A 55,773-nucleotide genomic window follows, 5' to 3' on the forward strand; every position below is an offset into this window, starting at 1 on the left:
GGACTCGTCCTCGACGGAGTGGCGCCGCCCGTCCTCTCCGGCGGAGACGCCGACCTCCTCGTGCTGGCCGCCGAGACCGCGACCGGGACCGCGTGGGTCGCCGTCGACGCCACGACCGACGGCATCGAAGTACGCGTCCACACCAGCGCCGACCCCACCCGCCCCACCGCGGAGATCACCGCCCGCGGAGCCGTGGTCCCGGCCGCCCGGATCCTCGCCGTCGACACGGCCGCCGTACGCGACCTGGCCTCCGTCGTCCTCGCCGCCGACGCCTGCGGAGTCGCGGCGTGGACGCTGCACACGGCGGCCGAGTACGCGAAGGTGCGCGAGCAGTTCGGGCGGCCCATCGGGCAGTTCCAGGGCGTCAAGCACCTGTGCGCGGACATGCTGGTACGGGTCGAACAGGCGCGGGCCCTCGTGTGGGACGCGGCACGGGCGGCCGGTGAGGCGGGTACGGACGAGGGGTCCGCCGACGCGCGCGGCCTGGTCGCCTCCCTCGCCGCCGCGACCGCGCTCGACGCCGCCTACTCCTGCGCCAAGGACTGCATCCAGATCCTCGGCGGCATCGGCTTCACCTGGGAGCACGACGCCCACCTCTACCTGCGGCGCGCCCTCCTCGCGCGCCAGCTGCTCGGCGCGGGCGACGGCCACCGGCTGCGGGCCGTACGGCTCGCGGAGGGCGGGGCGCGCCGCGAACTGCGCCTCGAACTGCCCGCGGAGGCCGAGGAGTTCAGGGCGGGGGCCCGCGAGGCCATCGCGGAGGTGCAGGGGCTCGACCCGGCCGCCGCGCGCCGCGCCCTCGTCCCCACCGGATACGCGGCGCCCCACCTCCCCGAGCCGTACGGCCTCGGCGCGGGCCCGGTCCAGCAGCTCGCCGTGCAGCAGGAACTCACGGCCGCGGGCGTCAAGGTCAAGGACCTCGGCATCGCGACCTGGGTCATCCCCTCGCTCCTCGCCTTCGGCACCGAGGAGCAGCGGGACCGCTATCTGCTGCCCACGCTGCGCGGCGACCTCCTGTGGTGCCAGCTGTTCTCCGAGCCGGGAGCCGGCTCCGACCTCGCGTCCCTGCGCACGAAGGCGGAGCGCACCGAGGACGGGCGCTGGCGCGTCAACGGGCAGAAGGTGTGGACGAGCGCGGCGCAGTGGGCCGACCACGGCATCCTGCTCGCCCGCACCAACCCGGACGCCCCCAAGCACAAGGGGCTCACCTACTTCATCGTCGACATGAAGCGGACCGAGGGCATCGACGTACGCCCCCTGAAGGAGATCACCGGGGACGCGCTCTTCAACGAGGTGTACTTCGACGACGTGATCCTCCCCGCCGACGCCGTGGTGGGCCAGGTGGACGACGGGTGGCGCGTCGCGCGGAACACGCTCGGCAACGAGCGGGTCCACATGGCCGACCAGATGACGTTCGACACCGGTCTGGAGGCGCTCATCGCCAAAGCGGGGTCCCTCGACGGGGCGTACCGGGCGCGCGTGGGCGCGCTTGCGGCGGAGGCGCACGCGCTGGGCTGCATCGGGCTGCGCACGACTATGCGGCAAGTGGCTGGCGCCGAGCCGGGTCCTGGTGCGTCGGTACGGAAGCTGGTGCAGACGCCGCACCAGCAGAAGGTTGCTGAGCTCACGCTGGAGCTGCTTGGCCCTGAGGGGGCGCTTCGGGAGGGTGTGTCGGAGCGGGCGTTGCATGGGTTCCTGATGTCGCGTTGCCTGACGATTGCCGGTGGCACGACGCAGGTACAGCTCAATGTGGTGGCGGAGCGGATTCTGGGGTTGCCTCGGGATTAGGTGGCCGGGTGCGGGTTCGTGGGGGCTGGTCGCGCAGTTCCCCGCGCCCCTTAATGGGGGCGTTCCCGCGTACGGTCACTGCGGGTGGGTGGGGGCTTGGCGCGCAGTTCCCCGCGCCCCTTACGGGCGCGTGGTCATCGGGGAAATGCGGCGCGCAGCGCCTGCATTTCAGGGGCGCGGGGAACTGCGCGACCAGCCCCCGCGGCCCGCAGACGACAACGCCCCCCGCAGAATCCCCGCACCCCTCACGGGGCGCCCCGTATCGTCACCGCGTGGAGCTACGACACCTCTCAGGATTCGTCGCCGTCGCAGAGGAACTGCACTTCGGGCGCGCAGCGGAACGCCTGCACATCGCTCAGTCACCCCTCAGCCAGCAGATCAAGCTGCTCGAGCGCGATCTGGGCGTGAAGCTGTTCGAGCGGACCACCCGGACCGTGCGGCTCACCGCCGCCGGGCACGCGCTGCTCGGGCCCGCGCGGCACCTGCTCGCCGAGGCGTCGGCCGTCCGCAGAACCGTGCGGGCCGCCCACCTCGGCGAGGTCGGCCGCGTCACCGTCGGCTTCGCCGGCGCCAGCAGCTACTCCGCCCTGCCCCTGCTCACCCGGGCCGTGAACTCCGAACTCCCCGGGATCGAGCTGGTGTTGGAGGGGCAGATGTACACCGGCGAGGCGCTCGGGAAGATCGCCGACGGGTCCCTCGACGTGGGCTTCGTCGCGCTGCCCGTGCGGCGCGGGATCACCGCACGCGTCGTACGGATGGAGCGCCTCGTGCTCGCGATGCCCGACAGTCATCCCCTCGCGCTTCAGGACGAGGTCCACTTCTCGGAGCTGGCGCACGAGCGGTTCGTGACGTTCCCGCTGGCCCGTGGCTCGGCCGTGCGGGAGGCCATGGTGCAGGCCTGTCACGACGCCGGGTTCGCTCCCCGGATCGCGCAGGAGGCGCCGGACTCGTACAACCTGCTGGCCCTCGTCGGCGCGGGCGTGGGGCTCGCCGTCGTCGTGGACTCCGCGCGGGCGATCCACCTGGAACACGTCGTCTTCCGCCCGCTCGCCGGGGCCGACATGCCGGTGCTTCCCATCGCGCTCGGCTGGCGCACCGGGGACCGGTCGGCGCCGCTCCAGGCGGTGCTGCGGGTGGCGGAGGACGTGCTGCCCACACCCCCGGACGCTCCCGACGCCGGCCATGACGTCACGTACTGACGGCCATGACGTCACCTACTGAGACGGATGACGTCTGACTGGAGCCGGTTATTGGTCTTGGACACCTCCTAATGGGCGGGTGCAGAGTGATCCACGGCTCGCGGCCCGCCCCGTGCGGCCCTGGACCACCTGACCGAACCGGCCGACGGTGGACGTAAGCCGTTCACCCCGGTGAAGGAGCCCGCCGCACATGCCCGACCAGCACACGCCCGAGCAGAACATGCCCGACCGGCACATGCCCGAGCAGCCCGGCCCCGCCGCACCGCTGGCCGGAATGAAGGTCGTGGACCTGTCCAAGATCCTCGCCGGGCCCTACGTCACCATGTCCCTCGCCGACCTGGGCGCCGACGTCATCAAGGTCGAGCACCCCGACGGCGGCGACCCGACGCGCAACTGGGGCCCGCCCTTCAACGGCCCCGACGCCACCTACTACCTGGCCGCCAACCGCAACAAGCGCTCCGTCACCCTCGACCTCAAGTCTCCCGAGGGGCAGGAGGCTGTGCACCGGATGCTCGCCGACGCGGACGTCATGGTGGAGAACTTCCGGCCCGGCAGCTCGCTCGCCCGCGTCTTCGACTACCGCGCCCTCAGCGAGCGTTACCCGCGCCTGGTCCTGCTGCACATCTCCGCGTTCGGCGACACGGGCCCCCTGCGCGACGAGCCCGGCTACGACATGGTCGCCCAGGCTTCCGCCGGCCTGATGTCCCTCACCGGCGAACCCGACGGACCGCCCGTCAAGGCCGGCTACCCGATGGGCGACCTGGGTGCCGCGCTCTTCGGCCTCGTCGGCGTCACCTCCGCCCTCGTCGAACGCGAACGCACCGGCCGCGGCCAGTACGTCACGACCTCCCTCTACGAGTCGCAGCTCGCCCTGCACATCAACTGGGCCACCGGCTACTTCGCCACCGGCGAGCGCCCCACCCGCCTCGGCTCGGGCCACCCGAGCCTCGTCCCGTACCAGGCCTACCCGGCGTCCGACGGGCACTTCGTCATCGCGGTCGGCAGCGACGGACTCTTCCGCCGCCTCGCCGGCGCCCTCGGCCACCCGGAGTGGGCCGACGACCCGCGCTTCGCCACCAACCGCGCCCGCGTGACGAACCGGACCGCCCTCAACGCCAAGCTGGAGTCCGTCCTCGTCGACGAACCGGTCACGCACTGGACCGCCCTGCTCAAGGAACGCGGCGTCCCCGTCGCCGCCATCCGCAGCCTTGACGAGGTGTACGACTGCCCGCAGACCGAGGCGCTCGGCATGGTCCAGAAGGTCGACCACCCGGACGTCGGCCCCCTCCAGCAGGTCGCGTTCCCCGTCACCTTCAGAGGTGAGCGCCCCGCCGTACGCACCGCACCACCCACCCTCGGCCTGCACAGCCGGGACATACTCGCCGGACTCGGCTACGACGAAGCCGGGATCGACCGGCTGCTCAACCACCCTCAAGGAGCCTGACCATGGCGTTCGCCGCCCTCGACCCCGTCGACCCGCTGAACCTCGAAGCCCTCTTCACCGACGAGGAGCGGGCCGTGCGCGACACGGTCCGCCAGTACCTCGACGACAAGGTCGAGCCGCACATCGCCGAGTGGTTCGAGAGCGGCGAGCTGCCCACGCTGCGTGAACTCGCCCGCGAATTCGGCAAGATGGGCCTGTTCGGGATGCACCTCCAGGGCTACGGGTGCGCCGGGATGTCGGCCCGCGCGTACGGCATCGCCTGCCGTGAGCTGGAGGCCACGGACTCGGGTCTGCGTTCCTTCGTGTCCGTCCAGGGCTCGCTCGCCATGTTCGCGATCCACCGCTTCGGCTCCGAGGAGCAGAAGCAGGAGTGGCTGCCGCGCATGGCGGCCGGCGAGGCCATCGGCTGCTTCGGCCTGACCGAGCCCGACCACGGCTCCGACCCGGCGTCCATGACGACCCGCGCGCGCCGTGATGGTGACGACTGGATCCTCGACGGCCGCAAGATGTGGATCACGAACGGCTCGGTCGCGGCCGTCGCCGTCGTCTGGGCGCAGACCGAGGACGGCGTCCGCGGCTTCGTCGTCCCGACCGACACCCCCGGCTTCTCGGCGCCCCTCATCAAGCACAAGATGTCACTCCGGGCGAGCGTGACCAGCGAGCTGGTCCTCGACGGCGTACGGCTCCCCGCCTCCGCCCAGCTCCCCGAGGCGCGTGGCGTGGGCGCCCCGCTGACCTGCCTGAACGAGGCGCGCTACGGCATCGTGTGGGGCGTCACCGGCGCCGCGCGCTCGGCCTGGCAGTCGGCGCGTGAATACGCCCTCCAGCGCGAGCAGTTCGGCAAGCCGATCGCCGCGTTCCAGCTCACGCAGCAGAAGCTCGTCGACATGGCGCTCGAACTCCACAAGGCCACGCTGACGGCCCTGCACCTGTCGGCGCTGAAGGACTCGCCCGCCGGTGTCCACCCGGCGCAGATCAGCTTCGGCAAGCTGAACAACGTACGCGAGGCCATCGAGATCTGCCGCACCGCGCGCACGATCCTCGGCGCCAACGGCATCTCGCTCGAATACCCGGTGATCCGGCACGCCAACAACCTGGAGTCCGTGCTGACGTACGAGGGCACGACCGAGATGCACACGCTCGCGCTCGGCCAGGCGCTCACGGGTCACGCGGCGTTCCGCTAGGAGCCAGGGCCGCTAGGAACCAGGGGGAACTCCGGGTAACCCCTCCCGGGGAGACCCTTCCATCGGCAGCCTGCTCCTGCCAGTATCTGACGACTCGTCAGATACTGGCAGGAGGCCGTTTCCATGGGCAAGGCGTACATCGTCGGCGTCGGGATGACCAAGTTCGAGAAGCCCGAGAGCCGCGACTGGCAGTACTGGGACATGGTCAAGGAGGCCGGGACCAAGGCCCTCGACGACGCGGGCATCGCGTACGAGGACGTCGAACAGGTCCCCGTCGGCTACTGCTTCCAGCCCTCGACCGCCGGCCAGCGCGCCGTATACGAGCTAGGCCTGACCGGCGTCCCCGTCTACAACGTCAACAACAACTGCGCGACCGGGTCGAGCGCCCTGATGATGGCCCGCCAGTTCGTCGAGGGCGGTCTCAACGACTGCGTCCTCGCGCTCGGCTTCGAGAAGATGCAGCGCGGCGCGCTCGGCGGCGGCGCCGACGGAGGCGACTTCAAGACCTCGCCCGTCGCCCGCCACTACGGGATCATGGCCGCCAAGCACGGCTTCGAGATGAGCCCGCCCACCGCCCAGATCTTCGGCGACGCGGCCCGTGAGCACATGGAGAAGTACGGCACCACCGAGGCGCAGCTCGCCGCCGTCGGCGCCAAGAACCACCGCCACTCCGTGAACAACCCGTACGCCCAGTTCCAGGACGCGTACACCGTTGAGGAGGTCCTCGCCGCCAAGACGATCCACTCGCCGCTCACCAAGCTCCAGTGCTCGCCCACCTCGGACGGCGCGGCGGCGGCCGTGGTCGTCTCCGAGCGGTTCGTCGAGCGCCACGACCTGGGCGACAAGGCCGTGGAGATCGCCGCGCAGGCGATGACCACCGACACGGGGGAGTCCTTCGCGTCCGGCTCCTGCATCGACGTCGTCGGACAGCCCATGTCGCGCGCCGCCGGCGAACTCGTCTTCCAGTCGTCCGGGCTCGGCATCGAGGACGTCGACGTGATCGAGCTGCACGACTGCTTCTCGATCAACGAACTCCTCACCTACGAGGCGCTCGGCATGTGCGGGCCCGGAGAGTCCGGCAAGCTCGTCGAGGACGGCGCGACGACCTACGGCGGCCGCTGGGTCGTGAACCCGTCCGGCGGCCTCATCTCCAAGGGCCACCCGCTCGGCGCCACGGGCATCGCCCAGGCCGCCGAACTCACCTGGCAGCTGCGCGGCGAGGCCGGGGCCCGCCAGGTCGCGGGTGCCCGCGTCGGCCTCGCCCACAACATCGGCCTCGGCGGCGCGGCCGTGGTCACCATGCTGCGGCGGTCGTAGCACCGGCGGCACGCGGCTGGCGCCGGCGGCCGGGGGCCCGTGGTCCTAGGACCACGGGCCCGGACACCGGTGCGTCCTAGGACCACAGACCCGGGTACTGGTGCGGCGAACGCCGCATGTACGGACCGCCCGGGGCCTGAGACCATGACACTCATGCTCGAAGCCCCCACCGAAACCGTCGTAGCCCCCAAGGCCGCACCGTCCACCTGGCTGGTCGTGGCCGCCGCCTGCGCCGGACAGTTCCTCGTCGTACTCGACGTCTCCGTGGTCAACGTGGCCCTGCCCTCCGTACGCGCAGACCTGGGGCTCTCCGCCTCCGGGCTGCAATGGGTGGTCAACGCCTACACCATCGCGTTCGCCGGGTTCATGCTGCTCGGCGGCCGGGCCGGCGACCTGTTCGGGCGCAAGAAGATGTTCCTCCTGGGCCTCGGCCTCTTCACGCTCGCCTCCCTCGTGGGCGGGCTGGCGCAGGAGGGCTGGCAGCTCCTCGCCGGACGCGCCGTCCAGGGGCTCGGCGCCGCCGTCCTCGCGCCGTCGACGCTCACCATCCTGACGTCCTCGGTCCCCGAGGGCCCGGCCCGCGCCCGCGCCATCGCCACCTGGACCGCGGTCGGCGCCGGCGGCGGCGCGGTCGGCGGCCTGGTCGGCGGCGTGCTCACCCAGGGCCTCGACTGGCGCTGGGTGCTCCTCATCAACGTTCCCCTCGGCGCCGTCGTGATCGCGGCCGCCGCCCGGCACATCAAGGAGTCCAGGGCGGGCGGCGACCGGCGCCTCGACCTGCCGGGCGCGCTGCTCGTCACCGCGGGCACCGCGACCCTCGCCTACGCCGTCGTGCAGACCGAGGCCCGGGGCTGGGGCGCCGCCGCGACCCTCGTGCCGCTCGGCGTCGCCCTCGCGCTCATCGCCGTGTTCCTCGTCGTCGAGGCGCGCACCCGGCAGCCGCTCATGCCGCTCGGCCTGTTCCGCGCCCGCCCGGTCGCCGCCGCCAACGCGGCGATGTTCGTGTGCGGCATGGGCAGCTTCAACATGTGGTTCTTCATGACCCTGTACGCGCAGAACGTCCTCGGCTACACCCCCGTCGAGGCCGGCTTCTCCCTCGTCCCCAGCTCGCTCGCCGTCGTCACCGGCTCCAAGGTCGCGCCGCGCCTGATGCGCCGCGTCGGCGCGCGCAACGTCGCCGTCCTCGGCGTCCTCGTCATGGCCGCCGGATTCGCCGCCCAGTCGACGATGATGTCCGCGCACGGCGACTACGTCACCTCGATCATGCTGCCGGGCCTCGCGATGATGGCGGGCGGCGGGCTCTCGATGACCTCGCTCGCCTCGCTCGCCACGACGGGGGCCGCCCCCGGGGACGCCGGACTCGTGTCCGGGCTCGTCAACACCTCACGCACGCTGGGCGGTTCGCTGGGGCTCGCGATCCTCTCCACGGTGGCGGCGACGCGGTCCGCCGGGGGTACGGGGGCCGAGGACCTCACCCGGGGTTACTCGGCGGCGTTCCTCACGGGAGCGGGGGCGCTGCTCGTGGGGGTACTGCTTCTGCTTACGTGGATGCCGCGCGCCGGAAAATCAAGCCGCTCCGGCATTTGAGGTGCGCGGGCCGAGGCGTAGGACGGACTCAGAGCCACCCCTGTTGCCGGGCCTCCCGCACCGCCTCCATACGGTTCCGCGTACCGGTCTTGCCGATGGCCGACGACAGATAGTTCCGCACCGTCGACTCCGACAGGTGCAGCCTGGCCGCGATGTCGGAGACGGTCGCACCGTCCACCGACGCGTTCAGGACGTCGCACTCGCGGGCCGTCAGCGGGTTCGGGCCCGCGCTCAGCGCCGCCGCGGCGAGCACCGGATCGATGACGGTCTCGCCGCGCAGCGCCCGCCGTACCGCGTCCGCGAGGTCCTCCACCGGGCCGTCCTTCACCAGGAAACCGGCCGCGCCCGCCTCCATCGCCCGGCGCAGATAGCCCGGCCTGCCGAACGTCGTCAGAATCAGCACCCGGCAGTCCGGGCACTCCTCGCGCAGGTCCTCCGCCGCGTCCAGACCGCTGCGGCCCGGCAACTCGATGTCGAGGAGCGCCACGTCCGGCCGCTTCTCCAGCGCCGCCGCCACGATCGCGTCACCGGTCGCGACCTGCGAGACGACCTCGATGTCCTCCTCCAGACCGAGCAGCAGCGCGAGCGCGCCCCGCATCATGCCCTGGTCCTCGGCGAGGAGCACACGGACGGACTTCGCGGGCCGGTGATCCTCAGGCATCTCGTTCACGCGCTCAGCGTAGAGCGGGACCCGCGCGGGGGCGCGCCGGACGAGTGGCTTGACGCCTGTACCTGATCGGGCGTCACCGGGCGCGTTCCGGGGGACGCGTCCCGTCCGGTTCCGTACCGCCCGGCAGTACGGGCAGTTCGGCCGCGACGGTGAACCCGCGGGCTGCGGCCCCCGCTTCCGGGCGGCGCGCCGGGCCGGGTGGTCCCACGCGCGCGCCTGACCCGGTGTCACCCGGCGCGTTCCCGTTCCCGCACCCCGTCCGGTTCCGTGCCGCCCGGCAGTACGGGCAGTTCCGCCGTGACGGTGAAGCCGCGGGTCGCGGGGCCCGTCACCAGGGAGCCGCCGGCCGAGCCCAGGCGTTCGGTCAGGCCCTTGAGGCCCGTGCCGCCGACGCCCGGCCGCGGTGGCTCGGCGGCGGCGCCGCGGCCGTTGTCGTGCACCCTCAGCCGTACGCGTTCCGGGCCGCCGTCCACCGAGATCTCGCAGCGCGCCGCCCCGCTGTGCCGCACCACGTTCGTGACCGCCTCCCGCACCACCCAGCCGAGCAGCGCCTCCGTCTGCGCGGCCAGCGGCGGTCCCGACTGACGTACGACCGGCTCGATCCCGGCCGCCGTGAGCGCCGAGCGGGCCCGGTCGAGTTCCGTGGCGAGGCTGCCCTCCCGGTAGCCGGTGACGGCCTCGCGGATCTCGGTGAGCGCCTGCCGGCCCACGGACTCGATGTCGGCGACCTGCGCGAGCGCCGCGTCGAGATCGCGGTGCGCGAGCCGCCGGGCCGCCTCCGACTTCACGACGATCACGGACATCGTGTGCCCGAGCAGGTCGTGCAGGTCGCGCGAGAAACGCAGCCGCTCCTGCTCCACCGCGCGGTGCGCCAACTCCTCGCGGGCGGCGCGCAGTTCACGTACCGCCTCGGACAGCGAGAGGATCGCCGCGGTCACCATCGTGGACAGGAACGTGCCGTACGCGATGTTGAGCGCGTCCCAGCCCTCCTTGAGACCGGCGACGGCCCCGGCGACCGCGGCCAGACCGATACCGACCTGGCCCAGACGGCGGCCCCGGACGACCGCGCCCGCCGCGAGGCCGAGCAGCGGGAAGAACATCAGCCAGCTGCCGCCGTACGCGAGGGCGAGCCCGCACGTGAGCAGGCCCATCGCGATCAGCGCGATGCGCGTGTACGGGGCCTCGCGCCGCCTCTTGTCGAAGGCCTGGAACACGACCGAGACGTAGAGGCTGTTGAAGACGAGCAGGCCGATGCCGCCGATCCAGGGGTTGGGCGTCCTGCCCTGGAGGAGGTTCGAGAAGGCGCCGAGCCCCATCAGGAGCCAGGGCAGCAGGGCGAATCCGCTCGGCGGCGGGCCCATTTCCTCCCGGGTCCCGCCCGCCTCGCGCCGGGCCCGGCACTCCGCCTTCCGCTCCTGGCGGGCATCCCGCAGCTCGGCCGTCCGGCGGGTGACTCGGCGCATCCACGACATGACTCTCCCGCTCCCCGTTCAGGCGGTCCGCGCGGACCTGCGGTACGACACCACAGCGTACGAACCGAAGGCCAGCAGCCAGGCGACGAGCACGGCGACCGCGCCGAGCCCCGGCGCGTGCCCGTCGGCGACGGCCGTCCCGAGCTGCGCGAACCGGTTCGTCGGCGTGTACGACGACACGGACCGCAGCCAGCCGGGGAAGAGCGTCACCGGGAACCACAGGCCGCCCAGGACCGCGAGCCCCAGGTTGCACACCATGTTCGCGACGCCCGTGGTCTGCGCTGTCAGCCGGTAGCCGTTGCCGAGCCCGAGCAGCGTGAACGGGATCGAGCCCAGCCACAGCAGTACGGCGATGGCCGCCCACTGCCACACGGCCAGGCGCACCCCGTTGACCAGCCCTCCGGCAAGCAGCACCGCCGCGATCGCCGGCAGCACCGTCACGGACCCCGTCAGCGCCCGGCCCGTCACCACCTGGCGCGGCGTCATCGGCGTGACCCGCAGCTGCCGCAGCCACCCGATCGTCTTGTCCTCGGCGACCCCGCCGCCGGTGTTCAGGGCCGAACCCACCGCGCCGTACGCGGCCATGCCGACCATGGAGGCCGTCTTCCACGCCGGGTCGTTCGCGCCCAGGTTGGTGAACAGCAGGTACATCATCACCGGCATCCCGACACCGAAGATCACGAACCCGGTGTCGCGCAGGGTCCTGCGCACTTCGAGCTTCAGGTAGTCGATCATCGAACCGTCTCCAGATCCGTGTCGGAAGCGCCGGTCGTACTGGGGATGCCAGGCGCGTCCGATGCTCCGGTCAGCGCCATGAACGCGTCGTCGAGCGAGGCCGGGGCGACCTCCAGGCCGCGGATCGCGCCCAGCTCCGCGAGCGCGATCACCGTCGCGTCCGAGTCGTCGCTGCGCAGCCGGGCCCGGTCCCCGCGCACCTCCACCGACGTCACCCCGGGCAGCAGCGAAAGCCCCTCCGTGCCGCGCCCCGCCAGGTCGAACGCGACGAGGCTGCCGCCCGCGGCCCGCTTCAGCTCGTCGCCGGTGCCGTTGGCGACGATCCGGCCGTGGTCGATGACCACGATCCGGTCGGCGTTCGCGTCGGCCTCCTCCAGGTAGTGCGTGGAGAACAGCACCGTGTGACCGCGCCCGGCATACGCCCGCATCGACGTCCAGAACGCGTGCCGCGCCTCCACGTCCAGGGCGGCCGTCGGCTCGTCGAGCACGAGCAGATCCGGGTTGCCGGCCAGCGCCACCGCGAACCGCACGCGCTGCGTCTGGCCCCCGGACAGCTTGTCCACGCGCCGCCCGGCGAGTTCCTCGATCCCGGCGAGCGCGAGCGCGTCGGCGACCGGCATCGGCGCGGGGTAGCGGCCGGCCACGAAGGCGACCAGCTCCCGCACGGTGACCCGGGGGACCGCGCGGCCCTCCTGGAGCATCGCGCCGACCCGCCCGGCGCGCACACTCTGCGCCACGGACGCACCGAACAGTGAGACCGAACCCTCGTCGGGCTCGTCCAGGCCGAGCAGCAGGGAGATCGTGGAGGACTTGCCCGCGCCGTTGCGCCCGAGCAGGGCGACGGTCTCACCGCGCCGGATCTCCAGATCGACCCCGTCCACGGCGCGCACCGCGCCGAACGTCTTGACCGCCCCCGTGAAGGACACCGCCACGGGCGTCCCGTCTGTCTTCGTCATGCCGCAGACACTACGGAGCGGGCCCGGTGCGGCGGCAGAGGAATGTGTACGGAGCCGGCCGGTACAAATGTCACTGCCGCCCGCTCCACAGGCATGAGAACTCGCACCCGAGAACTCGTACAAGTGAATCTGACATCCCGTCAGGAGTCTTCCCAACTGCCGTGGTCTTGGCTATACATGGGGTCGCCGGACTGGAACGCGTTCTAGAACGGGGGCGCCTCGCGCGTCCCTCGTGTTCCGCCCGGCCCTGCAACGACCTCGGTGCGACCGACGGTGCGGACGGCCGCACCGAGGTCTTCCCCGCACAAGGAGTCTGTGTCTGATGCCGATCGACGCCGCCAAGGCCGTAGCCGCCGAACCCCGGTCCGCCGAGATCACCTGGGACCACAAGGACATCCAGCTCTACCACCTGGGACTCGGAGCGGGCATCCCCGCCACGGACCCCGACGAGCTGCGCTACACGCTGGAGTCGAAGCTCCACGTCCTGCCCAGCTTCGCCACCGTCGCGGGCGCCGGAAAGGGCGTCGTCGGCGGACTCTCCTCACCCGGCATCGACATCAACCTCGCCCACGTACTGCACGGCGGCCAGACCGTCGAGCTGCACCGCCCGATCCCCGTCAAGGGCCAGGCCACCTCCACCTCGCGCATCGCCGCCGTCTACGACAAGGGCAAGGCCGCCATTCTGGTCCTGCGCACCGAAGTCGCCGACGCCGACGGCCCGTTGTGGACCGCCGACGCCCAGATCTTCGTACGGGGAGAGGGCGGCTTCGGCGGCGACCGCGGGCCCTCCACCCGCCTCGAAGCACCCACCGGCGAACCCGACAGGACCGTCGACCGCGTCATCCGCGAGGACCAGGCGCTCCTGTACCGGCTCTCCGGCGACTGGAACCCCCTGCACGCCGACCCGGAGTTCGCCAAGCTCGCCGGCTTCGACAAGCCCATCCTGCACGGCCTCTGCTCGTACGGCATGACGCTCAAGGCCGTCGTCGACACGCTCCTCGACGGCGACGTGTCCCGCGTGAAGTCGTACACGACCCGCTTCGCGGGCGTCGTGTACCCGGGCGAGACCCTGCGCATCCGCATGTGGCAGACGGAGGGCCGGATCCAGGTCACGGTCACCGCCGTCGAGCGAGACGAGGCCACCGTCCTCGCCGACACCATCGTCGAACACGCCTGATTCTTCCGGACCCTTCGCGAGAGGAGCCGCACGCCATGCGCGCAGCCGTACTGCACGAGATAGGCCAGGACAAGCTCGAAGTCCTCGACGACGTCGAGGCGGTGGGCTTCGGACCCGGCAAGGTCAGGATCCGGATCCGGGCCACCGGCCTGTGCCACTCCGACGTGTCCGCGATGAACGGCGTGCTGCCCCAGCCCGCCCCCTTCGTCCCGGGCCACGAGGGCGCCGGCGAGATCCTCGACGTCGGCGACGGCGTCACCCACGTCAAGCCGGGCGACCGCGTCCTCGTGTGCTGGCTGCCCGCGTGCGGCGCCTGTCCCTCCTGTAAGCGCGGCCAGACCCAGCTCTGTCTCTCCGGGTTCATGAACGCCGGCACCCCCAACTTCAAGCGCCCCGGCGGCGACGTCTTCGGCTTCGCCGGCACCGGCACCTTCGCCGAGGAGGTCGTCGTCGACGCGGGCTGCGCCGTGCCCATCCCCGACGACGTGCCCTTCGACATCGCCGCCCTCATCGGCTGCGGCGTCACCACCGGCCTCGGCGCCGCCATCAACACCGCCGACGTGGCGGCCGGCGCGTCCGTCGCCGTCATCGGCTGCGGCGGCGTCGGCATCTCCGCCATCCAGGGCGCCCGCCTCAAGGGTGCGGCCCAGATCATCGCCGTAGACCCGGTGGAGTCCCGCCGCGAGGCCGCCCTCAGGTTCGGTGCCACCGAAGCCGTCGCCCCCGACGCCCTCGCCGACGCCAAGCAGCGCGTCACCGCGGGCGAGGGCTTCGACTACGTCTTCGAGGTCGTCGGCAAGTCCGCGACGGCCCGCACCGCCTACGAGACGACCCGGCGCGGCGGCACCCTGTGCGTCGTCGGCGCGGGCGCCCTCGACGACTTCTTCCAGGTCAACATGTTCGAGCTCTTCTTCGACGAGAAGAAGATCCTGCCGTCCATGTACGGCGGCGGCGACGTCCTCACGTCGTACCAGCGGGCCATCGCCCTGTGGCGCGCCGGCCGCATCGACCTGGAGAGCCTGATCACGCACCGCGTGCAGCTCGCGGACATCAACGAAGCCCTTGACCAGATGCGCACGGGCGCCGCGCTGCGCACCTGCATCGAACTCTGAGAGGACCTCGACCCCCATGGCACTGCCAGAGTCACTGCCCCTGCACGGCCTGTCGGCGATTGTCACCGGAGCGGGCCGCGGCCTCGGCCGCGCGGAGGCGCTCGAACTCGCCCGGCTCGGCGCGAGCGTCGTCGTGAACGACTTCGGGCAGCCGGGCCGCGACGGCTCGGGAAGCGCGGACGCCACCCCGGCCGAGGCGGTCGCCGCCGAGATCCGGGCCGCGGGCGGCCAGGCCGTCGCCCACCTCGGCGACGTCGCCGACCACGAACAGGCCGCAGCGCTAGTCCAGTTGGCCGTCGACACCTACGGCAAGCTCGACATCCTCGTCAACAACGCGGGCATCCTGCGCGACCGCATGATCTTCTCGATGAGCGAGGACGAGTGGGACTCGGTCATCCGCGTCCACCTCAAGGGGCACTTCAACACGACCCACTTCGCGTCCGTCCACTGGCGCGCCCGCTCCAAGGAGGCGGGCGGCCCGGTCTACGGCCGCATCATCAACACATCCTCCGAGGCGTTCCTCGCCGGCTCGGCGGGCCAGCCCAACTACGCGGCGGCCAAGGGCGGCATCGTCGGCCTGACCACGTCCACGGCGCTGGCGCTCGGCAAGTACGGGGTGACGTCGAACGTCATCTGCCCGCGCGCCCGTACCCGGATGACCGAGGACGTCTTCGCCGGTTTCCAGGAGCCGGGCGAGGGCGAGCTCGACGCGCTGGCACCCGAGCACGTCGCCCCGCTCGTCGGCTACCTCGCCTCCCCGGCGGCGGCCAACGTGAACGGACAGCTGCTCGTCGTGCACGGCGGCATCGTCGCGATCGTCGAACGCCCCAAGGTCTCGGCCAAGTTCGACACCGCGAAGGACGCGTTCTCCTACGAGGAGCTGGACTCGCTGCTCACGCCGCACTACGCGGACCGGCCGCCGAACGAGACGTTCGCGGCGGCGGAGGTCCTGGGGCTGAAGCACGCGTGACGGGGCTTGCTGTGAAGTATCTGTGACCCATGGCAAAGGGCCCGGAACCAAGTGGTTCCGGGCCCTTCGTCATGCCGTTCAGCCCTGCTCGGACTGGACCCTGCGGTGCCGCCCGCGCGGCGCCGCGTTGTCGTCACGCGAGGACGTCCCGCCGCGGTGCCGGCCGGGTCCGGCGGAACGGTCCGCCGACTCCCTGGACTCCGCCGTGGTCGCGTTCGCGTTGATCGTCTCGGCCATCGGAAACTCACCCCGTAACAAGATCCTTCGAAACAGCCGGGAGAGTCTAACCGGCGGGCGCGGCCGATGTCCCGGCGGTTGTCGCGCGTCGCCTGAGTCCCGCGAGAGGCGCCTGCTGGAGCGGCACCGGACGGAGCGCGGCGGGCGGCTCGGGCGGGGCCGGTGCTACGGGTTCGGGCACCGACGTGCGGGCGACACCGCACGGTACGGAGGCTGTGGAGTACGGGAGTTGCAGCTCACCGTCGCGCGTCCACAGGCCTGCGCCCGCCAACCAGCCCTGCGGGGCGGCGACTTGATGCAGGTGACCCTCCGAGGGTCGCCACAGGCCGAGCCAGGTGCCGGCCGGGCCGTCGATCCGCAGCGCCACCGCACAGCTCTCCGGCATCAGCGTCTGCCCCGGCTGGATCGCGAACGGCGTGACCGTGCAGTCGGCCAGGCGCAGCGACTCCGGGAAGCGTACGGGCAGTGTGGAGCCCAACACGCCCCAGCCGAGCCGGGGTTGGCCGGGTGACGGCGCGTCCGAACTGATCAGCAGCAGCCCGCTGTCGGGATCGGCGAGCAGCAGCCGGTCGGCGCTGCCCTCCGCGATCTGCAGCAGCGGCGTCACCTCGCCGCCCCGCTCCAGATCCACCGCGACCGTCCTGACGGGACCACCATCGAGCGACCGGTCGAGCGCCAGCATCCGGCCCACCCGGTCCAGCCAGACTCCTCCGGAGCAGTGCCCCGGGATCTCGGCCGCGCGCTCGGGACCGAACGCCCCGCCCGCGACCCGCCACAGCGTCGTCGACCGCTCGCCGACGGCCACGGCGTAGGCGCAGCGGCCGTCCGGCGCCGGGGGAAGGAGCGTCAACTCCCCGCATTCCACGGTCCCGAGGGGTACTTCGCCGGTGCCGGGGCCCGTCGGATACAGCAGCGAGAAGGCGTGCCGTCCGTCGATCACGCGCCGGATGAGCACCCGGCCGTCGCCCATCGGGGCCACCTCGGTCCCGGGCTCCTCCGGCTGGTTGCCGGGCAGCGGCACGGCGTACGGCTCGGGCCCGTCCAGCGTCCAGCGCTCCGGGAACCAGGACGTCCCGTCGCACGCGAGGCGCGCGGCGTAGGCACCGTCGGCGGTGAGGACGCAGGCGGGGCGGGGGGTGGGGGAGTCGCCGGCCGCTGCGGCCGGCGGGTTGAGGGGCTTGGGTGGGTGAGGGGTACTCGGAGCCTGAGGGCCGTCAGCGCCTTGCGAGTTGCTTACGCCTTCTTCTCTGCCGCTCTGTACGTCTACTTCTGTTACTTCTGTGGGGCTGGGGGCCGTTCCGGGTTCTGGGGCGGGCCCTTCCTCTTGAGTCAGGTCCGGGTCCGGGGCCTCCCCGTTCGCCGGGGCCTGTCCGCCGTCCGGGCCCGGTCCGTTCGCCGGCTTCGTCGTGGGCTCTGTAGCCAAGGCCGTCATCGGGATCACTCACCTCCGGTTCGTCCGACCGAAGCTAGTTTTCGCACGCGCTGCCGTGGCACTCGCGGCCCAGGCTTCACACCAAAGGGTGGCCATGTCCGTATCTGCCTGAAAGGCGAGGGTCGGATGTGCTGGCGTACCCGTAGAGATCTGATGTTAGGTTTGCCTAACCAAACCTCATGTGCATGACGTGGCCTCGGCTCGGCGTGCCCGAAGTCCGGAGCGGGAGCCCTCATGTCCCTTCGTCCTCGTACGCGCGGCACCGCCGCCGTAGCCCTCGCCGTGGCCGGCGCGCTGTCGCTCGCGGCGTGCGGAGGCTCGTCCACAGGTGCGGGGAAGTCGGACAACGGCACCGGCTCCAAGGCTGTGGCCCAGGGCGGCGAGGACTTCGCCAAGGCGGCGGACCGGACCGCGAAGATGGGTACGACGGCCAAGGCGGGCCAGTTCCCGCGCACCGTCGAGCACGCCATGGGCAAGACGGAGATCAAGGCCGAGCCGAAGCGGGTCGTCGTCCTCGACGTCGGCGAACTCGACAACGTCGCCTCGCTCGGCGTGAAGCCCGTCGGCTACGCCCCCACCGAGGGCAACGAGGACATCCCGTCGTACCTGAAGAAGACGGCGGGCACCCCCAAGAACGTAGGAACGATCAACTCCCTCAACCTGGAGGCGATCGCGAACCTGCACCCCGACCTGATCCTCGGCAGCGAACTGCGCGCCGCCAAGCTCTACCCGCAGCTCTCCAAGATCGCCCCGACGGTGTTCTCCATCCGCCCCGGCTTCACGTGGAAGGAGAACTACCTCCTCAACGCGTCGGCGCTCGACCGGACCGACCGGGCCGAGGCGAACCTCGCCGCGTACGAGAAGAACGTGAAGCAGCTCGGCGCCGAGGTGAAGAAGGCCCACGGCGGCAAGGCCCCGACCGTGACGATGCTCCGCTACATGCCGGACCGCATCCGCCTCTACGCGAAGGCCTCCTTCATCGGCACGATCCTCGACGACGCCGGCATCCCGCGCCCCGAGAACCAGCAGATCCAGGACCTGGCCACGGAGATCAGCCCGGAGAAGATCGACCAGGCCGACGCCGACTGGATCTTCACCGGTGTCTACGGCGACGCCAAGAAGACGGAGCGCTCCACCGCCGAGGGCAACCCGCTGTGGGAGAAGCTCGGCGCCGTGAAGACCGGACAGGCCAAGAACGTCCCGGACGAGACCTGGTACCTGGGCCTCGGCGTCACTGCGGCGAACTCGGTCGTCGACGACCTGCGGGGCTATCTCGCCAAGTAGCGGTCACCCGGCGCCCGGCAACGGCACCGGCACCGGCGGTGAAGCGGGCTTCTGCCAGGAGCGGGGCGGGGGTGAGTCACGGCCTGCTGAGTGCAGGGAGGGAGCGAGCCACCACCCGGCGAGCACGGGCAGGGAGTGAGTCACGGCCCGCCGAGCGCAGGTGGGGGGCGATTTACCGCCCGCGCCCGCAGGGCGGGAGAAGTCGCCACCTCACGAGCGCGTGCAGGGGAGCGAGCCACTGACTGCACGGCGAGCGCGGGCACGGAGCGAGTCACGGCCCGCTGTGCGCACGCGGCGCGAGTCACCGCCCGGCGAGCGCAGGGCGGGAGAAGTCACCGCCCCACGGGCACAGGCAGGGGATCAAGTCGCCCCCACGAGTGCAGGCAGGGAGCGAGTCACCGCCCGGCTGGCGCAGGGCAGGAGAAGCCACCGCCCCACGAGCGCAGGCAAGGGAGCGAGCCCCCCCCACGAGCCCAGGCAGGGGAGAGGCCCACCGCCCGGCGAGTGCAGGGCGGGAGAAGTCACCGCCCCACGAGCCCAGGCAGGCAGGGAGTGAGCCGCCCCCCCCCACGAGCCCAGGCAGGATGCCAGGGCCGTCGGGCCATGGCGGGAAGGTAGCCTTTCCCCGTGCCCCGTCTGTCTGAAGTCATCACCGCGCTGGAGAAGCTCTGGCCCGCCGAGCGGGCCGAGTCGTGGGACGCGGTCGGCACGGTCGCCGGCGACCCCGACGCCGAGGTCACGCGTGTCCTGTTCGCCGTGGACCCCGTTCAGGACACCGTCGACGAGGCGGTGAAGCTGGGCGCGGACCTCCTGGTCACGCACCACCCGCTCTACCTCCGCGGTACGACGACGGTCGCCGCCTCCACCTTCAAGGGCCGCGTCGTCCACACCCTGATCAAGAACGACGTCGCGCTGCACGTCGCGCACACCAACGCCGACGTGGCCGACCCGGGCGTCTCCGACGCGCTCGCCGGCGCCCTCGACCTGCGCGTCACCGGCCCCCTCGTGCCCGACCCGACCGACCCCGCGGGCCGCCGCGGCCTCGGCCGGATCTGCGAACTCGAACACCCCGTCACCCTCCGCGAACTCGCCGGGCGCGCCGCCGACCGGCTCCCCGCCACCGCGCAGGGCATCCGTGTGTCCGGCGACCTCGACGCGACGATCCGCACGATCGCCGTCAGCGGCGGCTCCGGCGACAGCCTCTTCGCCGACGTACGCGCAGCAGGCGTCGACGCCTTCCTCACCGCCGACCTGCGCCACCACCCCGCCTCCGAGGCGCGCGAGCACAGCCCCCTCGCGCTGCTCGACGCGGCGCACTGGGCCACCGAACAGCCTTGGTGCGAGCTGGCGGCAGCCCAGCTCGACGAGATCTCCGACCGCAACGGATGGGGACTGCGCGTCCACGTCTCGAAGACGGTCACCGACCCCTGGACCGCCCACGCGGCGTCCAATTCCACCCCGATCCCAACTGGAGCCCCCAACTGAACGCCGCGCCCGCCGACCAGATCCGCCTTCTCGACGTCCAGGCCCTGGACGTACGACTGTCGCAGCTCGCCCACAAGCGCAAGTCGCTGCCCGAGCACGCCGAGATCGAGTCGCTGAACAAGGACCTCACGCAGCTGCGCGACCTGCACGTCGCCGCGCAGACCGAGGAGAGCGACTGCGCCCGCGAGCAGACCAAGGCCGAGCAGGACGTCGACCAGGTCCGCCAGCGCGCCGCCCGTGACCAGCAGCGCCTGGACTCCGGCGCCGTCACGTCCCCCAAGGACCTGGAGAACCTCCAGCACGAGATCACCTCCCTCGCCAAGCGCCAGGGCGACCTGGAGGATGTCGTCCTCGAGGTCATGGAGCGCCGCGAGTCCGCGCAGGAGCGCTTCGAGGAGCTGACCGGCCGCGTCGCCTCCGTCCAGGGCAAGATCGACGACGCGACGGCCCGCCGCGACGCCGCGTTCGAGGAGATCGACGGCGAGACCGCCTCGGTCACCAAGGAGCGCGAGGTCGTCTCCGGTTCCGTCCCCGAGGACCTGCTGAAGCTCTACGACAAGCTGCGCGCGAAGGAGGCCGGCGTCGGCGCCGCCCGCCTGTACCAGCGCCGCTGCGAGGGCTGCCAGCTGGAGCTCAACATCACCGAGCTGAACGAGGTGCGCGCCGCTGCCCCCGACGCCGTGGTGCGCTGCGAGAACTGCCACCGGATCCTGGTGCGCACGTCCGAGTCCGGCCTGTAGGAGCCTTCGTCGTGCGGGAGTTCATCGTCGAGGCCGACGGCGGTTCCCGGGGCAACCCGGGTCCCGCGGGCTACGGCTCGGTCGTCATCGACGCGGCGACGGGGGAGACTCTGGCGGAGGCCGCCGAGTACATCGGCATCGCGACGAACAACGTCGCCGAGTACAAGGGCCTGGTGGCCGGGCTGAGGGCGGCCCGCGCTCTGGACCCGGCCGCCGCCGTCCACGTCCGGATGGACTCCAAGCTCGTCGTCGAGCAGATGTCGGGCCGCTGGAAGATCAAGCACCCCGACATGCGGCCCCTCGCCGCGGAGGCGTCCACCGTCTTCCCTGGCGAGCAGGTGACGTACGAGTGGATCCCGCGCGAGCGGAACAAGCACGCGGACCGGCTCGCCAACGAGGCGATGGACGCGGGCAAGCGGGGCGAGCAGTGGTCGCCTTCGCGTTCCACGGCGGAGCTGGACGTGCCCAAGCCGTCGGGTCCTCCTGGGGACGCGGCGGCGGGAGCGGCCAAGGCGCGGGCCGCGCTGGCGGGTACGCGGGGTGACTCGGGCGATGCGCGGGCGGCGCGCAATGTGGCTACGGGGACGGCATCTGCGGGTGCCGCCACGTCCACCACCGCCGCCCCCGGCTGGTCCGGCGGACCCGATCTCGGCGCCCCCGCCACCTTCGTACTCCTCCGTCACGGCGAGACCGCGCTGACGCCGGAGAAGCGGTTCTCCGGTTCGGGCGGTGGTGACCCCGAGCTGTCCGCGGTGGGGCGTGAGCAGGCCGAGCGGGTCGCGGCGGCGCTCGCCGCGCGCGGCACCGTCCAGGCGATCGTCTCGTCACCGCTCCGGCGCTGCCAGCAGACGGCGGGCGCAGTCGCCGCGCGCCTCGGGCTCGACGTCCACATCGAAGAGGGCCTGCGCGAGACCCACTTCGGCGCGTGGGAAGGCCTCACCTTCGGGGAGGTCCGCGAGCGCTACCCGGACGACATCAACGCCTGGCTCAGCTCGGCCAAGGCGGAGCCGACCGGCGGCGGCGAGAGCTTCGCGGCGGTCGCGCGCCGGGTCGCCGCGGCGCGGGACCGGCTCGTCGAGCGGTACGCGGGCCGCACGGTCCTCCTCGTCACGCACGTCACGCCCATCAAGACGCTGCTGCGCCTCGCCCTGGGCGCGCCGCCGGACTCCCTGTTCCGGATGGAGCTCTCGGCGGCGTCGCTCTCGGCGGTCGCGTACTACCGGGATGGGAACGCGAGCGTGCGGCTCTTCAACGAGACGGCGCACCTGAGGGCAGTCTGAGGGCAATCTGAGGGCAGACAGCCCGTCCGGCGCCTAGCAGCCCGTCCGGCGCCTAGCAGCCCGTCCTGCACCTAACAGCCCGTCCGGCGTTTGAGGACAAGGGACGCGGGGTCCGGGGGCGGAGCCCCCGAGCTCAGCGCAGGCCAGCCGCTTCTCGGGCCAGCGTTTCGATCCGCCCCCAGTCCTTCGCCGCCACCGCGTCAGCGGGAAGCATCCAACTGCCGCCCACGCAGCCGACGTTCTTCAGCGCGAGGTAGGACGGCGCCGAGGCCGCCGAGACCCCGCCGGTCGGGCAGAAGCGCGCCTGCGGCAGCGGGCCCGCGAGGGACTTCAGATACGGCACACCGCCGGCGGCCTCGGCCGGGAAGAACTTCATCTCGTTCACCCCGCGCTCCAGGAGCGCCACGACCTCGGACGTCGTGGAGACGCCCGGCAGGAACGGCACCCCGGACCCCTTCATCGCGTCGAGCAGCGTGTCCGTCCAGCCGGGGCTGACCAGGAAACGGGCGCCGGCGGCCACGGAGTCCGCGACGTTCTGCGGCGAGATGACCGTGCCCGCGCCGACGACGGCGTCCGGCACCTCGGCGGCGATGGCGCGGATCGCGTCGAGCGCGGCGGGGGTCCGCAGCGTCACCTCGATCGCGGGCAGGCCGCCCGCGACGAGCGCCCGCGCGAGCGGCACGGCGTCGGCGACGTCCTCCACGACGACGACCGGGACGACGGGGGCGAGATCGAGCACGGAGGATTCAGTCATGGAGTCATCCTGCCCCGCGCCGAGCACCATGCGCAAAGGGTGTTGCACATGCTGCAACATGAACGGCTCGCGTCACATGAACGGCTCGCGTCAGTGGATCAGTGGATCAGTGGATCTGCGTGACCACCACGTCGAGCGCCCACGGCGTCCCCGCCTTCTTCGGAGCCTGCGCCTCCACCACGTACCCCAGGTCCCGCAGCGCCTCGACCAGTTCGGCGGGCCCGGTCGGCGAGGTGCCGGTCTCCAGGAGCGTACGGACGATGCGGCCCTTCGTCGCCTTGTTGAAGTGGGAGACGACCGAACGCTTCTCCGCCCCGGTCACCGGATCGGTCTGCGAGTGCAGCACCCGCACCGTCGCCGTCCGCCCCGCGACCTCACCCTTCGGCTTCCACGCGCTCGTGTACGCCGACGAACGCAGGTCGAGCACGAGCCCGTCCCCGGCCGCCTCCGGCAGCACCTCGGCCATCGGCGCCCGCCAGTGCGCGCCGAGCGCCCCGAGCCCCGGCAGCTTCACGCCCATCGAGCAGCGGTACGACGGGATCTTGTCGCTCACCCGCACCGCGCCCCACAGCCCGGAGAACACGAGCAGCGAACGCGCCGCCCGCCGCTTCGCCGCCGCGTCCAGGGTGGCGAGGCCCAGGGCGTCGTAGAGGACACCGGTGTAGATCTCGCCGGCCGGACGCGCACCTGCCGTGCGCAGCTCCGCGTTCTTGGCGACCTCGCCGCGCAGCCCCTCGCTCAGTCCGAGCACCTCGCGCGCCTTGTCCTCGTCGCCGACGCACAGCTCGACCAGCTCGTCGAAGACGGCCTGCCGCGCCCCGGCCAGCCCCGGCAGCGACAGCGACTCGGGCTTCAACGGGGCACCGCGACCCGACGGGGCCTTGCCTTCGGACGGCGGCAACAGCACGAGCACGATCGGACTCCTCGGGGACGGCGTTACGTGACGGGGGCGCGGCCCCGCCGGAAAGCGTACGGAAGGGGAGGGGTGGGCGGAAACGCGGTCCACGGGGTGCTGCCCGCGCTCACCGGGCGCCCGATGACGTACGTCGTGACCGGGCACCCTTTGCCCCCCGGCCACCGGGTGCCTTCCTCCCCACCCCGTCCTACGCTCTGTTCATGCCCCGCCGTCATCTCCGTGTGACTGGCGCAGCCGAGGCTCCGCTGCGCGCCGCACTGCGTGACCTGCGTACGGCCCTGGACGTCCCGGGGCCCTTCCCGCCCGCCGCCCTCGCCGAAGCGGAACGCGCCGCGACCTCCCCGAACCCCCCACAACCGGTACGGGACGCCACCGACATCCCCTTCTTCACACTCGACCCGCCCACCTCACTCGACCTCGACCAGGCGATGCACCTGTCACGCCGCGCGGGCGGCGGCTACCGCGTCCGCTACGCCATCGCCGACGTCGCCGCGTACGTCATGCCCGGCGGGCCGCTCGACGTCGAGACCCACCGCCGGGTCACCACGTTCTACTTCCCCGACGAGAGGGTCCCGCTGCACCCGCCCGTGCTCAGCGAGGGCGCCGCCAGCCTCCTCCCCGACCAGACCTGCCCCGCCGTCCTGTGGACGATCGACCTGGACGCGGACGGCCGCACCGTCGCGACCGAAGTCACCCGAGCCGCCGTCCGCAGCCGCGCCAAACTCGACTACGCGGGCGTGCAGCGCGCCGTCGACACCGGCACCGCCGAGGAACCCGTAGCCCTGCTGCGCGACATCGGGCGCCTGCGCGAACAACTGGAGACGGAGCGCGGCGGCATCTCCCTCAACGTCCCGGAACAGCAGATCACCGAACGCGACGGCCAATACGTGCTCGACTACCGCGCCCCGCTCCCCGCCGACGGGTGGAACGCGCAGATCTCCCTGCTCACGGGCATGGCCGCCGCCGACCTCATGCTCGCCGCGGGCACCGGCATCCTGCGCACGCTCCCCGCCGCCCCCGACGGAGCCGTCGGCCGCCTCCGCCGCACGGCCGTCGCCCTGCACATCGACTGGCCCCACCACGTCCCGTACGCGCAGCTCATCCGCTCGCTCAACCCCCGGCAGCCGCGCCACGCGGCGTTCCTCCAGGAGTGCACGACGCTGCTGCGCGGCGCGGGCTACACGGTGTTCAGCGGCGGCACGCTCCCCGGCCTGACGGTCCACTCCGCCGTAGCCGCGCCGTACGCGCACTGCACGGCCCCACTCCGCCGCCTCGCCGACCGCTACGCCTCCGAACTCTGCCTCTCCGCGTCCGCGGGCACCCCGCCCCCGGAGTGGGTCCTCACCGCACTCCCCGGCCTCCCCAAGGCAATGGCGGACGGCACGCGCCGCGCCAACACGGTGGAGCGCGAGTGCGTGGACATAGTCGAGGCAGCCCTCCTCAAGGACCGCATCGGCGAGACCTTCGACGCCTGCGTGGTGGACGTGAAAGACCACGAACCGTCCATAGGAACAGTCCAGTTGACACACCCGGCGGTAGTGGCCCGCATCGCAGGCGGCCAGACCCCCCTCCCCCTCGGCGAACGCCTACGAGTCCGCCTGACCCAGGCAGACCCGGGCACGGCGAAGGTCCAGTTCGCACCGGCGTGAACACCCCGGTACGTGGGCCCGATGTGCCACGATCGAGGGAACAACTCCCGATCTCAGGGACGGCTGATCAACCGATGTCCAAGTCTGGCGACCAGCAGAGGAAGGGGCGTGACATGACTGCCATGGCACACGAGCCGGTCACGCAGGAAGAGGTCCTGCTGGAGGGCTTTCTGTCCCTGGACACCCCGGAGGGCTTCCGGGCGGAACTGATCGAGGGGGAGATCGCCGTGACGCCACCGCCGGACGGGGACCATGAGGACTACATCAACGTGATCATGAAGCAGGTGATCAGGCGGTCCCGGACCGATATGGACTTCTCCGGGAACAAGGGCCTCAAACTGCCCAGCGGGGGGTCGTGCCCGCGCAACCACCTCATCCCCGACGGCACCTTCGCTCCCACGGAGCGCCGCCTGTTCCGGGGTGCCGATTCCTGGATGCCCTGCGAGGGGGTGGCGCTGGTTGTCGAGGTCACCTCCACCAAGCCGAACCATGACCGAGAGGCGGTCAAGCGGCGCTGCTACGCCCACGGCAGCATCCCGCTCTACCTGCTCATCGACCGCGAGAAGTCCTCCGTGACGCTGTACGGCGATCCGGAGAACGGCGACTATCGCCAGTCCTGGACCATGCCCTTCGGCAAGGCGATCGCGCTCCCGGAGCCGTTCGGGTTCGAGTTGGAGACGGCCGACTTCGTCTGAGGTGGTCCAGGCGCGCGGGTAGGATGGCTGGCACGGCAGACGAGCCGGGCGGACGGCCGCGTGGGAAGCCCTTTCACGAGGGATTCTCCCGAGGAACGTCCGGGCTCCACAGGGCAAGGTGGTGGCTAACGGCCACCCGGGGTGACCCGCGGGACAGTGCCACAGAAAACAGACCGCCGGAGGCTTCGGCCGCCGGTAAGGGTGAAACGGTGGTGTAAGAGACCACCAGCGCCTGAGGTGACTCAGGCGGCTAGGTAAACCCCACCTGGAGCAAGGTCAAAAGGAGCCGCTGTAAAAGGCGGCTCTGCGCGGACGATCGAGGGCTGCCCGCCCGAGTCCGCGGGTAGACCGCACGAGGCCGGCGGCAACGCCGGCCCTAGATGGATGGCCGTCTCCCCGACCGCCGCGAGGCGACCGGGCGACAGAACCCGGCGTACAGCCCGACTCGTCTGCCGCTTACGCCTCCGCGATGCGCAGCGCCGTTGTTCAGCGGGGTTGAATTCGTCGCCCGAGATGTCGTGACTCGCTACCTCAGCGGATGTGACGTCCGGCCCGAGGCCTCGTCTATTTCGTCGTGGGCCTTCGTCAGCATCTTCATCGCCAGTTCGTTGAGGGCTCGGGCGCCCGCTACCTCCTCGCCCACCCGGGGCTGGTTCTTGTCGGAGGGGTGGCGGCTCGCGTAGCCGTGGGCCCTGACCTCGTTCCCGTCGGGGAGTCGGACGAGCGCGGCGGCCCGCGTGCGGTGGGTGTCTTCCTCGAATTCCAGCTCCACGTGCCATCCGACAGTGGTCTGTGCCGACATCGTGATCACCTCCGGAAGTGCTCTTACCAGCGTGCGCCTCCCAGCGCATCCGCGCACGCGCTGCCCGGCGATGAGCGCGCCGCCCCCGCCCCCCGCCCGTCGGCCGTCGACGGCTGACGGGCGCGGGACCGTCGTCAGACCCGTTCGAGCGGGACGTGCGGCTCGGCCGGGAGGACGACCTGGATCGGGTCGCCGGGGCGGACCACGCCGCCGGTCCTCACGACGCTCATGATGCCGCCCTTGCGGACCACCGCCCCGCTTTCGTCCCGCCCGACGACCTGCTTCAGCAGCCCGTCCTGGAACCCGTCGATCTGGACGCACGGGTTGCGCAGCCCCGTGATCTCGACGACCGCGCCGTCCTCGCCCAGGTGCAGCAGCGCGCCCGTGGGCAGGGCGAGCAGGTCGATGCCGGTCGTCGTGATGTTCTCGCCCAGGTCACCGGGCGCCACCGAGAAGCCGTGCTCGGCGACCTCCGCGAACAGTTCCTCGTGCATGAGATGGACCTGCCGCAGGTTCGGCTGCGTCGGGTCCTGCGCGACGCGCGACCGGTGCTTGACCGTGACGCCCGCGTGCACATCGCCCTCCACACCGAGCCCGGCGAGCAGCGTGATGCTCTCCCGGTTCGGCTTCGTGAAGGAGTACGTGCCGTTGCTGCTGACCGCGATGATCCTGCCTCCGTCGAACGCGCCGGAAGCATTGGAAATGTTGGAACTGCCCATGTCGGCCCCCCGTTTGTCGGTTCCGGTGATCGTGACGCCCCCGGACCCTAACCCCGCCCCTCCCCGGAGAGCGACCTCTCCGCCACCCGGCGCAGATGCCCCGCGAACACCTCGGGCGCGTCCGGGGTCAGCGTGCGCAGCGCGACGAGCGCCGTCACCACGACATCGCAGAGTTCCGCTTCCACGTCCTGCCAGGAGTGGCTCTCGCCCTTGCGCGGGTTCTGCCCGACGGCACCGATGACCGCCTCCGCGACCTCGCCGACCTCCTCCGACAGCTTCAGCACGCGCAGCAGGACCGCGTCCTCCCCGCTGCGCCGGCCGTTCGCGTCGAGCCAGGCACGCAGCCGCTCGACGGTCTCCCACACTTCGGAGTACGTGGGCGGGGCGGGGGAGACCTCAGTGTCGTCAGGCATACCCCGCACCCTGCCACGTACGGGCTACGCCCCCGCGGCTTCCCCGGAATCCGGCTCCGCTTCCGCCTCCGGACCCGCCCCGCTCACCCTCTTGTTCCGCGACCCCACGACCGCGAGCGCCGCCGCCGCGCTGCCCACGAGGGCGGCCGGCACCATCCAGTGCCGGTCGAAGACGTGGCCGATCGCGTGGTCGAGGGAGTAGCGGCCCGCGCCGGTCACCGCGAGGCCCGCCGCGACGAAACCCAGGAAGGCCGGGTACTCGTAGCCGCCGCCCATCGCGAAGAAACCGTTGGGCGCGTGCACCGCAGCGGCGCCGGCCATCGTGCCCGCGGCGGCGGCCCCCGCCGCAGGCGTGGCGAGGCCGAGGGCGAGCAGGACGCCGCCGCCCGCCTCGCCGACACCGGCGGCCAGCGCGCTCGCCTTGGCCGGCTGGTAGCCCATCGCCTCCATGGCGGCGGTCGTGCCGTGCAGGCCGCCGCCGCCGAACCAGCCCAGCAGTTTCTGCGCGCCATGCGCGGCCAGCACGCCGCCGGTGCCCACGCGCAGCGCGAGCAGTCCGAGGTCTCTCCGGTTCACACAAGACTTGTCACAGCTCATGGTCCCTACGGTCCGCCAGTTCGGGCTCCCCCGCACCCGGTGCGCGGGCCCGTCCGGCTGGCGGGCGGCGGGCCGCGGTGTGAGCCTGGCCCGGGGACCAGGGCCGCCCCGAGCGGTCCCCGAGCCCGGCGTCGTACGACCGGAAGGTCCGGCAACGTAGCGCCGGAAGGAGAGACGAGACGTCATGCCCATCCAGACAGCGAAGCTCAGCGAACCGGCCGTGCGGGCCTTCGTGGCCGCGGTGAACGCCCATGACCGGGAGGCCTTCCACGCAGCCCTCGCGCCCGGCGCGACGATGGCCGACGACGGGTCGGACCGGGACCTGGACGAGTGGGCCGGACGCGAGATCTTCGACTCCCACGGGCACATGGAGGTCGAGAAGGAGTACGCGGACGGCCTCGCCCTGACGGCCCTCTACCGCAACGACGCCTGGGGCGAGATGCGGACGACGTGGCAGTTCACGGTGGCCGGCGGCAAGGTCACCCGCTTCGAGACGGGCCAGGCGTAGCCGCACCCGTTTGAACACGTCAGGAGCCGGCGCCCTACCCCGGGATCCGGACCCCCGTGCCGCTCACTCGGACTCGCGGGTCGCCGGAGCGCAGCGTGACCGTCAGCTCGCCCGGCCGGCCCATGTCCTCGCCCTGATGAAGGGTGAGGACCGCCTCGGAGGGGACGAGTCCGAGTGCGCGCGCGTACGCGCCGAACGCGGCCGCGGCGGCGCCCGTCGCCGGGTCCTCCACGACGCCCCCGACCGGGAACGGATTGCGGGCGTGGAAGGTGAACTCGGCGGCCCGCCACACCAGTTGGACCGTGGTGAGGTCGAGGCGGTGCATCAGGGTCTCGAGCCGCGCGAAGTCGTAGGAGAGGTCCGCGAGCCGTTCGCGGGTCGACGCCGCGAGGACGAGGTGCCGGGCGCCCGCGTACGCGATGCGCGGCGGAAGGGCCGGGTCCAGATCGGTGGCCGGCCAGTCGAGGGCGGCGAGGGCCTCGGCCAGATCGCCGGGGGCCACGTCCGTGACGTGCGGTTCGACGCTGGTGAGCGTCGCGCGCGGGGTGCCGTCGGGGTCCTGGGTGACGGTGACCGGCACCTCGCCGGCCCGCGTGTGGAAGACGTAGTCGCCGGTCCCGTCGCGCTCGCCGAGCGCCACGGCCGCCGCCACGGTGGCGTGCCCGCAGAAGGGGACCTCCGCCTTGGCGCTGAAGTAACGCACGACGTACGAGCGCGGGTCGCCGTCGGGCGCCCGGGTCAGGAACGCCGACTCGCTGTACCCGAGCCGGGCCGCGATCGCGAGCATCGCCTCGTCGTCGAGCTCACGCGCGTCAAGCACGAGCCCGGCGGGGTTGCCGCCCGCGGGGTCGGTGCTGAACGCTGTGTACCGCAGCACGTCAGGGGGAGTGTCAGCCATGTCGCAGGCAACCGTTCCGCGGCCTGGGTCATTCCCGCGTCCCCGAACGCGAGTTCCCCCACCCGTGGCCGCGGAACGGTTGCCCGCGTTTCCCTCCCCTGGCAATGGTTCAGTGAAAGCCAATTATGTGTAAGGCCTGCTCCAGATGTGAAGCTCTCGTGGAGATGAACTGAGCATACGGGCTGCATTGCCCGTAATTAGGCCGGTAGCTCTCATTCCGTTTGTGGAGATTTTTTTGGCTCAGCCACGGCCGACGTACGGCATGTTCGTTGCCAGGATCGTCGCGAACTGCACATTCGCCTCCAGGGGCAGCTCGGCCATGTGACGGACGGTGCGCGCCACGTCGGCGACGTCCATCACCGGCTCGACGGCGAGCGTCCCGTTAGCCTGGAGAATTCCGGTCTGCATCCGCTCGGTCATGTCGGTCGCGGCGTTGCCGATGTCGATCTGCCCGCACGCGATCCGGTACGGACGCCCGTCCAGGGACAGCGACTTGGTGAGCCCCGTGAGCGCGTGCTTCGTCGTCGTGTACGCGACCGAGTGCGGCCGGGGCGTGTGCGCGGAGATGGAACCGTTGTTGATGATCCGGCCGCCCTGCGGGTCCTGCTCCTTCATCTGCCGGAACGCCGCCTGCGCGCACAGGAACGCGCCGTTCAGGTTCGTGTCGACGACGTGCCGCCAGGCGTCGTACTCCAGCTCCTCGACGGGTCCCGCCGGGCCGAACGTGCCCGCGTTGTTGAAGAGGAGGTCCAGGCGCCCGAACTCATCGCGTACGGCGGTGAAGAGCCCGGCCACGTCGTCGGGGCGGGTGACGTCGGTCGGTACGGACAGGGATTCCGTGCCGGGCGCGAGGGCCGCCGTCGCGTCGAGGGTCTCGGCCCGCCGGCCCGCGAGCGCCACCCGCCAGCCCGCGCGGAGCAGTTCGACGGCGACGGCCCGCCCGATCCCTGACCCGGCCCCGGTCACCACGGCGGTCCGAGCGTGCTGTCCCGCGTTGCTGTACTGATCGTCCATGGCCCCGGAGCGTACGGCAGGGGCATCCGCGCCCCGAAAAGGGGCGCGGTCCCCGGGCGCGGGAGCCGGCGGCGGTGTCCGTGCTCCGGCAAGAGCGCCCCGTCAGGGGCGCGGGGAACTGCGCGACAAGCCCCCACAGACCCGCACCCGACAACGAACGAAACCCGGCCCCTTAAAACCGCTCCGCGGGATACCGCACCCCGACCCGCTCCCGGACGGAGTCCAACGTGCGCATCACCGCCAGAGAACCGGCAAGCGGCACCAGCGGTGACTCCGTCTCACCGGCACGCAGCCTCCGCATGACCTCCGCCGCCTCATGCCGAAGACTGTCCCGGGGACCGTCAGTGGCGGCCGTAGTGAACTCCTCGGCCTCCCGCCCGTCCCGGTGCAGCACGAAACGGTCCGGATAGAAGAAGCCGTGCGGGATGTCGATGCGCCCCGCCGAGCCGGTGATGGACGCGGTGACGGGCGTGCCCGCGTCGATGGCGCAGTTCAGGAGCGCGTGAGCACCGCTCTCCCACGAGAGCAGCATCGCCGTACGGAGATCAACGCCCTCGTCCGAGAGCACCGCTCTCGCCGTGATGTCCGACGGCTCCCCGAGGATCAGATGCGCGAACGACACCGGATACACCCCCAGGTCGAGCAGCGCACCCCCGCCCTGCGCCGGATCACGCAGCCGGTGCGTGGCGGGCAGCGCCCCGTTCCGAGCCGCCGGCAACAGATGCCCGGCGAGCCCGAAGTCCGCCTGCACATTGCGGACTTCACCCACCGCCCCGTCGTCGACGAGCGCCTTCAGCCGCCGGATCAGCGGATGGCAGTACATCCACATGGCCTCCATCAGGAAGAGGCCGCGGCCGCGGGCGAGCGAGACCAGTTCCTCCGCCTCCCGCGCGTTCAGCGCGAACGCCTTCTCGCACAGGACGGCCCGTCCCGCCTCCAGGCACAGCCCGGCCGCGGCCCGGTGCGCGGAGTGCGGGGTCGCGACGTAGACCACGTCCACGCCCTCGTCCTCGGCGAGCGCCGACCACTCCCCGTACGCGCGCGGGATGCCGAACCGCTCCGCGAACGCCTTCGCCGAGGCGTCGGAGCGGGACGCCACGGCGACGACCTCCGCGTCCGGCATCCCGAGAAGGTTCTCGGTGAAGGACGTGGCGATGCCGCCCGTCGCCAGGACGCCCCACCGCACCCGCTCACGTTCCACCACTCAACGCCCCCTGCCGGCAGTTCGAACACGTGCCGCGTGGTCTCAACCAATGCGTTCGAGCTGAGAGCATAGGCATTCGAATGAACTATCGGGAGGGGAACGGCATGTCGGACCACGGCCGCGAGCGCGCGTCCGAGCGCACGACGCGGGACATACCCGAGGCGCCCGCCACGCACCCCGCACCGGAGGCCCCCGCCTCCACCGCCGCCCCCGCACCGGAAGCCCCCGCCCCGGTACCGAAGGCCGCTCCCGCCTCCCTCCGCCGCACCAGCCTCCTCGTCACCCTCGTCCTCGGCGGCCTCACCGCCGTACCGCCGCTGTCCATGGACATGTACCTCCCGGCACTCCCGGAGGTCACCGGCGCGCTGCACGCCTCGGCCGCCACCGCGCAGCTCACCCTCACCGCGTGCCTCACCGGCATGGCGCTCGGGCAGCTCGCCGTCGGCCCGATGAGCGACAAGTGGGGCCGCAGGCGCCCGCTCCTCATCGGCCTCCTCGTCTACGTGGCCGCCACCGCCGTCTGCGCCCTCGCCCCCACCGCCCCGCTCCTCATCGGCTTCCGCCTGGTGCAGGGCCTCGCCGGGGCCGCCGGCATCGTCATCGCGCGAGCCGTCGTGCGCGACCTCTACGACGGCGTCGAGATGGCCCGCTTCTTCTCCACGCTCATGCTGATCTCCGGCGTCGCCCCGATCGTCGCGCCCCTCATCGGCGGCCAGGTCCTGCGCGTCACGGACTGGCGCGGCATCTTCGTCGTCCTCACCGCCGTCGGCATCGCGCTCACCACCCTCGTCTGGAAGAGCCTGCCCGAGACGCTCGCCCCCGAGCGCCGGCACGGCGGCGGCACCATGGAAGCCCTGCGCACCATGCGCGGCCTCCTCGCCGACCGCGTCTTCACCGGCTACATGATCGCGGGCGGCTTCGCGTTCGCCGCGCTGTTCGCGTACATCAGCGCCTCGCCGTTCGTCATCCAGGAGATCTACGGGGCCTCGCCCCAGACCTTCAGCCTCCTGTTCGGCATCAACTCCGTCGGCCTGATCATCGTCGGCCAGATCAACGGCAAGCTGCTCGTCGGCCGCGTCAGCCTCGACAAGGCACTCGCCGTCGGCCTCGTGATCATCGCGCTCGCCGGGGCCGCGCTCCTGCTCATGGCGTCCGGCGCGTTCGGTGACGTCGGGCTCGCCCCGGTCGCCTCCGGCCTGTTCGTACTCATGTCGGCGATGGGCCTCGCCATGCCCAACACCAACGCCCTCGCCCTGATGCGCACCCCGCACGCCGCGGGCTCCGCCTCCGCGCTCCTCGGCACCTCCTCCTTCCTGGTCGGCGCGATCGCCTCACCGCTCGTCGGTATCGCGGGCGAGCACACCGCCGTCCCGATGGCCGTCGTCCAACTGGCCTGCGCGCTGGCGGCCATGGCCTGCTTCGTGGGACTGTGCCGCCCCTGGCGGCGCGGGACCGAGCAGGCCGAGCCGACGCCGGAGGGGACGGCCCCCGTTGAACAAGTCGATTGAGCAGAGCACGCCATGAACCGCCAGAGCACCCGATGAACCGCCAGAGCTCCCCCCGACTGCGCCCCGGCACCGCCGAGCGCGCCGGGCTCGACCCCGAAGAGATGCGCCTCCTCGTCCAGGACGTCCGCGAACTGCCGCGCGGGACCGACCCCTGGTGCGCGGGCGCCGTCGTCCTCGCGGGCCGCGGCCCCGTCGTCGCCGTGCACGAGGCGGCCGGCTGGGCGGTGCGGTACCTCGCCTACGACGAGACACGCGACCGGGGCGTCGAACTCCCGCCGGGCACCTCCGTCCCCATGCACCCCGACACCCCCTTCGACCTCGCGTCCCTCACCAAGCTGTTCACGACGATCGCCGCCGTGCAGCAGCTGGAGCGCGGCGCCCTCGGCCTCGACGAACGGGTGGGCGCCTACGTCCCCGAGTTCACCGCCGCCGCCGAACACGGCGTCACGATCCGCCAGCTCCTCACCCACACCTCGGGCCTGCGCCCCGAACTCCCGCTGTACGACTGCCCGGACGACGCGGCCCGCCTCGCGGCCCTGCACGCCGAGGCCCCGTCGTCCCCGCCCGGCGAGTACCTCTACTCCGACCTCAACCTGCTGCTGCTCCAGCACGTCCTGGAACGCGTCACGCACCGCCCCCTCGACGTCCTTGTCCGCGCCGGCATCACCCGCCCCCTCGGCATGACCGCGACCGCCTTCGGCCCCTGCCCCGGCGCCGCCGCCACCGAGGACCAGCGCCGCCCCTGGGCCAAGGCCGACCGTGGCCTGCTGCGCGGCACCGTCCACGACGAGAACGCCTGGGCGCTCGGCGGCGTCGCCGGCCACGCGGGCCTCTTCTCCACGGCGTACGACCTCGCGGTGCTGTGCCGCGCGCTCCTCAACGGCGGCTCGTACGGCACCGCCCGCATCCTCGGCCCCGACCACGTCGACCTGATGCTGACGGCCCCCGGCCTCGGCTTCCGGATCGACGAGCCGTGGTTCATGGGGGAGCTCGCGGGCCGGGGCGCGGCGGGACACTGCGGCTTCACGGGTACGTCGCTCGTCCTCGACCCCGCCACGGACACCTTCCTGGTCCTCCTCGCGAACACCGTCCACCCGCGCCGCAGGCCGCCGAGGAACGGGCCGCGCGCGGCGGCGGCGACACGTCTGGCGCGGGCCGCGGGGGCGTGACGGGCTTCCGCCTCAGCCCCTGCCCCGGCCCCCGCCCCGGCCCCCGTCCAGGCCCGCGCTCCGGCGCCCGCCCCGACCGTAGAATCACGGGGTGAACGCCCCCCGCTCCCCTTTCTCGCCCGCCTCCCCGGCCGACACCCTGCGCACCGCGCTCGCGGGCCTGCTCGACGGGCTGCCGCGCGCGGCGGCGGCGCGTGCCGTCGACCGGCTGATCGCGAGCTACCGGGGGAGCACCCCCACGGACGCGCCGATCCTGCGGGACCGGGCCGACGTCGCCGCGTACGCCGCGTACCGGATGCCGGCCACGTTCGAGGCCGTCCGCTCGGCGCTCGGCGCGCTGGCCGACGCGGCGCCGGAGGGCTGGGCGCCCGGGAGCCAGGTGGATGTGGGCGGCGGGACGGGCGCGGCGGTCTGGGCGGTCGCCGACACATGGGAGGGGGAGCGTCCGGTCACGGTCCTCGACTGGGCCGAGCCCGCGCTCGCGCTCGGACGTGAACTGGCGGACGCCTGCGGCCAGTTGAAGGCCACGCAGTGGCAGCGCTCTCGTATCGGAGCGGCGCTCACCATCGAGAGCACTGATCTCGTGACGGTGTCGTACGTGCTCAAGGAGCTGACCCCGGACGACCGCCGCGCGGTGGTCGACGCGGCGGCGCGCGCCGCCGACGGCGAGAACGGGGCCGTGGTCGTCGTCGAGCCCGGCACCCCCGACGGCTACGAGCGGATCATCGAGGCCCGGCAGCGGCTGATCGACGCCGGGTTCCATGTCGCGGCGCCCTGCCCGCACAGCGCGGCCTGCCCCATCGAGCCCGGCACGGACTGGTGCCACTTCTCGGCGCGGGTCAGCAGGTCCTCCCTGCACCGGCAGGTCAAGGGCGGGTCACTGGCGTACGAGGACGAGAAGTTCAGTTATGTGGCGGCGACGAGGTTCGCGCCTGAGCGCGCGCAGGCCCGGATCGTTCGCCGCCCCCAGATCCGTAAGGGCCAGGTACTCCTGGACCTGTGCGAGGCGGAGGGCGGCCTCGGCCGCGAAACGGTGACGAAGCGGCACGGTCCGCTTTATCGCGCTGCGCGCGACGCGGACTGGGGCGACGTTTGGCCTCCGGCCCCGTAAGGGGTGCCCCTTGCTGTCCGTTGTCGTCTGCCGGTCGCCTTCGGCTGGTCGCGCAGTTCCCCGCGCCCCTTTCAGGGGCTCAGGTCGTGTGCCCCCTTAAGGGGCGCGGGGAACTGCGCGACCGGCCACCGACAACCCGCACCGCACCCCCACCCCCCGGGGACCGGCAACGCGTACATTCGGGCCATGCCCGAGAAGAACACCCCCGACTCCAACCGCCGCAGCGAGCGCTCGCGCCGCGCGATCTACGACGCCGCCCTCGCCCTCGTCGCCGAGGTCGGCTACCCGAAGACCACCATCGAGGGCATCGCCGCACGCGCCGGCGTCGGCAAGCAGACGATCTACCGCTGGTGGTCCTCGAAGGCGGAAGTCCTCATGGAAGCCTTCATCGACCTCGGCGCCCAGGCGGCGGAGGCGGCCGGCGCGGGGGACTGGGCGAAGAACGACAGCATCCCGGACACCGGCGACGTGGAGGCCGACCTCAAGACGGTCCTGCGCGCCACCGTCGACGAACTCCTCGACCCCCGCTACGAGGCCCCGGCCCGCGCCCTCGCCGCCGAGGGCCTCGCCGACCCGTCCTTCGGCGAGGACTTCGTGGGCCGCCTCCTCATGCCCTCGCTCGACCTGTACGTACGCCGGCTGCGCGCCGCCCAGGACGCCGGCCAGGTACGCGCCGACGTCGACCCGTACATCGCCCGCGACCTCTTCGTCTCACCGCTCGCCCAGCGCTGGCTCCAGGGCACCGGCCCCCTCACCCACGCCTACGCCGACACCCTCGTCGAGTACGCCCTCTACGGCATCGCCCCGCGCTGACCTGCGACGACGTACCCGCGGCCGACCGGTAGCAGACGGCCGGCACCTCGCTCGCGCACCCCGGATGTGGACTGTGGTCCCCCGCGACGCAGGATGGTGCGACCATGGGACGTGCTTCCCGGTACTACGGCAGAGGTGAGGGGATAGATGGGCGCGGAGTACGGCCGTCGGTCCGGCGGACAGGGCAGGATCTCCCAGTGGCTGCGCTCCCGGCGCCCCAAGGAGGACGAGGGAGACGGCGGCCGAGAGGCGCTGATCCTGGCCGCGGCCGCCGCGGGACTGCCGCTCGCCCCCGCCGCGTACCCCTCTGACTACCGGTGTTCGTGCAACCGGATCGGCTGTCCCACGCCCGGCAGACACCCCGTCTCCTTCGCCTGGCAGACCCAGTCCACGACGGACCGCGCCCAGATCGAGCGCTGGGCGAAGCATCAGCCGCAGGCCAACTTCATCACCGCGACGGGCATGGTCCACGACGTGCTCGACGTCCCCCTCGACGCAGGCCGCGAAGCGCTGGAGCGGCTGCTCGCCGCCGGGATCGACGTGGGCCCCGTCGCCGAGTCCGGCGGCGACCGGATGCTCTTCTTCACCGCCACCCGCGGCACCCCCGACGAGGAGGACGAGTGGTGGCCGTGCGAGCTGGACTGCCACCCCGAGACGATGGACGAGCACCCCGGCCTGCGCTGGCACTGCCGCGGCTCGTACGTCCTCGTACCGCCCGCCCGGCTCCCGGGTGAGCGCTCCGTCGACTGGGTACGCGGCCTCGAACACCCGCTGCCCGACCCGCTCACGCTCCTCGAAGTCCTCACGGACGCCTGCGCCCGCTTCGCCGGCGACGAACAGACAGCGGCCTGGCCCTCCCGGGGCTGACGGAGCACACAACGCAAAGGGCGCGCCGGAAAGGCGCGCCCTGGGCAAGGTCAGCGAGAGCGGTGCGGGTCAGCTCCCCTTAGCCCCCGTAAGCCCCTCAAGCCGCGTCAGTATGTCCACGTCGCCGCCCTTCGCCGGATCGACGGCGACCTGGTTCGAGACCCGCTCCAGCGTCAGCGACTGCTTGACGTCGCCCGTCATCAGCGCCTTCACGTTCTCGTTGTCGACGGTGATGCTGAGGCCCTTGGACGCGGTCTGCTTCTCGTAGTGGTGCGTCGTGAAGAACACCATGGCCCCGCCGTCCGCCGTACGCAGAGCCAGCGGCGCGTAGTCCCCGGACGTCAGCGGCTGGTCGACGTACTGCCGGGCGAGACCCGGGCGGCTCGCGTTCTGCTCACGCGTGGTCCGCCACGCGGACGTCTGCGCGCCCGGCGCGAAACCGTCCCCGCCGTCCTTGAGATACGTCGCGTACTTACGGCTGAGATCCTCCGGCGCGACCGCGAGACCCGCGTCGTCCGCCTTCACCGGCTGCGCCCAGCCGTCCTTGTCCTTCTTCAGCTCGGGCACGTCACCGGGGGCCATCAGCGTCAGGTACGACACCTGCCACGGCCGGTTCACGTCGCCGCGGGTGAAGACGAGCATCCACCGGAAGTCACCGCCGCGGTTGGCCTTCGTCTCCGCGACGAACCAGCGGGGCCACCCCGCCTTCTTCGGGATGGCGAACTGGGCGTCGGACAGGACGAGCGGCGAGTGGTTCGGGTTGCCGTCGGGGTGGTTGACGTGCCCCGCCTTCAGCTTCGCCCCGTCGATCGCGCCGAGCGCGCCCGTCACATGGTCCTCGTCGAGAGACCGGTCGTACGCCTTGTCGGCCTTGTTGTACGCGGTGGTGAAGTCCTTCAGGGCGCGGGCGGCCTCGGCCTTCGTGGCCGCCGGGACGACCTCCCGCTCCCCGTGCACCGTCACACACCCGCTCGCCGTGACCGCCACGGCGGCCGCGAGGGCCACCGCCGTGGCGGGCTTCCTGAGGCCACGCGGCCTGCGGAGGAGCTTGCTCATCGGTTCTCTTCACCTTCCCCTTCCCGGGCCCGAACCCTATCGGGGAGGGGAGCGGCTATTGCGTCCGGATCAGACTTCGGCGGACTCGCGGGGTGCCTGCGCCCCGGGCTTCGGCTTGCGCGACAGCAAACCGGAGGGCGCGAAGAACACCGCGAGCGTCGCGATCAAGTACAGCAGCCAGACGGTGACTTGCAGGACCGTCGGGTCGGGCTGGAAGTTGAACACGCCCTTCAGCAGGGTCCCGTACCAGCTGTCCTGCGGAATCGTGTTGCTGATGTCGAACGCCAGGCTGGACAGGCCGCCGAGGAACTGCGCCTCCTGGAGGTCGTGCACGCCGTACGCGAGGACGCCCGCCGCCACGACGACCAGCATGGCGCCGGTCCACGTGAAGAACTTCGCGAGGTTGATCTTCAGGGCGCCCCGGTAGAACAGCCAGCCGAGGACGACCGCCGTCAGCAGGCCGAGCAGGACCCCGATGAGCGGCCCGTGCGTGCCGTCGTTCGACGCGCGCACCGACGCCCACACGAACAGGGCGGTCTCCAGGCCCTCACGGCCCACGGCCAGGAAGGCGGTCGCGACGAGCGCGGCCGTACCCATCTGGAGGGCGGCGTCCAGCTTGCCGTGCAGCTCGGTCTTCAGGTGCCGCGCGGTGCGCCGCATCCAGAAGACCATCCACGTCACGAGACCCACGGCGAGGATCGACAGCGAACCGCCGAGCGCCTCCTGCGCCTCGAACGACAGCTCCTGCGAGCCGAAGGTCAGGGCGAAACCGAAGCCGAGCGCGACGGCGACGGCGATGCCGATGCCGATCCAGATGGGACGCAGCGCGTCACGGCGCTCCGTCTTCACCAGGTACGCGATGAGAATGCAGACGACGAGAGAGGCCTCGAGCCCCTCGCGCAGGCCGATCAGGTAGTTGCCGAACATGTCCTCATGCCTCCTTGGAGAACAGCGCCCGGCCCCACCAGTCGCCCGGGTCACGGACGCCGGGCGGGACGGCGAAGACGGCCGAACTCACGTGCTGTGTGTACTCGTTGAGCGCGTCGTGGCGCGACAGGGCCCGCTGAAGCGGGATGAACCCCTTGCGCACGTCGCGCTGATAGGCCAGGAAGAACAGACCCGCGTCCAGGCGGCCCAGACCGTCGGTGCCGTCCGTGAAGGAGTAACCGCGGCGCAGAATGCGGATGCCGCCGTTGGAGTCGGGGTGCGCGAGGCGGACGTGCGAGGTCGGCTTGAGGGCCTTCAGGAACACGGCGTCGTGCTCCTTGGCCTTGCCGACCGGGGCACCCTCGCCCTTGTCGCGCCCGAACACGTCCTCCTGCTCGGTCAGCGAAGTGCGGTCCCACGTCTCGATGTTCATGCGGATGCGCCGCGCCACGAGGTAGGAGCCGCCGGTCATCCAGGCGGGACCGTCGTCCTTGCCGGCCCAGACGTGCTGGTCCAGGGCCGCGTTGTCGGTGCCCGCGATGTTGCGCGTGCCGTCCTTGAAGCCGAACAGGTTGCGCGGGGTCTGCGCGTCCGGAGTCGTGGACGACGTCTTGCCGAAGCCGAGCTGGGACCACCGGACGGCGACCTTGCCGAAGCCGATCCGCGCCAGATTCCGGATCGCGTGCACGGCGACCTGCGGATCATCCGCACACGCCTGAATGCACAGATCGCCGTCACTACGAGCCCGGTCGAGATTGTCGTGCGGGAACTGCGGCAGATCGACAAGAGCTTCAGGCCGCTGATCCTTCAGCCCGAACTTCTCGAACAGAGAGGGCCCGAAACCAATCGTCAGGGTCAGCCGGGACGGCTTGAGACCGAGCGCCTCACCGGTGTCGTCCGGCGGCGCCTCAGGCAGCCCGCCATAGGCGCCGTCACCGACCGCATGACCTTCCGTCATGCGGGCCGCGGCCTTCGTCCAGTCCTTCAGGAGCTGCACGAACTCGTCGCGGTCGTCGGTCTTCACGTCGAACGCCGCGAAGTGCAGCCGGTCCTGGACGGCGGTGGCGATGCCGGCCTGGTGCGCGCCGTGGAAGGCCACGGCGCCGCCGGTGTCGGCCACCGGCTGAGGCTGGTCACCCGAGCGCGTCACGGCGACGGCGCCGCCGGCCGCGGCGGCACCGACCACGAGGCCCGCCCCGCCCACCGCGAGCAGCGACCGCCGCGAAGTCCCACGCGCGGCATCCGTGCCCGTGCTCTCGGTCGTGGTGTCCGTCATGCCTGATCCCTTACCTGCGTCCCCGGACGATTACTTGACGACGACGGCGGCGGCGAGCTTGGACAGCGGCTCCGCGAGCGCGTTCACCGCGTCCGACAGATCCTTGCGGTCCTTCTCGCCGACCTTGTCGTACGAGGTGAACTCGTACGAGTCGGAGCCCTTGCGGTACTTGTCGAGCAGCTTGTCCAGAGCGGCGAACTGCTTGTCGAGGTCCTTCGTCAGCGCCGGGTCGTTCTCCGAGGCGACGGGCTTGAGCAGCTCGTACGCCTTCTCGGCGCCCTCGACGTTGCCCTTGAAGTCGACGAGGTCGGTGTGCGAGTAACGCTCCTCCTCGCCGGTGACCTTGCCGGTCGCGACCTCGTCGAGGAGCTCCTTGGCGCCGTTGGCCATGGAGGTCGGCGTGATGGCGGCCTTGCCGACGCGCTGCTCCCAGTCCTTGAGGTCCTTGTCGAGCTGGTCGGCCAGCTGCTTCTCGCGCGGGCCGATCTTCTTGTCCTGCCAGAGGGACTTCTCCAGGCGGTGCCAGCCGGTCCACTCGGTCTTCGGGTTCTGCCCGGCCTCCAGGCCGTCCTCGCGGACGTCGACCTTCGGGTCGATGTCACCGAAGGACTCGGCGACGGGCTCGGTGCGCTCCCAGCCGATACGGGAGGGCGCGTACGCGGCCTGAGCGGCCTTCAGGTCGCCCTTGCGGATGGCGTCCGTGAACGTCTTGGCCTTGGGCAGCGTGTCGGCGGCCTGCTGCTCCACGTAGGTCCGGTAATCGGCGACGGCCTTGTCCAGACGGGCGTCACGCTTGACGGCCTTGCCGCCGGTGACGGTGACCTTCTGCCGGATGCCGGCACCCTTCATGCCGGGCTTGCAGGCGATCTCGTACGTGCCGGCCTTGACCTCGGCGGTGAGCTTCTGGCTGGTGCCGGGCCCGATGTTCTCGCGCTCGCTGACGATCCGGTCGTCCGGGAAGAGGACGTAGACCTCGGTGATCTTGGAGCCCTTGTTGGCGATCGACAGCTCGACGTGCCCGGCCGGGAACGTGGTCTTGGAGACCTCGCACTTGTCATCGGTGGCGGTGACCTCGACAACGTGGTCGCCGCCGGCCTTGGCGTCGCTCTTCTGGGTGCAGCCCGTGACGGCGGCCAGGGTCGCCGCGGTGGCGGCGGCGGTGACAACAGAGAGTCGAACGGCTCGCATACGGGCTCCAAGACGGTTCAATCAGCGAGTGAGGCAGACCTAACTTAACGGAGGCTTACCTCACTGCACCCCGGGGGTACGGTGATTCACTTCACATCGACTCCACCCCGTACCGCCCCGGCCACGAGCGACCCATGGACGACCCCGCAAAAAAAGCCAAGAAAAGGCAAACCGGCGGCCCTCTGATTGACTGCCGGGATGACGGACTACGACGTGCTCCGCGTGTTCTGCGGCCCGCAGGGCGACCACGGCAACGAACTAGGAGTCGTACGCGACGGAAGCACGGTCCCCGACAGGGAAGACCGCCAGGCGATGGCGGCGAAGCTGGGCTTCAGCGAGACGGTGTTCGTGGACGACCCCGAGCGGGGCGTCATCGACATCTACACCCCCACAACCCGCCTCCCTTTCGCCGGCCACCCCTGCGTAGGAGCGGCCTGGCTACTGGACGTCCCCGAACTGGTAACGCAGGCGGGCGCAGTAGGAACAAGGCAGGACGGCGAGTTCACCTGGATAGAAGCCAGACCATCCTGGGCACCCCCAAGAACCCTGACCCGGCACGAATCCCCAGCTGCCGTAAAAGACCTCCCCATCCCGCCCCCCGGTGAATGGATCTACGCCTGGGCATGGCAGGACATGGCGGCAGGCAAAATCCGAGCACGCGGATTCCCGGGCAGAAACGACGGAATAACGGAAGACGAGGCAACGGGCGCAGCGGCCCTCCTCCTGACGGCGCAACTGGGCCGAGCCCTGAACATCACACAGGGCAGAGGCTCCCAGATCCTGACGGCACCGCAGCCGGAGGGCTGGATCGAGATAGGCGGCAGAGTAAGCCTGACGTGATCAGGCGGCGCGCCCGAACTCCTCACCAAGGGCCTTGAACACACCGGTGTTCAACGAGAAGGCAAGCTTGCACTCACCAACAATCCGCTGCCGCTCAAGCTCATCAGCACAAACGCCATCAAGCAGCTCACGATAACGACGCTTGAAGGCAGCAGGATTGGAGACCCCCTCAAAAACATAAAACCGAACCCCATCCCCCTTACGGGCAAACCCCCAAGCCTTCTCGGCCTTGTCACGGATGATCTGCCCTCCGGAGAGATCGCCGAGATAACGGGTGTAGTGATGGGCGACGTAACCCCCGGGCCAGGACCGCACACACTCGGCAACGCGGTCGGCGTAGACCTGAGTAGCAGGAAGCGCAGAGAGCGAATCCCGCCACCCGTCCCCCCGCAGATGGGCAAGATCCCGCTCGATCTCACGGAGCCGAAACAACTCAGGCTGAATAAAAGGCCCCGCAACAGGATCCCCAACAAGCCCCTCCAGCCCCTCCAGCCCACCCCCCACCTGGCCCCCCGCCCCACCCTCCAGGCCGCCACCCTCCAACTCCCGGTAAACAAACCAGAGTTGCTCGGTGTACCGGGCATAAGCCTCAACCCCAAGAGCCCCACCCAGCAGATCGCTCATGAAGGTGGTGCTCTCCGCCTCGGCGTGCTGCTCGTGGGAGGCGGCGCGGATCAAGGCGGAGAAGGCCGAGGGCGTGTCCATGGGATGAGACCTCCAGGTTCCCGACGGGGTGTCGGCAAAAGGACGCTACCCCGAACCGGGACCAAGGGAACGCAAAAGAAGCCCGCTCCAACAGGAGCGGGCTTCCATGGGGCAACAGCTCACGGAAGGGTGAGGATCTCCGCACCAGAGTCGGTCACAACGAGCGTGTGCTCGAACTGAGCGGTCCGCTTCCGGTCCTTCGTGACGACGGTCCACCCGTCGTCCCACATGTCGTACTCATGGGTGCCCAGAGTCAGCATGGGCTCGATGGTGAAGGTCATCCCGGGCTGGATGACGGTGGTCGCGTGGGGGCTGTCGTAGTGAGGAATGATCAGCCCGGAGTGGAACGACGAGTTGATGCCGTGCCCGGTGAAGTCCCGCACGACGCCGTAGCCGAACCGCTTGGCGTAGGACTCGATGACACGGCCGATGATGTTGATCTGACGGCCGGGCTTGACGGCCTTGATGGCGCGGTTGAGGGACTCGCGGGTGCGCTCGACGAGAAGCCGGGACTCCTCATCCACATCGCCCACCAAATAAGTGGCGTTGTTGTCACCGTGCACGCCACCGATGTAGGCGGTCACGTCGAGGTTGACGATGTCGCCGTCGTTCAGGACGGTCGAGTCGGGAATCCCGTGGCAGATGACCTCGTTGACGGACGTACACAGCGACTTGGGGAAGTTGCGGTAGCCGAGGGTCGACGGGTAGGCGCCGTGGTCGCACATGTACTCGTGGGCGATCCGGTCGAGCTCGTCCGTGGTCACGCCGGGGGCGATGGCCTTGGCGGCGGCCTCCATGGCCTGAGCGGCGATCCGCCCGGCAACCCGCATGGCCTCGACGGTCTCGGGGGTCTGGACCTCCGGCCCCTTGTACGGCGTCGGAGCGGGCTTGCCCACGTATTCGGGACGCCGGATGTTTCCGGGCACGGAACGAGTGGGAGAGAGCTCCCCCGGTACGAGCAGCGACTGACCAGACATACCAGCGAGTGTATCGAGCGGCTGTGGGGGACCATGGTCATGGCGAGAGGAGCCGCAGATGGCCCTGTTCAAGAAGCGGACCGTCGGAAAGCCCGGCGAGTGGTACTACTGCCTCGAACACAAGAAGGTCGAGGAGGGGCCGGAGTGCCCCAACAAGGACCGTTTCGGCCCGTACGCGACCCGCACAGAGGCGGAACACGCGATGGAAACGGCCCGGGAACGCAACCTCGAATGGGAAACGGACCCGAAGTGGCACGACGCCGCGGCTAAGAACGACGACGAGGCGTAGATCGCCGCCGGCGATCACCGACGTAACAAGCAAGAGGGACCGCCCACCGGCGGAAAGGCGCCCGACAACGGGAGGGGCCGTGGGGGCATGTGCGCGCGGAGCCACCAGCACCACACGCAGGGCGAACTGAACCCCACGTAAACCCGTAGAACAGCGAGCACGTACATGCCCCCGCGGCCCCGCACCCAAAAGACCGCCGTCCCCCACCGACGGAAAAAGCAAGGACACCGAAACCACCCACGATCACTCGGTGCCCTTGTCAGGTAGGAGTCACCACCCACCCGGCGGCGGAGAAGTCAGCTGATCCGCCAGCCGGGACAACCGGTCACGAAAGCGCCGCCGAGGCCCCCGAGCAGCGGGAACGGGATTCTCACCGGCAGCAGCACTCACCAGATGCTGCACGGTGTCGAGATCAAGATCGGCCCCAGGGGCCAGCGCTTCATGCGCCATGGCGTGCAGCTCACGATCTCCGGAAGACAGCGCCATCACCGTCGCCCCGGCCCGCCGAGCGTCATGCACCCGCTCCAGCAGCTCGGCCCCCGGCGCCCCAGGCGCCACGACCAGCAGAGTCTCCCCCCGCCGAGCCGCCTCCACCCGCCCGAGCCCCACGGCAAGATGCGCCGGATCACCCTCGACAGCGCGATGCCGCACGAGCGTGGGCGACAGCTCAGGCATCCCGGACCACGCGGCCTCGTCCACCAGATGGGCGGCGAGATGCCAGGGTTCGTAAGAGGGCGTACCGACGAGCAGCAACCCACCTCCGTGCGGCACGACGGACCCCCGAAGCGCCCCCGCGAAGCGGCGCGTCGCGCCCAGCCACTCGGTCCCGGCAAGCACTTCCCGCAGCAATGCGACCCGTACGGCGTCCATGCCGCGCATACTGCCTCAACCGTCAGATCGCCAGACCGAGTTCACAGGGATTTCCCCCTGATCGGTGAGGGGCCACGGCACTGACAGATCTCTCTGGTTGACCTTGGTACGGCTGAGTAAGGTCACGGACATGACCTCTACCGACAACGTTCAGAACCCTTCAAATACGACCCCTGCGAAGGCTCCCGCGAAGGCCCCGGCGAAGGACCCCTGGGACCTCCCGGACGTGTCCGGACTAGTCGTGGGCGTACTCGGCGGCACAGGCGACCAGGGCCGTGGCCTGGCATACCGACTGGCCAGGGCGGGCCAGAAGGTGATCATCGGATCCAGGGCGGCGGAGCGCGCAGAGACGGCGGCGCAGGAGCTGGGCCTGGGCATCGAGGGCGCGGACAACGCGGAATGCGCCCGCCGCAGTGACGTAGTGATCGTGGCGGTGCCGTGGGAGGGCCACGCCAAGACGCTGGAGACGCTGCGCGAGGAACTCGCGGGCAAGCTGGTGGTCGACTGCGTGAACCCGCTCGGGTTCGACAAGAAGGGCGCGTACGCGCTGAAGCCGGAGGAGGGCAGCGCGGCGGAACAGGCGGCGGCGCTGCTGCCGGAGGCGCGCGTGACGGCGGCGTTCCACCACTTGTCGGCGGTACTGCTCCAGGACGAGGCGATCGACGAGATCGACACGGACGTGATGGTGCTGGGGGAGGAGCGGGCGGACGTGGAGATCGTCCAGGCGCTGGCGGGCCGCATCGCGGGGATGCGGGGCGTCTTCGCGGGCCGGCTGCGCAACGCGCACCAGGTGGAGTCGCTGGTGGCCAACCTGATCTCGGTGAACCGCCGCTACAAGGCGCACGCGGGCCTGCGGGTCACGGACGTGTAGCGGGACGCTGTAACCCACACCACAGACCGCGACAGAGGTGCAGCCAGCGGAGGGCGGGCGCGGGGCATGGGGGACACTGGAGGACGAACGACCTCTCCGTCCGACAGGAGCCACCCCCCATGCCCCGCCTCGCTCTGTACGCCCTTGTGCTCTGCGTCCTCTCGGTTGCCGCCGCAGTGGTCTCCTTCGTGGAGGGCAGCCTGCTGGGCATCGTGTGGGTACTGCTCGCGGGGATCACGTCGAACATGACGTGGTACTACGTACGCAAGGCGAAGCTCGAGAAGCAGCCAAAGACCCCCGCGCCTACTGCGTGACGACGGGAATCTCCGGAGTCCCCTGCCAGAACCGGTAGAACGCCTGCCCGAGTTCCCAGTCCCACTGGTTCACGCCCAGGGACCGCAGGATGGTGTGGACAACGTCGAAGAACACCGCGCCCACCCCTGGAACCCACAGGATGGCGAACACGGCGAGCAGCCCGAAGGGCGCGAAGGGCTCGACCTGCCGCCGCACGCCGTGGGACAGCCAGGGCTCGATGACGCCGTACCCGTCAAGCCCAGGCACAGGCAGGAAGTTCAAAATGGCCGCGGTCACCTGAAGCAGCGCAAGAAAACCGAGCGCGTACCGAAACGTGTCCGGCACCCCATTGAGCGCATGGAGCCAGAACGGCGAGGTACACACGACGGCGAACAGAACGTTCGTCAGCGGACCGGCCGCGGAAATGAGACTGTGCCGCCAGCGCCCCCGGATCCGCCCGCGCTCGATGAACACGGCGCCACCGGGCAGACCGATCCCGCCCATGATGACGAAGATGACGGGCAGCACGATGCTCAGCAGGGCGTGGGTGTACTTGAGCGGGTTGAGGGTCAGATAGCCCTTCGCGCCGATGGAGATGTCCCCGCTGTGGAGCGCGGTGCGCGCGTGGGCGTACTCGTGGAGGCAGAGGGAGACGATCCAGGCGCCGGTCACGAACAGGAAGACGGCGAGGCCGGGCTGCGCGGCGAAGCCCGTCCACACCGCCCAGCCGGCGACCGCGGTGACGGCGGCGATGCCGACGAAGACGGGGCTGATCCTGCGCTCGCTGCGACGGGTGGCGGCGGTGGTCATGGGCGGAAGGCTCCCGGGGTACGTGGTTGCCGTTGGCTGCGAAGCCGAATGGGTGGACGGTCGAATGACGACCGTACCGGTGGCCCGGCGTCAGAGGAACGTACCGAGGAAGCGCCACGGTTCCCTTCAAGACTTCCCCCGCCAAAAACCAGGCACCGCCCCCCCGCCCCCAAAACCCCCGAGCGAACCCCCACCCCCAACAGAGAGAATGACCCGGTGCGCTACCGAGTCCTCGGCCCCACCCAGGCACTCCGCGACGACGGCACGGCCGTCCCCGTGGGCGGGCCGCGCCTGCGCGCCCTCCTGACCGTGCTCGCCCTGCGCCCCGGCCGAACGGTCCCGCCGCGCACCCTGGCCGACGAGGTCTGGGGCGCGGACCCGCCGGCAGATGCGACGGGCGCGCTCCAGGCACTGGTCGGACGGCTGCGCAAGGCGCTCGGCGCCGACGCGGTGCACTCCTCGGAGGGCGGTTACCGCCTGACGGCCGACCCCGAGGACATCGACGTGTTCCGCTTCGAGCGCCTGGTCGGGGACGGCGTACGGGCGCAGTCGGACGGCGACCCCGGCAAGGCGGCAGCCGTCCTGGACGACGCGCTGTCCCTGTGGCACGACCCGGCGCTCGCCGACCTCCCGGACCGCTCGGCGGGCGCCGCCCGCTGGGAGGCCCTGCACCTGGACGCCCGGCGCACCCGCCTGTCGGCGTCCCTGGCGCTCGGCCAGGCCGACACGGCGCTCCCCGAGCTGACCGCGCTGTGCGACGCGCGCCCACTGGACGAGCCGCTCCAGACACTGCGCCTGCGCGCCCTACGGGACACGGGCCGCCCGGCGGAGGCACTGGCCGCGTACGAGCAGGTACGCGTCCTGCTCGCGGAGCAACTCGGCACGGACCCGGGCCCCGCCCTACAGGCACTGCACGCGAACCTACTGACCCCAGCCCCCGCCCCAACCCAAACCCCCACAGCCACCACCCCAACCCCACCCCACCGCCCCCATCCCCCCGCCGGCAACCTCCGAGCCCGCCTCACCTCCTTCGTCGGACGAACGGACGACATCCAGACGATCCGCGAGGAACTCACCCGCGTACGGCTCGTGACGCTGCTAGGGCCGGGCGGCGCAGGAAAGACCCGCCTGTCCCAAGAGGCTGCCGAGGCCATGGACGTACTGGACGGCGTATGGCTGGTGGAACTGGCCCCCGTGGAGGACCCGGACGCCGTACCGGAAGCAGTCGTCACCGCGCTCGGCGCCCGCGAGACGGTGCTGCGCGGCGCCGGAGCAGAGGAACTGCGGGCCGCGTCGGACCGGCACGGCGACGACCCGGTCGTCCGGCTCACGGAACACTGCGCGCGCCGCCGGATGCTGATCGTGCTCGACAACTGCGAGCACGTAGTGGAGGCGGCAGCCCGCCTCACCGAGCAGCTGCTCGGCCGCTGCCCCGGCGTGACGGTACTCGCGACGAGCCGCGAACCCCTGGGCGTACCGGGGGAGTTGCTGCACCCGGTCGAGCCGCTGCCGGAGCCGTTCGCGCTGCGGCTGCTCGGGGAGCGGGGCGCTGCGGTCCGCCCCGGCTTCCGCGTCGAGGACGACGAGCGGGCCGCCGCCGAGATCTGCCGCCGCCTCGACGGGTTGCCCCTGGCCATCGAACTCGCGGCAGCCCGGCTGCGGATGCTGACGCCCCGCCAGATCGCCGACCGCCTGGACGACCGGTTCCGCCTGCTCACCTCCGGCGCTCGCACGGTCCTCCCGCGCCAGCAGACGCTGCGCGCGGTCGTCGACTGGTCCTGGGACCTCCTGGACGAGAACGAACGAACAGTCCTGCGCCGCCTCTCCGTGTTCAGCGGCGGCTGCGACCTCCCGGCCGCCGAGGCCGTGTGCGGACCCGACGCCCTAGACGCGATCGGCTCCCTCGTCGACAAGTCCCTTGTCGTGGCGTCCCCTTGGGGCACGGAAGAAACCGTCACCGGTATGCGGTACCGCCTCCTCGAAACCGTCTCCGAGTACGCCGGAGACCGCCTCGACGAGGCCGGTGACCGCACGGACGCCGAGCGCGCCCACCTCACGTACTACCGCGAACTGGCCCGCACCACCGACCCCCGACTGCGCGGCCACGGCCAGCGCGCCGCGATCGCCCTCCTGGAGCGCGAGTACGAGAACCTGCGCACGGCGCTGCGGCACGCCGTCGCCGCGCGGGACGAGCAGGAGGCGCTGTGTCTGGTGCTGTCGCTCTCCTGGTTCTGGCAGATGCGTGACCTGCGCGTCGACGCGCGTAACTGGTCCCGCGACACCGCGGCCCTCGGCCCGGACCCCTTCGCCGAGCCCATCGCCCCCGCGCCCCCGCTCCACGAACGCTGCACCGACAACCCGCCTCCGCTCCAAGGCGAACTCCTCGTGGAGGCACGTCGAGAGGTGCACCTGCTGCGGCTCGCGTACATGGACATGGAGATCGCGACCTGGGACAGCGAGGAGGGCGCCGGGAGGCTGCGCGCCATCGCGCGGACGTACCGTCCCGGCCTCCCGCAGACCTGCCGCCCGCCCGGCAACCTCTGGTTCTACGCGGTGATGATGACCGGCGACATCGAGGGCCTGTGGACCCTTGCCGACGTCACCGTGCGGACCTGCCGCGAGCTCGGCTACACCTGGGAGCTGGCCCTCACGCTCCAGCTGCGGGCCAACATCCTCGCCAACCGCACCGACAGTTCGAACGACGCCGTGCGGGACGCGGACGAGGCCCTCGACCTGTTCACCCGGCTCGGCGACCGCTGGGGCGTCGCCGAGGCGCTGTCCGCGCGCGGCGAGGCGCACGAGCGCAAGGGCGCGTACGCCGAGGCCGCCGCCGACTACGCGGCCGCTATCGAGGGCGCCGAACTCCTCGGCGCGCAGGCCCAGGCCGCCCTCCTGAACGCGCGGCTCGGGCAGGTTCTGATCGAGCAGGGCGACGGCGAGCGCGGCGAGGCGCTGCTGCGCTCCATCCTCGACCCCGACAAGCGCCACGCGAACTCGGCCGGGCCCGCTGCCCGTATGTTCCTCGCCGGGCGGTACGGCGCCACGGGCCGGACCGGCGAGGCCCGGGAACAACTCCGGCTCCTCCAGGAGGAGTTCAAGGCGATGCACTTCATCGCCTTCCGGGGGCTCATCGCCGGGATGAACGCCTGGCTCGACGCGGCGGACGGCCTGGCGGACACGGCGCTCACCGGCGCCGCCGAGGCCCTGGACCTCGCACGCGACCCGCTGTCCCTGGTGATCGCCCCGCACATGCCGGCCCAGCACCTGGTCACCGCGGGCTGCGCACTGATCCTGAGCGGCGAGGCGGCCGACGCCCACGAGGCCGCCCGCCTCCTCGGCGCGGCCGACGGTCAGCTCCCACCCCGCCATGTGCGGACCTATCTGGAGCGTCACTCCCGCGAATCCGCCGAGAACGCGGTCCGCGCCCTCCTCGGCGACCGCGCGTACGAGGCCGCGTACGCCGAAGGCGGCGGCCTGTCTCTCGACGAGGCCACCGCCCTCCTGAGCCGCCACCACGACTGATCCGGCATCACGACTGATCCGGCATCGCGACAGACCCGGCGTCACGCTGCTGAACGTCAGTTCTTGGTGCGGAACTTGTGGATCGCGACCGGCGCCATCACGAGCGTGAGGGCCGCCGACCAGATCACCGTCACCCACACGGCGTGCGCGGCCGGGCCGCCCACCATCAGGCCGCGCGCGGAGTCCGCGAGCGTGGACAGCGGGTTGTAGTCCGTGAACGCCTGGAGCCAGCCCGGCATCGACTGCGTCGGCGCGAAGACCGACGAACCGAACTGCAGCGGGAACAGCACCAGGAAGCCCATGGCCTGCACCGACTGGGCGCTCTTCATCGTGACGCCGAGCACCAGGAAGATCCACATGATGGACGTGCCGAACATCGCGCTCAGGCCCACGGAGGCGAACAGGCCGCCCCAGTCGGTGATGTCGAAGCCCACCAGGACACCGACGATCATCATGATCGTCGTCGCGATGAGCAGCCGCATCAGCTCCACCACGATCTTGGCGAAGAGCACCGAACCCTGGCCGATCGGCAGGGTCCGGAAGCGGTCCATGATGCCGTTCTGGAAGTCCTGGTTGAAGCCCGTGCCCACCGCCATCGCGATGTTCATGCTCATCATCGCCATCATGCCGGGGACCACGTACTGCACGTACTGGTCCTTACCGCCGCCGAGGGCCTGGCCGATCGAGCCGCCGAAGACGTACACGAACAGGAGCGTGAAGACGATCGGCATCATGACCGCGTCGAACATCGACTCCGGGTCCTGACGGATCCACAGCAGATTGCGGCGGACCAGCGCGCCGGTGTGGCGGATGTGGGAGCGCAGGCCGATGCGCGCGTCCGCCTCGGGCCTGAGGGGCGGGGCGAGGGTGGTGGCGCTCATACGGCGGCTCCTTCGAGCTCGTCGGAGGAGGTGTCGTCCTGCGGGGCACCGGCCTTCTGGCCGGTGATGGACAGGAACACCTCGTCCAGGCTGGGCAGTTCGGTGGAGATCGAGCCGATCGTGATGCCGCGCGCGGTGACCGCGCCGACCACGGCGGTGAGCTGCTCGTCGCTGAGGATCGGGACCAGTACGGTGCCGGCCTCGGCGTCCACCGTCGACGTGGCGAGGCCGGTGAGGCCCATCTCGTCGAGCGCGGCGGACAGCGGGTGCAGCTCCAGCGGGTCGGCCGGGCGGATGCGCAGGGTGCGGCCGCCGACCTTCGCCTTGAGGTCGTCGATGGCGCCGCCCGCGATGACCTTGCCCCGGTCGATGACCGTCAGCTCGCCGGCCAGCTGCTCGGCCTCCTCCATGTACTGGGTGGTGAGCAGCACGGTCACGCCGTCGCCGACCATGCGGCGGACCTCGTCCCACACCTCGTTGCGCGTGCGCGGGTCGAGGCCGGTCGTCGGCTCGTCCAGGTAGAGGACGGACGGGCTGCCGATCATCGACGCGGCGAGGTCGAGCCGACGGCGCATACCGCCGGAGTACGTCCTCGCCGGGCGCGTCGCCGCCTCGGTGAGGGAGAACCGCTCCAGGAGCGAGTCGGCCCTGGCGCGGGCGTCCTTGCGGGACAGGTCGAGCAGGCGCCCGATCATGTACAGGTTCTCGCGGCCGGAGAGCTTCTCGTCGACCGCGGCGTACTGGCCGGTGAGGCCGATCACGCGGCGCAGCTGCCGGGGCTGCTTCACCACGTCGTACCCGGCGACGAACGCCGAGCCGGAGTCGGGGGTGATGAGGGTGGACAGGCACCGGACGAGGGTGGTCTTGCCGGCGCCGTTCGGACCGAGCACGCCCATGACGGTGCCCTCGTGCACGTCCAGGTCCACGCCGTCCAGCGCCTTGGTCTCGCCGTAGTGCTTGACCAGCCCCCGCACCGTGACGGCGACCGGGCGGCCGCCGACGTCAGGGTTCTTGTCGATTCGCGTCATGACGAACAAGCTGCCAGTCGCCACTGACAATTCACCGACATCCCACCGACATCCCACCGACAGCCCACCTACAGCCCACCTACATCCCACCGAGAGACGGCGACAGCCCGTCGACCGGGAACGATCGACGGGCTGCCGTGGTGCTGCTCGGGTTCAGTTGTGTTACTGAGTCAGAGTCAGTGGACCGAGTGCTCCTCCGCCGGGAACGTCCCGCCGACCACGTCCTGGGCGAATGCCTTCACCGCGTCGCCCATGACGCCGCGCAGATCCGCGTACTGCTTCACGAAGCGCGGCATCTTGCCGCCGGTGAGGCCGAGCATGTCGGTCCAGACGAGGACCTGGGCGTCGCAGTCCGGGCCCGCGCCGATGCCGACGGTCGGGATGTGCAGCGACCGGGTGACCTCGGCGGCCAGCTCGGCCGGGACCAGTTCGAGGACGACGGCGAACGCGCCCGCGTCCTGCGCGGCCTTCGCGTCGCGCAGCAGCCGGTGGGCGTCCTCGTCGGCGCGGCCCTGGACGCGGTACCCCATCGTGTTCACGGACTGCGGGGTGAGGCCCAGGTGGGACATCACGGGGATGCCGGACTGCACGAGCAGCTCGGTCTGAGCCAGCGAACGCTCGCCGCCCTCCAGCTTCACCGCGCCGACCCCGGCCTCCTTGACCAGGCGCGTCGCGGACCGCAGAGCCTGGACCGCGCCTTCCTGGTACGAGCCGAAGGGCAGGTCGCCGACGACGAGGGCGCGCTTGGTACCCCGTACGACGGCGGCGGACAGCATGGTCATCTCGTCGAGGGTGACCGGAACGGTGGTCTCGTAGCCCAGGTGACAGTTGCCCGCGGAGTCGCCGACGAGGATCACCGGGATGCCGGCCTCGTCGAAGACGGACGCGGTCATCGCGTCGTACGCCGTGAGCATCGGCCACTTCTCGCCGCGCTCCTTGGCGAGCGAGATGTCGCGCACCGTGACACGCCGGGTGCTCTTGCCCCCGTACAGCGCCTTACTGCCGCTCTTTCCTCCGTCGACCGTGGTGGCCGCGGGGTCCTGCGGGTTCTCGGGGCTGTTCTGGGCAGCCGAAAGCTGCGTCATCGCAACGGCTCCTTCTGTCGTCTCGAGGCGCCCTGACGGCGTCCCCGGATCCCCTCCATGGTGGCACCGAGCACGGACCCGGCGCCATAGGGGGTGTGCCACATGGCCGCGCCGGTCCCGCACCGGTTTCGTGATGTTTCCGGCTTCGTAAAGAGTGCTCCATGCTTCAAATACGAGACGGTCTCGTATCGAAAATGCTCTAGACTTTTTCCATGACCACTCCTGAGGTTCCGGCAGCCACGCGCATACCGGAGGCTGTGCACCGCCGCCGCTGGGCAATCCTCGGCGTTCTGATGCTCAGCCTGCTGATCGTGGTGCTCGACAACTCGATCCTGAACGTCGCGATCAAGACGATCTCGACCCCGGCCCCCACGGGCCTCGGCGCCACGCAGAGCGAGCTGGAGTGGGCGATCAACGCCTACACGCTGGTGTTCGCCGGCCTGCTCTTCACGGCGGGACTCCTCGGGGACCGCCTCGGGCGCAAGAAGGTGCTGGTCGGCGGTCTCGTCGCGTTCGGCCTCGGCTCCGCGCTCGCCGCCGAGTCGGGTTCACCCGTCCAGCTCATCGCCTTCCGGGCACTCATGGGCCTCGGCGCCGCCTTCGTGATGCCGGCCACGCTCGCCGTCCTGATGAACGTCTTCGAGCGCGACGAGCAGCCGAAGGCCATCGGCATCTGGGCGGGCGGCGTCGGCCTCGCCATCGCCATCGGCCCGATCACCGGCGGCCTGCTCCTCGACCACTTCTGGTGGGGCTCGGTCTTCCTGGTCAACGTGCCGATCGTGATCGTCGCGGTCGTCCTGATGCTGATCCTCGTACCGGACTCCCGCGACCCGAAGCCCGGCCGTATCGACCTCGTGGGCGTGGCCCTGTCCGTCGTCGGACTCGTCCTGCTGGTCTACGGCATCATCAAGGGCGGCCAGCTCGCCGACTTCACCGCTCCGACGGTCCTCACGACCATCGGCGCCGGACTCGCCGTCCTCATCGGCTTCGTCCTGTACGAGAAGCGCAGCGACCACCCGTCGATCGACATCTCGTACTTCAAGAACAAGGTGTTCTCGGCAGCGATCGCCGCCATAGCGCTCGTGTTCTTCGCGCTGATGGGCGTCACCTTCTTCAGCGTCTTCTACACCCAGAGCGTGCGCGGGTACTCGCCCCTGCAGACCGGCCTCCTGATGCTGCCGCTCGCCGCGTCCCAGCTGATCTTCGCGCCGCGCGCCCGCCTCGTCGTCGACCGCTTCGGCGTACGCGCCGTGACGACCGGCGGCCTGGTGCTCCTGGCCGCGATGCTCGCCGCGTTCAACCTCCTCGACGCCAACACCCCCATCTGGCTCCTCGAAGTCATCTTCTTCCTGATGGGTACGGGCATGGCCCACGTCATGACCCCCACCAGCGTCGTCATCATGCAGGCCCTGCCCCGCGAGAAGGCCGGCTCCGCGTCCGCGCTCAGC

53 protein-coding genes and 1 other RNA gene (2 of these 54 running past the window's edge) are annotated in these 55,773 nt (G+C 71.3%); 28 read left to right on the forward strand and 26 right to left on the reverse strand.

Annotated elements, in window-relative coordinates:
• The 6 genes from ABZ893_RS20135 to ABZ893_RS20160 all read left to right on the forward strand — a co-directional run.
• Positions 1-1,788: the 3' portion of an acyl-CoA dehydrogenase gene (locus ABZ893_RS20135; RefSeq protein ID WP_361405268.1), read on the forward strand. It extends 399 nt beyond the left edge of the window; only the last 1,788 of its 2,187 coding nucleotides appear in the window; the start codon falls outside the window, past its left edge; its stop codon occupies positions 1,786-1,788.
• 272 nt (positions 1,789-2,060) lie between these two features.
• Positions 2,061-2,987: a LysR family transcriptional regulator gene (locus ABZ893_RS20140; RefSeq protein WP_361405271.1), complete on the forward strand. Its 927-nt coding sequence runs from the start codon at positions 2,061-2,063 to the stop codon at positions 2,985-2,987.
• Between the two features lie 190 nt (positions 2,988-3,177).
• Positions 3,178-4,431, forward strand: coding sequence for a CoA transferase (locus ABZ893_RS20145; RefSeq protein ID WP_361405273.1), 1,254 nt, complete (start codon positions 3,178-3,180; stop codon positions 4,429-4,431).
• 2 nt (positions 4,432-4,433) lie between these two features.
• Positions 4,434-5,615 (forward strand): acyl-CoA dehydrogenase family protein, encoded by a 1,182-nt coding sequence (locus tag ABZ893_RS20150; protein ID WP_361405276.1) that lies wholly within the window; start codon positions 4,434-4,436, stop codon positions 5,613-5,615.
• A gap of 123 nt (positions 5,616-5,738) precedes the next feature.
• Positions 5,739-6,932 carry a lipid-transfer protein gene (locus ABZ893_RS20155; protein ID WP_361405279.1) on the forward strand — a complete coding sequence of 398 codons (1,194 nt, stop codon included), beginning with the start codon at positions 5,739-5,741 and terminating at the stop codon, positions 6,930-6,932.
• Between the two features lie 144 nt (positions 6,933-7,076).
• Complete coding sequence (locus tag ABZ893_RS20160) at positions 7,077-8,519, forward strand: DHA2 family efflux MFS transporter permease subunit (protein WP_361405282.1); 1,443 nt, start codon at positions 7,077-7,079, stop codon at positions 8,517-8,519.
• 28 nt (positions 8,520-8,547) lie between these two features.
• On the opposite strand, the gene ABZ893_RS20165 is transcribed toward ABZ893_RS20160, so the two are convergent.
• The 4 genes from ABZ893_RS20165 to ABZ893_RS20180 form a co-directional block, all read right to left on the reverse strand.
• Positions 8,548-9,180, reverse strand: coding sequence for a response regulator transcription factor (locus ABZ893_RS20165; RefSeq protein WP_361405783.1), 633 nt, complete (start codon positions 9,178-9,180; stop codon positions 8,548-8,550).
• Positions 9,181-9,416: 236 nt separating this feature from the next.
• On the reverse strand, positions 9,417-10,661 hold the full coding sequence (locus ABZ893_RS20170; protein ID WP_361405285.1) for a sensor histidine kinase: 1,245 nt from the start codon (positions 10,659-10,661) through the stop codon (positions 9,417-9,419).
• Positions 10,662-10,679: 18 nt separating this feature from the next.
• On the reverse strand, positions 10,680-11,396 hold the full coding sequence (locus ABZ893_RS20175) for an ABC transporter permease (protein WP_361405287.1): 717 nt from the start codon (positions 11,394-11,396) through the stop codon (positions 10,680-10,682).
• Positions 11,393-12,352, reverse strand: coding sequence for an ABC transporter ATP-binding protein (locus tag ABZ893_RS20180; protein WP_361405290.1), 960 nt, complete (start codon positions 12,350-12,352; stop codon positions 11,393-11,395). The genes ABZ893_RS20175 and ABZ893_RS20180 overlap by 4 nt, the downstream gene beginning before the upstream one ends.
• 322 nt (positions 12,353-12,674) lie before the next feature.
• On the opposite strand from ABZ893_RS20180, the gene ABZ893_RS20185 reads away from it, so the two are divergent.
• Genes ABZ893_RS20185 through ABZ893_RS20195 form a run of 3 tightly spaced genes read left to right on the forward strand, consistent with a single transcriptional unit; the run spans position 12,675 to position 15,611 of the window.
• The gene (locus ABZ893_RS20185) at positions 12,675-13,529 is read left to right on the forward strand and encodes a MaoC/PaaZ C-terminal domain-containing protein (RefSeq protein ID WP_361405293.1); all 855 of its coding nucleotides are present in this window, start codon (positions 12,675-12,677) and stop codon (positions 13,527-13,529) included.
• 35 nt (positions 13,530-13,564) lie between these two features.
• Entirely contained in the window at positions 13,565-14,641 is a 1,077-nt protein-coding gene (locus ABZ893_RS20190) for a Zn-dependent alcohol dehydrogenase (protein WP_361405296.1), read from the forward strand.
• A gap of 16 nt (positions 14,642-14,657) precedes the next feature.
• Positions 14,658-15,611, forward strand: coding sequence for a 3-oxoacyl-ACP reductase (locus ABZ893_RS20195; RefSeq protein WP_361405298.1), 954 nt, complete (start codon positions 14,658-14,660; stop codon positions 15,609-15,611).
• A gap of 78 nt (positions 15,612-15,689) precedes the next feature.
• Here the strand turns inward: ABZ893_RS20195 and ABZ893_RS20200 are convergent, their stop codons facing one another.
• Together ABZ893_RS20200 and ABZ893_RS20205 are read right to left on the reverse strand one after the other, a co-directional pair.
• Positions 15,690-15,848, reverse strand: coding sequence for a hypothetical protein (locus ABZ893_RS20200; RefSeq protein ID WP_361405301.1), 159 nt, complete (start codon positions 15,846-15,848; stop codon positions 15,690-15,692).
• 46 nt (positions 15,849-15,894) lie between these two features.
• Complete coding sequence (locus ABZ893_RS20205; RefSeq protein WP_361405304.1) at positions 15,895-17,280, reverse strand: hypothetical protein; 1,386 nt, start codon at positions 17,278-17,280, stop codon at positions 15,895-15,897.
• Positions 17,281-17,514: 234 nt separating this feature from the next.
• Between ABZ893_RS20205 and ABZ893_RS20210 the strand changes: the two genes are divergently transcribed.
• From ABZ893_RS20210 to ABZ893_RS20225, 4 genes are all read left to right on the forward strand, one after another.
• Complete coding sequence (locus ABZ893_RS20210) at positions 17,515-18,564, forward strand: iron-siderophore ABC transporter substrate-binding protein (protein WP_361405307.1); 1,050 nt, start codon at positions 17,515-17,517, stop codon at positions 18,562-18,564.
• Between the two features lie 627 nt (positions 18,565-19,191).
• Entirely contained in the window at positions 19,192-20,049 is an 858-nt protein-coding gene (locus ABZ893_RS20215; protein ID WP_361405310.1) for a Nif3-like dinuclear metal center hexameric protein, read from the forward strand.
• Positions 20,046-20,789, forward strand: a complete 744-nt coding sequence (locus tag ABZ893_RS20220; RefSeq protein WP_361405786.1) for a C4-type zinc ribbon domain-containing protein — start codon at positions 20,046-20,048, stop codon at positions 20,787-20,789. Before ABZ893_RS20215 ends, ABZ893_RS20220 begins: the two co-directional genes overlap by 4 nt.
• A gap of 11 nt (positions 20,790-20,800) precedes the next feature.
• Positions 20,801-22,069 carry a bifunctional RNase H/acid phosphatase gene (locus tag ABZ893_RS20225; protein ID WP_361405313.1) on the forward strand — a complete coding sequence of 423 codons (1,269 nt, stop codon included), beginning with the start codon at positions 20,801-20,803 and terminating at the stop codon, positions 22,067-22,069.
• A 133-nt stretch (positions 22,070-22,202) separates the two neighbouring features.
• On the opposite strand, the gene eda is transcribed toward ABZ893_RS20225, so the two are convergent.
• Positions 22,203-22,823: a bifunctional 4-hydroxy-2-oxoglutarate aldolase/2-dehydro-3-deoxy-phosphogluconate aldolase gene (gene eda / locus ABZ893_RS20230; RefSeq protein WP_361405316.1), complete on the reverse strand. Its 621-nt coding sequence runs from the start codon at positions 22,821-22,823 to the stop codon at positions 22,203-22,205.
• A gap of 106 nt (positions 22,824-22,929) precedes the next feature.
• Positions 22,930-23,736: a peroxide stress protein YaaA gene (yaaA, locus tag ABZ893_RS20235; protein ID WP_361405319.1), complete on the reverse strand. Its 807-nt coding sequence runs from the start codon at positions 23,734-23,736 to the stop codon at positions 22,930-22,932.
• A 203-nt stretch (positions 23,737-23,939) separates the two neighbouring features.
• Between yaaA and ABZ893_RS20240 the strand changes: the two genes are divergently transcribed.
• From ABZ893_RS20240 to rnpB, 3 genes are all read left to right on the forward strand, one after another.
• Positions 23,940-25,388, forward strand: coding sequence for an RNB domain-containing ribonuclease (locus tag ABZ893_RS20240; RefSeq protein ID WP_361405322.1), 1,449 nt, complete (start codon positions 23,940-23,942; stop codon positions 25,386-25,388).
• A gap of 113 nt (positions 25,389-25,501) precedes the next feature.
• Positions 25,502-26,083: a Uma2 family endonuclease gene (locus ABZ893_RS20245; protein ID WP_361405325.1), complete on the forward strand. Its 582-nt coding sequence runs from the start codon at positions 25,502-25,504 to the stop codon at positions 26,081-26,083.
• Positions 26,084-26,123: 40 nt separating this feature from the next.
• Positions 26,124-26,535, forward strand: an RNA gene (rnpB, locus tag ABZ893_RS20250) — RNase P RNA component class A.
• Positions 26,536-26,609: 74 nt separating this feature from the next.
• On the opposite strand, the gene ABZ893_RS20255 is transcribed toward rnpB, so the two are convergent.
• The 4 genes from ABZ893_RS20255 to ABZ893_RS20270 form a co-directional block, all read right to left on the reverse strand.
• Complete coding sequence (locus ABZ893_RS20255) at positions 26,610-26,885, reverse strand: DUF1876 domain-containing protein (RefSeq protein ID WP_361405328.1); 276 nt, start codon at positions 26,883-26,885, stop codon at positions 26,610-26,612.
• Positions 26,886-27,019: 134 nt separating this feature from the next.
• A complete protein-coding gene (locus ABZ893_RS20260) occupies positions 27,020-27,604 on the reverse strand; it encodes an MOSC domain-containing protein (RefSeq protein WP_361405331.1) in 585 nt (194 codons plus the stop codon).
• Positions 27,605-27,651: 47 nt separating this feature from the next.
• The gene (locus ABZ893_RS20265) at positions 27,652-28,017 is read right to left on the reverse strand and encodes a MazG-like family protein (RefSeq protein ID WP_361405334.1); all 366 of its coding nucleotides are present in this window, start codon (positions 28,015-28,017) and stop codon (positions 27,652-27,654) included.
• A gap of 24 nt (positions 28,018-28,041) precedes the next feature.
• Entirely contained in the window at positions 28,042-28,614 is a 573-nt protein-coding gene (locus tag ABZ893_RS20270; protein ID WP_361405337.1) for a DoxX family membrane protein, read from the reverse strand.
• Positions 28,615-28,798: 184 nt separating this feature from the next.
• On the opposite strand from ABZ893_RS20270, the gene ABZ893_RS20275 reads away from it, so the two are divergent.
• Positions 28,799-29,122, forward strand: coding sequence for a nuclear transport factor 2 family protein (locus tag ABZ893_RS20275; protein ID WP_361405340.1), 324 nt, complete (start codon positions 28,799-28,801; stop codon positions 29,120-29,122).
• A 34-nt stretch (positions 29,123-29,156) separates the two neighbouring features.
• Here the strand turns inward: ABZ893_RS20275 and ABZ893_RS20280 are convergent, their stop codons facing one another.
• The 3 genes from ABZ893_RS20280 to ABZ893_RS20290 form a co-directional block, all read right to left on the reverse strand.
• Complete coding sequence (locus tag ABZ893_RS20280) at positions 29,157-30,020, reverse strand: PhzF family phenazine biosynthesis isomerase (RefSeq protein ID WP_361405343.1); 864 nt, start codon at positions 30,018-30,020, stop codon at positions 29,157-29,159.
• Between the two features lie 240 nt (positions 30,021-30,260).
• Entirely contained in the window at positions 30,261-31,034 is a 774-nt protein-coding gene (locus ABZ893_RS20285) for an SDR family oxidoreductase (RefSeq protein WP_361405346.1), read from the reverse strand.
• 172 nt (positions 31,035-31,206) lie between these two features.
• The gene (locus tag ABZ893_RS20290) at positions 31,207-32,235 is read right to left on the reverse strand and encodes a Gfo/Idh/MocA family oxidoreductase (RefSeq protein WP_361405789.1); all 1,029 of its coding nucleotides are present in this window, start codon (positions 32,233-32,235) and stop codon (positions 31,207-31,209) included.
• A gap of 107 nt (positions 32,236-32,342) precedes the next feature.
• On the opposite strand from ABZ893_RS20290, the gene ABZ893_RS20295 reads away from it, so the two are divergent.
• The 5 genes from ABZ893_RS20295 to ABZ893_RS20315 all read left to right on the forward strand — a co-directional run bounded on the left by ABZ893_RS20295 (position 32,343) and on the right by ABZ893_RS20315 (position 37,706).
• Positions 32,343-33,746 carry a multidrug effflux MFS transporter gene (locus ABZ893_RS20295; protein WP_361405349.1) on the forward strand — a complete coding sequence of 468 codons (1,404 nt, stop codon included), beginning with the start codon at positions 32,343-32,345 and terminating at the stop codon, positions 33,744-33,746.
• Between the two features lie 32 nt (positions 33,747-33,778).
• Complete coding sequence (locus ABZ893_RS20300) at positions 33,779-34,915, forward strand: serine hydrolase domain-containing protein (protein WP_361405352.1); 1,137 nt, start codon at positions 33,779-33,781, stop codon at positions 34,913-34,915.
• Between the two features lie 91 nt (positions 34,916-35,006).
• Positions 35,007-36,026, forward strand: a complete 1,020-nt coding sequence (locus ABZ893_RS20305) for a small ribosomal subunit Rsm22 family protein (RefSeq protein ID WP_361405355.1) — start codon at positions 35,007-35,009, stop codon at positions 36,024-36,026.
• Positions 36,027-36,212: 186 nt separating this feature from the next.
• Positions 36,213-36,839 carry a TetR/AcrR family transcriptional regulator gene (locus ABZ893_RS20310; protein ID WP_361405358.1) on the forward strand — a complete coding sequence of 209 codons (627 nt, stop codon included), beginning with the start codon at positions 36,213-36,215 and terminating at the stop codon, positions 36,837-36,839.
• Positions 36,840-36,986: 147 nt separating this feature from the next.
• Positions 36,987-37,706 (forward strand): bifunctional DNA primase/polymerase, encoded by a 720-nt coding sequence (locus ABZ893_RS20315; protein ID WP_361405361.1) that lies wholly within the window; start codon positions 36,987-36,989, stop codon positions 37,704-37,706.
• A 69-nt stretch (positions 37,707-37,775) separates the two neighbouring features.
• Here the strand turns inward: ABZ893_RS20315 and ABZ893_RS20320 are convergent, their stop codons facing one another.
• The 4 genes from ABZ893_RS20320 to efeO all read right to left on the reverse strand — a co-directional run bounded on the left by ABZ893_RS20320 (position 37,776) and on the right by efeO (position 42,153).
• Positions 37,776-38,762 (reverse strand): hypothetical protein, encoded by a 987-nt coding sequence (locus ABZ893_RS20320; RefSeq protein ID WP_361405364.1) that lies wholly within the window; start codon positions 38,760-38,762, stop codon positions 37,776-37,778.
• A 69-nt stretch (positions 38,763-38,831) separates the two neighbouring features.
• On the reverse strand, positions 38,832-39,689 hold the full coding sequence (gene efeU / locus ABZ893_RS20325) for an iron uptake transporter permease EfeU (protein WP_361405367.1): 858 nt from the start codon (positions 39,687-39,689) through the stop codon (positions 38,832-38,834).
• 4 nt (positions 39,690-39,693) lie between these two features.
• The gene (gene efeB / locus ABZ893_RS20330; protein ID WP_361405370.1) at positions 39,694-40,965 is read right to left on the reverse strand and encodes an iron uptake transporter deferrochelatase/peroxidase subunit; all 1,272 of its coding nucleotides are present in this window, start codon (positions 40,963-40,965) and stop codon (positions 39,694-39,696) included.
• Between the two features lie 30 nt (positions 40,966-40,995).
• Positions 40,996-42,153, reverse strand: a complete 1,158-nt coding sequence (gene efeO, locus ABZ893_RS20335; protein ID WP_361405373.1) for an iron uptake system protein EfeO — start codon at positions 42,151-42,153, stop codon at positions 40,996-40,998.
• 198 nt (positions 42,154-42,351) lie between these two features.
• On the opposite strand from efeO, the gene ABZ893_RS20340 reads away from it, so the two are divergent.
• Positions 42,352-42,993 (forward strand): PhzF family phenazine biosynthesis protein, encoded by a 642-nt coding sequence (locus tag ABZ893_RS20340; RefSeq protein WP_361405376.1) that lies wholly within the window; start codon positions 42,352-42,354, stop codon positions 42,991-42,993.
• Here ABZ893_RS20340 and ABZ893_RS20345 read toward each other — a convergent pair whose 3' ends face one another.
• Both ABZ893_RS20345 and map read right to left on the reverse strand, forming a co-directional pair.
• Complete coding sequence (locus tag ABZ893_RS20345) at positions 42,994-43,698, reverse strand: biliverdin-producing heme oxygenase (protein ID WP_361405379.1); 705 nt, start codon at positions 43,696-43,698, stop codon at positions 42,994-42,996.
• A gap of 119 nt (positions 43,699-43,817) precedes the next feature.
• The gene (gene map, locus ABZ893_RS20350; protein ID WP_361405382.1) at positions 43,818-44,675 is read right to left on the reverse strand and encodes a type I methionyl aminopeptidase; all 858 of its coding nucleotides are present in this window, start codon (positions 44,673-44,675) and stop codon (positions 43,818-43,820) included.
• Positions 44,676-44,733: 58 nt separating this feature from the next.
• Between map and ABZ893_RS20355 the strand changes: the two genes are divergently transcribed.
• Positions 44,734-44,964 carry a hypothetical protein gene (locus ABZ893_RS20355; RefSeq protein WP_361405385.1) on the forward strand — a complete coding sequence of 77 codons (231 nt, stop codon included), beginning with the start codon at positions 44,734-44,736 and terminating at the stop codon, positions 44,962-44,964.
• 270 nt (positions 44,965-45,234) lie between these two features.
• Here the strand turns inward: ABZ893_RS20355 and ABZ893_RS20360 are convergent, their stop codons facing one another.
• Positions 45,235-45,834 carry a hypothetical protein gene (locus ABZ893_RS20360; RefSeq protein WP_361405388.1) on the reverse strand — a complete coding sequence of 200 codons (600 nt, stop codon included), beginning with the start codon at positions 45,832-45,834 and terminating at the stop codon, positions 45,235-45,237.
• Between the two features lie 130 nt (positions 45,835-45,964).
• Here ABZ893_RS20360 and npdG point away from each other — a divergent pair, with 130 nt between their 5' ends.
• The gene (gene npdG, locus ABZ893_RS20365) at positions 45,965-46,705 is read left to right on the forward strand and encodes an NADPH-dependent F420 reductase (protein WP_361405391.1); all 741 of its coding nucleotides are present in this window, start codon (positions 45,965-45,967) and stop codon (positions 46,703-46,705) included.
• Between the two features lie 119 nt (positions 46,706-46,824).
• Entirely contained in the window at positions 46,825-47,019 is a 195-nt protein-coding gene (locus ABZ893_RS20370) for a hypothetical protein (RefSeq protein ID WP_361405393.1), read from the forward strand.
• Here the strand turns inward: ABZ893_RS20370 and ABZ893_RS20375 are convergent.
• The gene (locus ABZ893_RS20375; RefSeq protein ID WP_361405395.1) at positions 47,009-47,809 is read right to left on the reverse strand and encodes a site-2 protease family protein; all 801 of its coding nucleotides are present in this window, start codon (positions 47,807-47,809) and stop codon (positions 47,009-47,011) included. The two genes, ABZ893_RS20370 and ABZ893_RS20375, sit on opposite strands and share 11 nt — an antisense overlap.
• A gap of 216 nt (positions 47,810-48,025) precedes the next feature.
• On the opposite strand from ABZ893_RS20375, the gene ABZ893_RS20380 reads away from it, so the two are divergent.
• On the forward strand, positions 48,026-51,331 hold the full coding sequence (locus ABZ893_RS20380; protein WP_361405398.1) for a BTAD domain-containing putative transcriptional regulator: 3,306 nt from the start codon (positions 48,026-48,028) through the stop codon (positions 51,329-51,331).
• 56 nt (positions 51,332-51,387) lie between these two features.
• Here ABZ893_RS20380 and ABZ893_RS20385 read toward each other — a convergent pair whose 3' ends face one another.
• The 3 genes from ABZ893_RS20385 to panB all read right to left on the reverse strand — a co-directional run bounded on the left by ABZ893_RS20385 (position 51,388) and on the right by panB (position 54,325).
• Complete coding sequence (locus ABZ893_RS20385; RefSeq protein ID WP_361405401.1) at positions 51,388-52,212, reverse strand: ABC transporter permease; 825 nt, start codon at positions 52,210-52,212, stop codon at positions 51,388-51,390.
• Positions 52,209-53,240 (reverse strand): ATP-binding cassette domain-containing protein, encoded by a 1,032-nt coding sequence (locus ABZ893_RS20390; protein WP_361405404.1) that lies wholly within the window; start codon positions 53,238-53,240, stop codon positions 52,209-52,211. The genes ABZ893_RS20385 and ABZ893_RS20390 overlap by 4 nt, the downstream gene beginning before the upstream one ends.
• Positions 53,241-53,416: 176 nt before the next feature.
• Positions 53,417-54,325, reverse strand: a complete 909-nt coding sequence (panB, locus tag ABZ893_RS20395; protein ID WP_361405407.1) for a 3-methyl-2-oxobutanoate hydroxymethyltransferase — start codon at positions 54,323-54,325, stop codon at positions 53,417-53,419.
• A 212-nt stretch (positions 54,326-54,537) separates the two neighbouring features.
• On the opposite strand from panB, the gene ABZ893_RS20400 reads away from it, so the two are divergent.
• Positions 54,538-55,773: the 5' portion of an MFS transporter gene (locus tag ABZ893_RS20400; protein ID WP_361405410.1), read on the forward strand. The gene runs 357 nt beyond the window's last position; only the first 1,236 of its 1,593 coding nucleotides appear in the window; it begins with the start codon at positions 54,538-54,540; its stop codon lies beyond the right edge, outside the window.

Source organism: Streptomyces sp. NPDC046821, assembly GCF_040645335.1.
Taxonomy (GTDB): Bacteria; Actinomycetota; Actinomycetes; order Streptomycetales; family Streptomycetaceae; genus Streptomyces.

Bases quoted from the DNA above. Each gene is read 5' to 3' on its own strand.
- map (WP_361405382.1), bottom strand. From the start codon at position 44,675: ATGTCTGGTCAGTCGCTGCTCGTACCGGGGGAGCTCTCTCCCACTCGT.
- ABZ893_RS20155 (WP_361405279.1), top strand. From the start codon at position 5,739: ATGGGCAAGGCGTACATCGTCGGCGTCGGGATGACCAAGTTCGAGAAG.
- panB (WP_361405407.1), bottom strand. From the start codon at position 54,325: ATGACGCAGCTTTCGGCTGCCCAGAACAGCCCCGAGAACCCGCAGGAC.
- npdG (WP_361405391.1), top strand. From the start codon at position 45,965: ATGACCTCTACCGACAACGTTCAGAACCCTTCAAATACGACCCCTGCG.
- ABZ893_RS20205 (WP_361405304.1), bottom strand. From the start codon at position 17,280: ATGACGGCCTTGGCTACAGAGCCCACGACGAAGCCGGCGAACGGACCG.
- ABZ893_RS20270 (WP_361405337.1), bottom strand. From the start codon at position 28,614: ATGAGCTGTGACAAGTCTTGTGTGAACCGGAGAGACCTCGGACTGCTC.
- ABZ893_RS20190 (WP_361405296.1), top strand. From the start codon at position 13,565: ATGCGCGCAGCCGTACTGCACGAGATAGGCCAGGACAAGCTCGAAGTC.
- ABZ893_RS20170 (WP_361405285.1), bottom strand. From the start codon at position 10,661: ATGTCGTGGATGCGCCGAGTCACCCGCCGGACGGCCGAGCTGCGGGAT.
- ABZ893_RS20375 (WP_361405395.1), bottom strand. From the start codon at position 47,809: ATGACCACCGCCGCCACCCGTCGCAGCGAGCGCAGGATCAGCCCCGTC.
- efeU (WP_361405367.1), bottom strand. From the start codon at position 39,689: ATGTTCGGCAACTACCTGATCGGCCTGCGCGAGGGGCTCGAGGCCTCT.
- ABZ893_RS20390 (WP_361405404.1), bottom strand. From the start codon at position 53,240: ATGACGCGAATCGACAAGAACCCTGACGTCGGCGGCCGCCCGGTCGCC.
- eda (WP_361405316.1), bottom strand. From the start codon at position 22,823: ATGACTGAATCCTCCGTGCTCGATCTCGCCCCCGTCGTCCCGGTCGTC.
- efeO (WP_361405373.1), bottom strand. From the start codon at position 42,153: ATGCGAGCCGTTCGACTCTCTGTTGTCACCGCCGCCGCCACCGCGGCG.
- ABZ893_RS20295 (WP_361405349.1), top strand. From the start codon at position 32,343: ATGTCGGACCACGGCCGCGAGCGCGCGTCCGAGCGCACGACGCGGGAC.
- ABZ893_RS20240 (WP_361405322.1), top strand. From the start codon at position 23,940: ATGCCCCGCCGTCATCTCCGTGTGACTGGCGCAGCCGAGGCTCCGCTG.
- ABZ893_RS20160 (WP_361405282.1), top strand. From the start codon at position 7,077: ATGACACTCATGCTCGAAGCCCCCACCGAAACCGTCGTAGCCCCCAAG.
- ABZ893_RS20260 (WP_361405331.1), bottom strand. From the start codon at position 27,604: ATGGGCAGTTCCAACATTTCCAATGCTTCCGGCGCGTTCGACGGAGGC.
- ABZ893_RS20210 (WP_361405307.1), top strand. From the start codon at position 17,515: ATGTCCCTTCGTCCTCGTACGCGCGGCACCGCCGCCGTAGCCCTCGCC.
- ABZ893_RS20285 (WP_361405346.1), bottom strand. From the start codon at position 31,034: ATGGACGATCAGTACAGCAACGCGGGACAGCACGCTCGGACCGCCGTG.
- ABZ893_RS20180 (WP_361405290.1), bottom strand. From the start codon at position 12,352: ATGACGAAGACAGACGGGACGCCCGTGGCGGTGTCCTTCACGGGGGCG.
- ABZ893_RS20370 (WP_361405393.1), top strand. From the start codon at position 46,825: ATGCCCCGCCTCGCTCTGTACGCCCTTGTGCTCTGCGTCCTCTCGGTT.
- ABZ893_RS20185 (WP_361405293.1), top strand. From the start codon at position 12,675: ATGCCGATCGACGCCGCCAAGGCCGTAGCCGCCGAACCCCGGTCCGCC.
- ABZ893_RS20255 (WP_361405328.1), bottom strand. From the start codon at position 26,885: ATGTCGGCACAGACCACTGTCGGATGGCACGTGGAGCTGGAATTCGAG.
- ABZ893_RS20355 (WP_361405385.1), top strand. From the start codon at position 44,734: ATGGCCCTGTTCAAGAAGCGGACCGTCGGAAAGCCCGGCGAGTGGTAC.
- ABZ893_RS20195 (WP_361405298.1), top strand. From the start codon at position 14,658: ATGGCACTGCCAGAGTCACTGCCCCTGCACGGCCTGTCGGCGATTGTC.
- ABZ893_RS20175 (WP_361405287.1), bottom strand. From the start codon at position 11,396: ATGATCGACTACCTGAAGCTCGAAGTGCGCAGGACCCTGCGCGACACC.
- ABZ893_RS20150 (WP_361405276.1), top strand. From the start codon at position 4,434: ATGGCGTTCGCCGCCCTCGACCCCGTCGACCCGCTGAACCTCGAAGCC.
- ABZ893_RS20340 (WP_361405376.1), top strand. From the start codon at position 42,352: ATGACGGACTACGACGTGCTCCGCGTGTTCTGCGGCCCGCAGGGCGAC.
- ABZ893_RS20145 (WP_361405273.1), top strand. From the start codon at position 3,178: ATGCCCGACCAGCACACGCCCGAGCAGAACATGCCCGACCGGCACATG.
- ABZ893_RS20280 (WP_361405343.1), bottom strand. From the start codon at position 30,020: ATGGCTGACACTCCCCCTGACGTGCTGCGGTACACAGCGTTCAGCACC.
- ABZ893_RS20165 (WP_361405783.1), bottom strand. From the start codon at position 9,180: ATGCCTGAGGATCACCGGCCCGCGAAGTCCGTCCGTGTGCTCCTCGCC.
- efeB (WP_361405370.1), bottom strand. From the start codon at position 40,965: ATGACGGACACCACGACCGAGAGCACGGGCACGGATGCCGCGCGTGGG.
- ABZ893_RS20360 (WP_361405388.1), bottom strand. From the start codon at position 45,834: ATGGACGCCGTACGGGTCGCATTGCTGCGGGAAGTGCTTGCCGGGACC.
- ABZ893_RS20315 (WP_361405361.1), top strand. From the start codon at position 36,987: ATGGGCGCGGAGTACGGCCGTCGGTCCGGCGGACAGGGCAGGATCTCC.
- ABZ893_RS20200 (WP_361405301.1), bottom strand. From the start codon at position 15,848: ATGGCCGAGACGATCAACGCGAACGCGACCACGGCGGAGTCCAGGGAG.
- ABZ893_RS20300 (WP_361405352.1), top strand. From the start codon at position 33,779: ATGAACCGCCAGAGCTCCCCCCGACTGCGCCCCGGCACCGCCGAGCGC.
- ABZ893_RS20310 (WP_361405358.1), top strand. From the start codon at position 36,213: ATGCCCGAGAAGAACACCCCCGACTCCAACCGCCGCAGCGAGCGCTCG.
- ABZ893_RS20320 (WP_361405364.1), bottom strand. From the start codon at position 38,762: ATGAGCAAGCTCCTCCGCAGGCCGCGTGGCCTCAGGAAGCCCGCCACG.
- ABZ893_RS20275 (WP_361405340.1), top strand. From the start codon at position 28,799: ATGCCCATCCAGACAGCGAAGCTCAGCGAACCGGCCGTGCGGGCCTTC.
- ABZ893_RS20245 (WP_361405325.1), top strand. From the start codon at position 25,502: ATGACTGCCATGGCACACGAGCCGGTCACGCAGGAAGAGGTCCTGCTG.
- ABZ893_RS20345 (WP_361405379.1), bottom strand. From the start codon at position 43,698: ATGGACACGCCCTCGGCCTTCTCCGCCTTGATCCGCGCCGCCTCCCAC.
- ABZ893_RS20385 (WP_361405401.1), bottom strand. From the start codon at position 52,212: ATGAGCGCCACCACCCTCGCCCCGCCCCTCAGGCCCGAGGCGGACGCG.
- ABZ893_RS20265 (WP_361405334.1), bottom strand. From the start codon at position 28,017: ATGCCTGACGACACTGAGGTCTCCCCCGCCCCGCCCACGTACTCCGAA.